The organism is Roseomonas chloroacetimidivorans, from assembly GCF_049629625.1.
Lineage (GTDB): Bacteria > Pseudomonadota > Alphaproteobacteria > Acetobacterales > Acetobacteraceae > Roseomonas > Roseomonas chloroacetimidivorans.
On the sequence record NZ_JBNBZS010000030.1, the window covers coordinates 1 to 55585 of the forward strand.

Below are 55585 nucleotides of genomic sequence, written 5' to 3' on the forward strand. Positions count from 1 at the left end.
CGCCGACGCCGCTCGACCCCGCTGATGATCTCCATCCCACCCACCTGCCCTTACCGACACTCTTACGAACGTCAGTAAGATCAGCGGGCACCCAGGCCAGGGAAGGCGGCCGTCGGCGGATGGGTACGCATCGGCCTCTGCGGCAAGCCGTCAGGTCGTTCTCAGCCTGGGCTACCCGATCGCGCAGAGCCACCAAGCGCTGCTCGGCTTCCCCGAGCGCCTGTTGCCGGCCGGCCAGGGCCGCCTCCGCCTCGCTGACCTGGGTGCAGAGCGAGGTCGCCCTTCCCTCCAGCTCGGCTGCCCGGCGCTGCGCCTCGGTCACACCCTGCTGAGCGGCCTGCAGCCGGGTTTGACCTCGCCCAGGCGCACCTCGGCCGCCGCCGCTGCGCCCTGGTGTTGAGTGGGAAGACAGGAGCCTCGCCCCAAGCGCAGGACGTGCGGCCGGCTCAGGTTACTGTCATCGCGAGGTTTCGCCGCGGCGGAGCTGCTGCAAGTCTCTGCATTTCCTGTATCGAGAAACCGGACCGAGGAGCGAGGCCCGACCGGATTTGAATCGTTCAGCAGGGGGGATCAAACGGAAGCAGGCTGCGACTGCCGACTGCCGACTGCCGACTGCCGACTGCCGACTGCCGACTGCCGACTGCCGACTGCCGAGCGTTCGAGGCCCCTCTTCCCCGAGAGTGCAAGGGGATTCCTTTGACCTTCGGCAGAAGCGCAGCTTGCGCGAGGAGCTGGATACGATCCTCGACGAGGCATGTCCGGATCAGCTCCTGCGGTTCACCTGCGACTGCCGTTCCGGATGGAAGGAAATGAAACGCTGCTGGACGGCTTCTGAGAAGAAGTGACGACGATCCGCAGGTTTAGGCAGTGTCGCAGCTAGCGCATCAGGGGCCAAGGGCGGTGACCTTACCATGGTGCATGGATCAGAGGTTCGGCCGCACCATGCCCTACTGTCATCAGGATCATGCGATGCGGACGTACTCTGCGGGTCCTAGGTCTAGCATCTGGTTCATGGCGTCTGCGGTGATGACTACCTCAGTCACCTGACGTCGTCGCCTTGCGAGCGCAGCTCGTCATCGACGGTGCGCTTTCATCGCACAATGTCGGCCCTGACGAAGGGGGGAGCGGCTGTCTCCGAATGCCCTCTGCCAGCCCACGCGCCCGCGCTAGGCAGCGGTCTGCGGCTTGTGGTTACCCCTCGTCCGGTCGTTCTCGGCGGTGTCGCTCGGCACTGCGCTTGAACGTGACGGCGCAGTGACATCTGCATCGGGATGCCGCGCCGCCACCTCGGAGCAGAGGTCGTCACGGTCGAACCCACCGTCGCGGGCGAATGGGCGACGGGCCCGCCGACCCGCTCAAGCACCGGGCCAGCCCGCGAACCATCGTCGGCATCCCGACTCTTCAGCATCGACGCGACGACCGGGCCGGTGTCGGCGTCCTTTGCGAAGGGTGCTTCCGCGTCGCCGGCGCCTCCCCACTCGCCAGGGCCGAAGAGTTTCAGGCCCGTGCCGTCCACCAGCAGGCAGATGGGCTCTCGCCCACCGCATGCCCGTGGCACGTCCAGCGTCTCGGCCCGCGGTTCAGGGCGGTGTGGTCCCGTCGCGCCGGGCCCAGGCCGAGGAGCCGAAAGAGAGAGCCGGTTGGGTCTTCTGCCTAGCGCAGCGCCATATAGAACACCGCTCGCAGACCCAATGCCGCCTCGGTCGCGAGGGCAGAGTAGCGAGGCTGGCTGCTGCGAGTGGCACGTGGCACCGTCCCCCGGCCCAGCTTACCCGGACCGGCCTCGGACCCGCTCCATGCACTACGGTCGAATGCCGGCCTGATGGCGCTTCCACTTCCAAACGCGAGGTGCGCGCCCGTCCTCTCCTTCTTGAACTCTTGACGCAGTCCAGCGAGAGGACAGACCTACCTTCGACTCTGTTCTCGGCAGTTCTCGAGAGCGAACTTGGCGAGGCAGCGTAGTTTCCATAACCGGCGCCGCTCCACGGCACCGGACAACGCCAGATCCGCCGCGGAACTCGGCCACACCATACCACTGAGCGACCCAAGGCGGCGGTTGCTCGTCCTACGCGGTCAGAGATGGCTGCGCGGAATATTTAGGATTCTGACGCAGTTTGTGGGCCAGATACCACATCGGACATGCGCCGGGTTTTACCGTGTAAAAGTCCACTTGTGAGGCTCGCCTCCCGGATAGATCCTACCCGGATAGGGGAGCATCATGCCAAAGCAAACAGTGATCATGCTGTCCTCGCCCAAGGGCGGGGTGGGCAAATCGAGCCTTGCGCGTAACATCCTTGTGCTGGCTGCTCGTTCCGGGCGAACCGTCGCCGGCATTGACTTCGACCAGCAGGGCACGCTTGCGACATGGACCCAGCGGCGGGAGCGGGTCAGGGTCACGATCCCCGAGCTGACACAGATCCCGGTAACTTCGTCTCCACTTGAGGAATGGAGAAGCGCGCTCAAAGCCGTCCGGCAAAGCGCCGCCGACATCGTCGTAATCGACACGCCGCCCTCCATTGAATTGAATCTGTCCGCGGTCATCAGCCTCTCGAACGAAGCCGATTTGATCCTCGTGCCGTGCCAACAAACACAAGATGACGTCGACAGTGCCGGACCGTGGATGAGGCGGCTGGTCGACAGCAAAGCAAACGCGGCCTTCGTACTTAACCGCTCAAACCGGCGCGCCAAGAGCTTCGGTACGATCCGGGCAAAGCTACTGTCGATCGGGCCCATCTGCCCGGTGGAGGTGCCCCAACTTGAGGAAATTCCTCTAGCGGCTGGGAAGGGGCTGGGCGTGATGGATCTTACTCGCCCGAGCAGTGGTGAGACTTTCGAAGCTCTTTGGAGCTACGTGGCACGGGAGATTGGCCTTTGAGTAAGCCTCTGCGCGGCGTCTCCCGCAAGGCGCTGGACAAAATAGACCTTGACCTCAGTGACGACGTTGTCGCCGACGCGCGCCCGGCGCAGATCGATCAGATGGTGGTCGTCCCCGGCGAAGTGCTGGACACCATCAAAGACGTATTCGCCGGAACCCGTGTGGCAGATGACGATGCACTAGTCGGCGCTGTGCTGGAGGCTCGGCGGGCCGTCGGGCAGGCATGGGGCAAAGCAGGCCAGGCTACGGTTGAGATTGGACGGGCCCTCAACGCCCTCGATCTACGCCTGCATGGGCGGGAGGAGCGGGCACGCCTCAAGGCCGGCTTTGAGCGGCTATTTCCGTTCAGCGATCCGATCGCAAGCCAGTTCCGCAAGGTAGCCGAGGCTGTAGATAGTGGCCGCTTCTCAGTGTCGGACCTGCCAGGCTCCTACAGTGCAGCATACCAGTTGGCCCTGCTGGCAAACGACGAGCTTGAGGAAGCTCGTAAGCGTGGGCTCGTAGCACCTCACACAACACGCGCTGCTGTACTTGCCTTCCGACGCGAACGGGCCCGTGGAGGCCCGGCACAGATCGACTTGCCGGGACTTATGGCCGAACTACGGCGGCTCCGCGAACAACGCCGCGAATTCCTCAACAGGTTGGTCCAGATTCGCCGGCGCCAGCAAGAGATCTCTCGCCTGCTAGAAGACTAGAGATCGCTCAACGAGGTTAGCCAGACGACAGGCTTGTAGGGGCAGACCTGCAAACAGAGTGGCTTCTGCAGGGCTGTCCCTACTCCGCAGGCGTTTGACACGGCACGATGGTGCCGAAATCGGACACGGCACCCTATCTCAGGACGGCTTCCATCCTGAAGCCCGTAAAGAGAACGGATGACCTCGCGTGATGAGAGAATCGACTCCGAGTCGCAGCGCAAACTAGGTGCGGAAAAGGGCAGGGGAGCGGGCTAGCCCCTGAAATCCTCCGTCACGACGCCCGGGATCTCCCCAACCTTAGTGCGGACTTCACCGACCAGCGCGCGGACTCTAGCGACCACCTGGAACACCAAATCAACAAGTTACAAGCGTTATCCTGAGGACTCTGCCGACCAAACTAATAGTTAGATTCACAAATAGCTTTCCTAGTAGCTCGGTCGGTAGAGTCCACAGAGACTCTTACTCGCAATCCATGCTTGAAGCATTCGACATGGAGGGCCGGCTGATGGGCACCGTGCACGATCTGCTGCAAGAGCGCGGGAAGCGCGCGGTGCTCGACCTGGACATGGACCGACGCGTGGTCGAAGCAGCCGCCGAATACCTGGCGGATGAGGAAAACGGGCTCGGGTTTGCGTATAGCGGCTGGGCGCAAGCTGCCCTTCCGCACAAGCGCCTGGCGGATGATGCTACTTGGCAGCTCCAGACGGATCGCATGATCTTAATGGTAGAGCCCGGCCGGCGGCCAGTGCGCGATGCGGCCCCGCAATGGGTAGGTGTGCCTTATGGCTCGAGAGCGCGCCTGATCATGCTCTATCTCCAGACGGAGGCGCTCCGGACAGGCTCGCGCGAGGTGGAACTGGGCGGCTCCCTGCGCGCCTGGCTCACGCGCATGGGCATCTCGCCCGGGGGCAAGTCGATGAAGGACGTAAAGGATCAAGCAGAGCGCCTCTCCCGCTGCCGGCTCACCTTCAACATGAGCGGCCGCGGCCGGGCCGGCCTAGTAAACCAGAACATCGTGGATTCCGCTCTCTTTTTGGACATGGAGGAGGAGGGCCAGGGTAGCCTCTTCCTTGATCGAGCCCGGCTGTCGGAGAGCTTCTTCGCAGAGTTGCAGAAGCATCCGGTGCCGCTCGAGGAGGCGGCCATTCGGGCCATCAACGCCCACTCCATGGCCTTGGACGTATATCTCTGGCTCGCGTACCGGCTCCACGTCCTGGACAAGCCGCGGGCCGTCACGTGGGCGGCGCTCAAGGCACAGTTCGGGACTGGGTTCCGCCAGCTCAAGCACTTCAAAGGGCCCTTCCAAGATAATCTAGCGTTGGCGCTCGCGGTCTATCCAGCGGCGAAGGTGGAAGTCCTTGAGGAGGGAGTGGTGCTCCACCCCTCCCGCCCGCCAGTGGCCGTTCGCCAAGTTTCGGTCGGTAGAGTCCTCACCGGCACGGGTGCTAGTGGCCGGTAGAGTCCGCAGTGTCGATAAGGATCTTTTCAGCGCCCCCATACTTGAAGAAGGCACGCGAACGTCTCCCTCACGTGCGGCCGGCGCTGCTGTTGGTCGGTAGAGTCCGCGCTTCCCAGCGGTGTGGGGTCTGGGGAAGCCGGCTTGAATCCCCATTTGGTGTTCAAATATCACGAAACGGTGACGCTATCGTCTCGTGGAGGAGGTAGGGCGCTTCTCCGCCCGCGCCATTCCGTAGTTTAAGTGCCCTCCGAGGCTGCCACTACAACGGCTGGTCGGTAGAGTCCGCACCCTGCTTTTCGATGATCCGGCGCAAGCGCGGCCTGCCTCGGGCTCGACGCGCCCCGCCTGCCGATTGACGAGGCGGGTGACCTCCTGGGCCTGCTCGAGGGTCATCTGGAGCCACTCGTACCAAGCGCTCTCAGGTGCCCTATCGGAAGATGGAGAGCTTTCGGTCGGTAGAGTCCGCACCACCAGGGGAGGGCTCCCAACCCTGCCGGTCGATAGAGTCCTCACGCACCAAAGGGCACTCCAGTCATTCTCACGCGATTGCGGCGGATGGGCGGGTGCTGCCCAACAGCACAGCCCGGGGTTGGATCTGCGCCTTTTCGTCCGCACACAACACCAGAGCACGCACGGCCCGGCGGGCTGAGGTAGAAGCTGGGCACAGCAGGAACCTTGTACACAAGGGCCGCGTTGCGAGCTCCGGGCTGCACGTTAGTGGAGGAGAGGCGCGGCTGCTGACGCCCGATCTTATTGGGCCAGAGCCCGGGGACATGGGGCGGTGGCCGATCCGAAATGTTTTCGGGTCGGGTGGTCGGTAGCCTTAGAGCCGAGTGAGGCCGTCCCAGATTGTAGTGCTGGCGCCACGCTTCGGTCAGCACCGCGACCTCCTGAACGGTAGAGCCAAGTGGTATGGTGGATGACCTCAACCGGAAAGCGGTAGCCAGGATAGGTGGTGGGCTCGGATGGCATCCCGCCAGCGTGGCCAGGCCGCTTCATTCCGGTCAGGGCCAAACTACGTGACAATGCCCTCTGACGTGATCGCGTTGGTGGTGCTCTGGCGCACGTGCGACCTCCTGACCTGCGCATACAGGAACAACGGACTGGAGCAAGACCACCTCGGCGTCAAAGCCCGCATCCGGTATATGCGGGCTTCAAGAGCGTTGGGGCTACGACGAGCTCCGCAATTTCGTCCGTCCTCGCCAGCGTCACAGCCAAGTCGTCTCCGCCTGCCGTCGTCGCCAGCGATGCCTCCGCCGTGCCACAGCCGCGCTCGCACTTCTCGGCGCGGCGCAGGCGGAAACCGCCTTCCACCTCAAGCCATCATGCTTGGCGTAAGTGCTGACGAATCTGGTTATCCGCCGATCAGTTGCGAGCCGTTCGACGCCCTAAAAGACGTCATGCTGATCTCGTCCTGGTCTCGGAGCGGCTATCCGGTCTGCCCACGGGCGGCCTCCACTCCTGCCGCTTGCGGGCAGACCAAGCATAGCGCGGATCGCCCTCAAGCAGGTGCAGGTGCTCGGAGAGGCGGTTGCGTTCGAGCCAGCCGATCGCGGCCTGCAACTCGGATAGTGTCATCTGGGCCCGGCTCTTGTCACCCATGATGCGCTTCAGGCAGGCGTTGTAGCGGTGGTAGAGCCCTGGTCCCGCGACACCGGCGCGGGGCCCCGCGCGGCCTGCCTCCTCCTCGACGGCCTGGATCGCAACCATCTCGCCGAGGCGGGCCCGAAGGCGCCGTTCGGCGGCTGACGGCGTCTCGAGCATCTCTCCTTGCGCCTCCTCCTGCTCGGGGCGGCGCATGGCGAACTCCGGTCCGGGCCGGAGCGTGTCGAAGCGCAGGGCGAGCGCGTTGGAGACCAGGGGCGTGATGCCCTCCTTGGCTGGCGGCAACTGGTCCAGAAGCCAGAGGGCGAGGGAGGACTGCCGACGGAGCTCCTTCGGCCGCCTAGCGAGCGTGCCCTGCTCGGTCTCCATCCTCCGTCGGAAGGCGGCAAACAGCGGATCGTCCGGGTGGAACACCAACGCGCGCTGCTCCTCGTAGGGTCCGGCATGCGGATCCACGCGGGTGGCGCGCGCGACCATCTGCTCGAGCCAGGGGCGTGAGCGGATGTGAGTCAGGGCCGCCACAACCGCCACTTCGGGCACGTCCAGCCCTTCATATGCCATGGCAACGGTGACCAGGATCGATGGCTCAGGTCGCAGCCGGAAGGCGGCGAGCACCCCGTGCGCCCTGGGCGCGTCAGAGGTGGCGAGCTGGGCCACCTCCTCGGCTCTGCAGGCCGGGATCCAGCGACGGACGACCTCGAGGTAGTGCCTCGCGGCAGTCTGATCAGGCGCAACCACCAGCAGCTTGCCCAGGCCCCGCGCCGGGGCGCCAGCGGGTATCCCGCGCGCCTCGCGGCGTCTGGCGCGCAGGTCACGGATGGCGAGGAAAGCCTCACGCAGCAGGGACTCGGCAAAGCCGGTGCGCAGCGCGGTGAACAGGGCAGGGCGGGTGGTTTCGGAAGGGTAGGGGGCGGAAAGGCGGTGCGGGCCAACCTCGACCTCCTCCTCGCGCCAGCTGGCCTCGCCATCAAGGGCGCCGAAGGTCACGGGGAGCACGGCACGCTCGGCGAGTGCTTGGGCGCGGGAGTAGCCGATCACGGCCCAGCCCTCCGTGTCGAGTTCCACCTCGCGCGTGCGGGCCCTCGGGCCGCGACGGTAGGGCAGCCAGAGGATGCCCCGGCCATCAGCCCGCTCCAGCGTACCGGAGAGGAGCAGGCGCACAGCGGAGGTCTCGAGCAGCGGAAGGATGGCGCGCGACCAGGCACTCGCCTGATCCTCGCCCGCGGCGTCGGCCTGGGCGGCGGCGACCGGATCGGTCTCGGCGAGCGCGGGCAGGTGGTGTATCTCGTCGATGACGAGCAGCGTGCGGTGGTGGCGGAACTCGGCGAGGTGCAGGTCCGGGGCGGCGGCTACCGCTTGGTAGGTTGTCACGTAACCCGCGCAACCCCGGCACGGATCAGGCGCGTTGTCGGCGGCCCGGACCGAGAGCGAGTGGGGAAGGGCTGCGCGTCAGGCCGGGTCGGCGAAGGCCTCCTCGGCCTGCAGGCGCAGGCTGTCACGGGGCACGATCCAGCAGATGCGCTCGACATGGCGCGAGGCGATCAGGGTGGCAGCGGCCAGCACGGGAAGGAGGGACTTGCCTCCACCCGGGGTCACAGCGGCGAGAAGGTCGCGCGTCTCCGTCTCGCCCGCGGCGATCGCCTGGACAACGGCTGCAAGCTGACGCTGGTGAGTACGGAGGGGTCGTCGCAGAGCAGCACCTACCGGCCGTGAGTGGGCCTACTACCCTGATTCCTCTCGATTCCCGTGTCTAGACCTGAACGATAGGCCCGCATCAGGGGCCACGGAAGGTGGCGGAATTGCGCACTGGCGCTGGATCGGCAGCTGCGGGTGGTCGGGCTCGATTTCCTGCCGTCGTCGCTCCAGGCTCATCGTCCGGACGCCTTGGCCAGAAATTCCGCTCCACCGCGAGCAGCCTGATCTCGGCGTGCAGCTTCTCGACCTGCGCCTCGGGGTCTTCACGCTCTCCTGGGCCGCCGACTTACCCGATGACATCCCAGCCATGCCCTCCACGGCTTGGCGCTTTCAGGCGCCCACCTCGTCTGGTAGTGCCGTGCTTGGCGGCCAGCTCTGCCGTTGTCAGTTCACCCCCAGCGCGTTCAGCGCCACCTCCGCCTTGAACTCGGCCGAATACCGCGTTCGCCCACCCGTCATCGGGCCCGTCCCTCTCGGGGCGAACCAAGCTTATCCGCCTGTCCGAATTCCGGGGACTACTTCAGTGCTTCTCAGCCATCTGGGATGGTGGATAGGGCACCCTCAGGAGGTTGCAGCTCTTGGCCAGGCCGTTGCCGGAGATGCCGTACTCTCGGGATTGGTGGCTCATCGGCGTGGCCCAGACCTGACGGAACAGTTCCTCCCGGGAGACAGTCGTGCTCTGCCGTTCGGCGCTCCTGTCATCTTGCTGTTCACCTCGCCCGGGAAGCGGCCGTTCGCGCCCGCCGGCATCCCTTGAATAACCCAACGCGATGGGTTGTCTGGGATCTTGGTTGCCGTGCTGCGCGCCGAGGGCTTGCGCGTCGTCATCTACACCAACGACCACATGCCGGCTCACGTACACGTCCTCGGTGACGGCGAGGTGAAGATCGACTTGGCCGGGCCGCAGGGCGCGCCGGTCCTGGTCTGGGCCGACGGCATGACGCACGGCGAGGTCCGCCGCGCCATGCGGCTCGTCACCGAGCAGCAGGCGTTCCTGCGGCAACGATGGGAGGACATCCATGGATGACCTGACCGACACCCAGATCGACGCGGCCATGACGCGTGGCCGGGAGGCCCGGCAGCGCGAGCCGCGTGCTGCGGCGGCCCGCTACGACCGGCAGGCCGGGCGGGTGATCGTCGAGTTGACCAACGGCTGCACCTTCGCCTTCCCGCCTGGGCTAGCGCAGGGGCTGGAGGCTGCGAGCGACGATCAGCTCTCCCAGGTGGAGGTGCTGGGATCGGGCTCCGCGCTGCACTGGGAGGCGCTGGATGCCGACCTCTCCATCCCGGGCCTACTGGCCGGCCTGTTCGGGACCCGGTCCCACATGGCCCGGCAGGCGGGCCGTGCCACCTCACCGGCCAATTCGGGCACCTCTGGCGCGAGACCTGACAGAACCGGTTGCGGAAACCACGGTAGGGACTGGGCGGGGTCGTTATACAAGGCAGGCTGCCACCGCCCGACAAGACCGCCAACCTGACAACGCCAGCGTCGCGCATCTCGCGCTGGTGGCTGGCCTGAAGCAGATCTCGGGCGCCCGATCGAGGTCGTCACCGGCATGAGCAAGAGCAGGAAGCTCGGCTTTCTGGACTACCAGGCGACCGACGCCTCCTTCGACCTGTTCAACACGCTGCAACAGGCCCGGATCATTCCCTGATCCGCGTTGGAGGCCGGACCACCGCGAGACCCGCCTAGTGCCGGACCCCACCACTGGGCGCTAGGATTTCGAGGCGGGTCGGACCCCGCCTTACCGCTCCGCCATCTTATTCTTGGCACCGCGCCGACAGCGACGGCGCGGTGCGCTCGCGCACCGACGAGCGCCGTGCGGCCGACGTGGCCGTCGCTGTCAGTGTGCTGAACCGCATGCTTGAGCTGGAACGCCCGAAGTATGTCCGCATCGCGTGATCGCGGAGGCTCTCGCGGCTCACTGCGCTTGCAAGTTGATCCGTGCACCACAGTGGTGGCGAGAGGCAGAAATGGTTGTGGGCTCCAGAGTTCATGGGACAGGCGGGGTAATGTCAGGAGGAAGGGGGGAGCGGTTGTGGCCGGTGAAGGCTCTCGGGCCGAGGTAATGCCGTGGGCCGATGGTACTCGAGCTACACTGAGCGGTTCAGCGACGATCGGCGCTACTAGCGGCGGGTCGGTTCCGCGCTTGCACGGCGTCGCTCCTGCCTACCGAGTGTCCGGTCATGACCGTCGATGCTGCGGGCTGCTTAGGTTTCATCTCCCTTGTGGCGGCTTACGGCCGGGCGGAAACCGATCGTCGAGCAACTGCCATGAAGGCCGATGCTGCCGGTGAGAGGCTGCGTCCCGCGCGCAACACCAGCACTACGTCCCGCTGAACCTTAGGCTCCTCAAGCGGCAGGGCCAGCAACCCCATGGCTGGCGATTGCCCAACCAAGTAGCCCGGCAACAGGGCAATACCGAAGCCGCCCGCCGTGAGGGAAAGTGCGGTGGCAAAGAAGGATACCTCCCAGGCCGGCTCCAGCGAGCGGCCCTGAGCGGCCAGCGTCTCGTCGATGAGGGTGCGTATCGGGTTGCCGGGGACGACGGAGATGCACGGCTCGCGCAGTGCCTCGGCCCATGAGAGCCGCTGCCGCGAAGCGAGAGGGGCGTCTCGGCGACAGATGGCGCTGAGCTGGTCGCTCAGGAGCGTCTCGGTGCGGATCCCGGTGGGTACCTCGCCCACCGTGCCCAGCCCGATCTCAGCGGCGCCCTCCTCCACCATCGGGGCGACCCTGTCCGGAGATACGTCACGAAGGACGAGGCGGATGCCTGGATGGCGCTCGGTGAAGTCGCGCAACATGCCGGGGATCATGACGGCGGCGATGGCGGCCGACGCCGCGATGACGAGCTGTCCGCCCTGCCGCGCAGCCAGCCCCTGCACGCCCGCTAGAAGGCGGCTTCTCTCCTGCAGCACACGCTCTGCGCCCTCCAAGGCGTCTCTTCCTGCCTCGGTCAGCTGAAGACGGCGTGTCGTTCGATCAAGCAGCCGCAATCCCAGCTCCGTCTCAAGCTGCCGGAGCAGAAGGCTTATGGCCGACGGGGTCAGGCCCATGCGCTCCGCTGCGGCCGTCAGGCTTCCCTGACGGGCACACAGCGCGAAGGCCTCAAGCTGGCGCAAGGTAGGATTCACGAACATTTCTCACGAATACTCAAATATTATTCGATAATCCTTAAAGGCACCATCGCCTAGAACCGCATCCGCGCCCTATGCCGGGGCGAGGGATCAGGAGGTCGGCGATGGCGGGACAGATCCGGACGGGCGTGCTGGTGATCGGCGCGGGGCCAGTCGGCCTCGTCCTGGCCATGGATCTCGCGTGGCGCGGCATCGACGTCACGGTGGTGGAGATGCGGGCCGAGGGCGAGCCGCCGAGCGTGAAGTGCAACCACGTCTCTGCGCGCTCCATGGAGATCTTTCGCCGCCTCGGCGTCGCCCCAGCATTGCGCGACGCGGGTCTCCCGGCGGACTTCCCGAACGATGTCGCCTACCGCATCACCGCAACGGGCGAGGAGCTGTCTCGCATCCCCATCCCGTGCCGGCGCGACCGGTACACGGCGAAGGTCGGGCCTGACATCCACTGGCCCACGCCGGAGCCGCCGCACCGGATCAACCAGATCTACCTGGAGCCAATCCTCTTCCGCCACGCCCAAGCCATGCCAACGCTGCGGATCATCAACCACGCGCGCGTGACCGGGTTCGAGCAGTCCGACACCGGGGTGGTCGCGCGAGCCGAGCGCCTGGATGGCGGCTCGCCGCTGGAGATCGCCTGCGCCTACCTTATTGGCTGCGACGGCGGAACCTCGTCCACGCGCAAGGCGATCGGGGCGACCTATCACGGCGACCCGGTGGTGCAGCGCGTGCAGTCTACCTTCATCCGCGCCCCGGATCTCCTCGCGCGCATGCCGGCGGGCCCTGCCTGGGCGACCTTCTCCCTCAATCCCCGCCGCAGCGGCAACATGTACGCGATCGACGGGCGCGAGACCTGGCTGATTCACAACTACTTGCGGCCCGAGGAGACCGACTTTGAGACGGTGGACCGCGACCGCTGCATCCGCCTCATTCTCGGCGTGGGCGAGGACTTCCGCTACGAGGTGATCAGCAAGGAGGACTGGATCGGCCGCCGCCTGGTTACGGACCGCTTCCGTGACCGCCGCGTCTTCATCTGCGGCGACGCCGCGCACATCTGGGTGCCCATGGCGGGCTACGGCATGAACGCCGGCATCGCGGACGCGACCAACCTGTCCTGGATGCTGGCCGGCGTGCTCTCGGGCTGGGCGGACCCCGCCATCCTCAACGCCTACGAGGCCGAGCGGCTGCCAATCACCGACCAGGTCTCCCGCTTCGCCATGGAGCATGCTATCGCCCTGATGAGGCAGCGAGGCAGCGTGCCGAGCGACATCGAGGAACCGGGGCCGGAGGGCGAGGCAGCGCGGCGTCGCCTCGGCCAGGAGGCCTACGAGCTCAACGTCAACCAGTACTGCTGCGGCGGGCTGAATTTCGGCACCTTCTACGACCGGTCGCCGATCATTGCCTACGACGGCGAGACGCCGCCCGCCTACAGCATGGCGGGTTTCACCCCGTCCACGGTGCCAGGCTGCCGCACGCCCCATCTGTGGGACAGCCAGGGGCGATCACTCTATGATCGCCTCGCGCCGGGCTTCACCCTGATCCGGACGGACCCGACGCTGGATGTGACGCCGCTGCTCCTGGCCGCGGACCGGCGCGGTCTTCCTCTTGCTGTGCTCGACCTGGACCAGGGGGAGGGCGGGGCTGTCTACGAGCAGCGCCTCGTGCTCTCCCGTCCGGACCAGCACGTTGCTTGGCGCGGCGATACGCTGCCGGCAGACGGGGAGGGGTTGATCGACCTGATCCGCGGCGCCCGGACGCTTCACGTGGCGCCTCGGGACGAATGATTGACATCATCCACGATTAAGCTTTCTCTTCTGAGTAAGATGTCCGCACAACGGACAACCCGGCACGGCTGGGCAGCCCGCCGGAACAGATCAGGAGGGAAGTGCTCGATGAGAATGTCTCGACGCCAGGCGCTCGCCGTCGGCCTCGCCACAGCGACTGCCGCGGCCCCGCAGCTCAGCCGAGCCCAGCCCGCCCGCAGCATCAAGGTGGGGTTCCTGACGGACATGTCCGGTCCGTACAAGGACATCACGGGCCCGACCGGCGCCGTGTGTGCGCAGCAGGCGGTCGCGGACTTCGGCGCGGCGGAGAAGGGCATCCAGGTCGAGTTCCTGATCGCAGATCACCAGCACAAGCCCGACGTCGGCGTCGGCATCGTGCGGGAGTGGCTGGACCGTCAAGACGTCGACGTAATCATGGACGTCGGCAACTCGTCTATTGCCTTCGCGGTGAACGACATCGTCGTGCAGCGGAACAAGGTGCACCTGAACACCGGCGGCGCCTCGTCGGAGCTGACTGGGCGCAACTGCAATGCTAACACGATTCACTGGCCCTACGACACTTGGATGCTCGCCAACTCCACCGGCAAGGCGGTGGTCCACGCGGGCGGTGACAAGTGGTTCGTTCTGGCAGCCAACTATACGTTCGGTGTCACGCTGAAGGACGAGATCACCGCCGTGGTCGAGGGGGCGGGAGGCCGGATCACCGGCAGTGCCGCGCACCCCTTCCCAGGGACCATGGACTTCTCGTCCTTCCTGCTGCGTGCGCAGTCTAGCGGCTGCAACGTGATCGGCCTGGCGAACGCCGGAGTGGATCTGTTGAACTGCGTCAAGCAGGGCGCGGAGTTTGGGTTGGCGCGCCGTGGGATTCGCATGGCGGCGCTCGTCGCCTTCATCCAGGACGTGCACGCGCTCGGCCTGGAGGTCGCGCAGGGCCTGAACCTGACGGAGTCCTTCTACTGGGACATGAACGACCAGACGCGTGCCTTCACCAGCCGCGTGAGGCCGCGCCTGCCAGGCGGCAACTATCCCAACATGGACCACGCCTCCGCCTACTCGGCAATGCTACACTACCTGAAGGTCGTCCAGGCCATGGGTGTGGACGCCGCGAAGGCCGACGGGCGCGCCGCCGTGGAGGCCATGAAGCGGCTGCCGACGGAGGATGACTGCTTCGGCCGGGGCGAGATCCGCGCCGATGGCCGCAAGATCCACCCGGCCTACCTCTTCGAGGTGAAGAAGCCGCAGGAGAGCCGGGGGCCCTGGGACTACTACAAGCTCGCCGCGACGACTCCGGCGGAGAATGCCTTCCGGCCGTTGTCGCAGGGTCATTGCCGCCTCGTGCAGGGATAAACATTCGATGGAGTTGGACGGGACAACGGCCTCGCGCTTACGCGCGGACGCGATGCGGGAGATCCGCGCGGCGGTGGTACGCGAGAAGGACGGCCCCTTCATCATCGAGCCTGCCTTCGTGGCGCCACCCGGCCCACAGGAGGTGCTGGTCCGGGTAATGGCCGCAGGCCTGTGCCACACCGACGTGAAGGTGCGCGGCGCCGGGCACCCCGCCCCCGTGCCGATCGTGCTCGGGCACGAGGGAGCGGGCATCGTAGAGGAGGTAGGGTCCGCAGTACGGGACCTCGCGCCCGGCGACCGCGTCGTGATGAGCTTCCTCTCCTGCGGAGACTGCTCCCCGTGCGGGAAGGGAGCAGTAGCCTACTGCGCCCACTTCTTCCCCCTGAACTTCGGCGGCGCGCGCCTGGACGGGAGCCATGCCCTACGGGACGCGGCCGGCGAGCCGCTTCATGACCGCTTCTTCGGCCAGTCCTCATTCGCCTCCCACGCCATCGCCCACGCCCGCAACGTCGTGCGGGTTCCCGATGACCTGCCCTTCGAAGTGCTCGCCCCGCTGGGCTGCGGCATCCAGACCGGTGCGGGCGCGGTGCTGAACGTCTTCCGGCCGGGACCCGGCGCCAGCATCGCCTGCTTCGGCGCGGGAGCCGTCGGACTGAGCGCCGTCATGGCCGCCCGGGCTGCCGGCGCCGCGACGATCGTCGCGGTCGACGTCGTGCCGTCTCGCCTCGCGCTGGCGCGCGAGCTGGGCGCGACGCACGGGATCAACGCTACAGAGACCAATGCGGTCGACGCGGTGCGCGAGATCACGGGTGGCGGCGCGGACTTCGCGCTGGAGAGCAGCGGCCGGCCCGCCGTGCTGGCCCAGGCGGTAGACTGCCTCGGCCCGCTCGGTACCTGCGGCATCATCGGCGGGGCCCCGCGCGGGTCCCAGCTGGCGCTCGACATCATGGCGACCATGGGCGAAGGGCGGACGATCCGCGGCATCATCGAGGGAGACTCGCGGCCCCACGAGTTCATCCCGCAGCTCATCGAACTCTACCGGGCGGGCCGGTTCCCGTTTGACCGGCTCATCACCCGCTATTCCTTTGGTCGCATCAATGACGCCATGCACGACAGCGAGACAGGTGAGGCGATCAAGCCCGTGCTGGTCATGGAGGGTCCCTGAGGCTTCCGCTGGCCCGCCGCTCGGTAGGAGGATGCTGCTCTTACTACGCGGGCTGGCGTCCGTGGCTGCCCGCGACGCTGCGGCGATCTAGGTCCCGCTCGGCAGCGTGGACGCCTAGGGGGCGTGGCGGACGCGAGTGCCTCGGCATGCTACGCCATCCTAGTCCAGGGGACGGCAGGTTTCACTCGACCTCTGGCGCGACCTTAGCGGCACGGGTCGGGGCCCGCCGAGGCTTGTCCTGTCCCGTGTCCCAGGCTTCAGGCTGCGCCTGCTGGCGCGCCACCCGCATGAGCTTCTCGAGCAGCGAGTCCAGCGTGGCCAGCTCCGCCGGGCTGAGCGCCGCGTTAAAGGCCGCGTCGCGGGCCCGAGCTGACCGCATCAGGCCCTCATAGACGCGCCGGCCACTTTCCGAGAGGCGAAGGCTAACCTCCCGCGCGTCGTCGGTGCCTGGGGTTCTCAGGACCAGACGGCGCTTGACCAGCTCGCTGATCGCCCGACTTGCCAGGCTCTTGTCCAGGCCGCTCTCGAGCGCCAGCTGCTTCAAGGTCATCGGGGCGAAGTCGCCGAGGAGGGCGAGCATGCGCCACTCCATAAGACTCACTTCGAACTCGGCCTTGTAGCGGCGCGCCGCACCTTGGCTGAGAGTATTCGCCAGCCGGTGGATACGGTAAGACAACAGATCCTTGATGGTCTTGTCCTGGGGCTTCCCGAGGGGTCTGGCGGATCTGCCCGGCAACACGGTGTCTCCGAATGTCGGAATGATCAATCTATCAGGATAGCCGATGCTGGATAAGGGGTTAGCCCGGCCAGGTCGAGATTGACTTCGCGGCCTGATAGTTTACTAAGTCAACGAATTGCAGGGCAGGACTTTGGATTGCCGCGCATGCGGAGGCGACGCGAGCGATGAGGCTGATCGAGGCCGAGGGCAAGGCGCTGCTCGCGCGGCACGGCATCGCGGTTCCCCGCGGCGTCATGCTGCCCGACGGCGACTTCCCCGCAGACGCCGTGGCTTGGGACGGGATGGTAATCAAGGCCCAGGTCCTGGAGGGCGGGCGCGGGCGCCGCGGCTTGGTCCGCCGCGTCAGCCTGGCCGATGCAGCCGAGGCGCGGGCCGCCATGCGGTCGATCCTCGGGCCGGCCCATGAGGGGGTGGGCTTCCTGCTGGAAGAAGCCCTCGCGCCCGTCCGAGAGGTGTTCCTGGCGCTCCGGGTGGACGGCACCCGGCAGGGTATCGAACTCCTCTTCTCGGCGAGCGGCGGAGTGGCCGTGGAGGAGGGCGATGCGCCGGTCCGCCTGGTGCTGGATCCGGTCGATTCCGGGCTGGCCGAGCGGGTCCACGCGGCCCTGCGTCTCGTGCTGCCGCCCGCGCTCTCGGCGCGCGTGGCGCGGGAGGCGGTGCGCCTCCTGCGCGTGATGGAGTCCGAGGACCTGACGCTGCTGGAGATCAACCCGCTAGCCGAGCTGGAAGGAGGGCGGCTGATGGCGTTGGACGCGAAGATGGTCCGAGACGATGCCGCCGCCAGCCGGCACGAGGCCGCGGCGACCCGGGCCAGCGCTGCGTTGGAGTTTGCCTCGCTGAGCCTGCTGGAACGCCGCGCGCAATCTGCGGGCTTCACCCTGGTGGAGATGCCCGGCGACGTGGCGCTCGTCAGCGCCGGCGCCGGGCTCGGCATGTTCCTGACGGACCTGCTGGCGGACCATGGCCTCTCTGCCGCCTCCTTCATGGACAATGCCCAGGGTGGCCCGGTGGAGACGACCGAGGTCCGGCTGGAGGCTGCCTTCGACCTCGCGGAACGTCCGGGCGTCAAGGCGATCCTCTTCTACGCCACCCTTGCTTCCCGGCCGGTGGGGGAGCGGATCGAGACCCTGCTCTCCTTCCTGGCACGCCGCCCGGCGCCCAGGCCCCTCTACGTCGGCTTTGCCGCTGCCCCCTCTGCGAGCCGCGGCTTCGACGCGGCGGCGGGCGAGCGGCTGCGCGCGGCGGGTGTCGCGATGCTCCATGACGACCCGCTCACGCTCGTGAAGGCGATCGCCGCGGACCTTCAGCCGGGTGGAACCTGAGCTGTGCTGCCGTTCCTTCTTTCCTTCCCCCGACGCGTGGCAGTGTTCAACCCGACCGGTCGCTATGCCGCCCGGCAGGTGGCCGAGATGCGCGCGGCGGGCACTCCGGTCGTCGTCGGGATCGCGCTCGGCCGCGGTGGCGAGACGGTCGACGGGTTGCCACTCCTCGACTCCCTGGCGGATCTGGACGCGCCGGCGGACGCCGCGGTGCTCTACACGCCGCCTGAGGGCACGCTGAACGCGGTGCGGCAATGTGCCGCGGCCCGCATCGCCACTATTGTGGCGGCTGCGGAGTACGTCCCCGTGCATGACGCCCTGCGGGCTGCCCGGGCAACGCGGGAAGTCGGCAGCTGGCTCCTGGGACCGAACACGCTGGGTCTGTGCGTGCCGGCCGCGGGGCAGGGCGGGTTGCTGCTCGGATCCGTCTCTCCGGCCTTCTGCGCACCGGGGCGGGTGGCCCTGCTGGGGCGCAGCGGGACGCTGACGCTGGCAACGGCTCGCCTGATGACCCGTGCCGGGATCGGGCAGCGGGTCGTCATCCACATGGGCGGCGACGCGGTCATCGGCCGCAATCCACACGAGTGGCTGGCGGCGCTCGCCGGCGACCCCGGGACAGCGGCGGTGCTCTACTGCGGCGAGATCGGCGGCGACAAGGAGTATGCCCTGGCCGAGGCGGTCGCCACTTTCCCGAAGCCTGTGGTGGCCACGCTCGTCGGGCGCCACGCTCCCGCGGACCGTCAGATGGGCCATGCCGGCGCGCTTATCGGCGCCGAGCGCGAGACCGCCGCCAGTAAGCTCGCTGCCTTGCGCGAGGGTGGCGCGCTGGTCGCGCCCACTCCCTATGCCGCGATCGAGATGCTAAAGGAGATTTTGGTGCCGTGACAGACGTGCCCGACGTAATCTTCTCCGAGTGCTTCTGCCGCGACGGGCTGCAGCACGAGTCCGCCGTGGTGCCGGTGGAGGCGAAGGTGGCGATGCTGAACCGGATCGCCGACTGCGGCTTCCGGCGCATCGAGATCACCTCCTTCGCGCACCCGAAGTACATTCCCCAGTTCGCTGATGCCGAGGCCGTGCTGGCTGGCGTGCGCCCGCGCCCCGGTGTGCTGTTCAAGGCCACCTGCCCCAACCCGGCGGCAGTGCGCCGCGCGCAGGCGGCGCGCGCGGCTGGGCGTGGCCCGGAAGAGATCAGCTTCCTGGTGTCCGCCTCCGAGGGCCATACCCAGAAGAACCTCCGACGCTCGCGCGAGGAGCAGTGGACGAACATCGCGGAGATGGCGACCCTCGCCGGGCGCGACTTCACGCTCGTCGGCTCGATCTCCGTGGCCTTTGACTGTCCCTTCGACGGCCCCATTGCCCCGGAGCGGGTGCTGGAGGATGCCCGGCGCTTCATCTCGCTCGGGGTCACGCGGGTCTCGATCGGGGACACGATCGGGAGCGCAACGCCGCCCCGCGTGCGCGCCCTGGTCGCGTTGCTGCGGGACGCGCTGCCGGAGGCGACCTTCATCGCTCATTTTCACGACAGCCGCGGCACTGGCGTGGCCAACTGCGTCGCGGCGCTGGAGGCCGGGCTGCGCCACTTCGACACGGCGCTCGGCGGCACGGGCGGGCACCCGTCCGGCATCGCCTATGGCGAGGGCTTCACGGGGAACGTCTGCACGGAGGACCTCGCGACGCTCTTCGCGGCGATGGGCGTGAACACCGGGCTGGACCTGGACCGGCTCCGCGCCGCGGGACACGAGGCGGAGCGGCTTCTCGGCCGTCCCCTCTATTCACGTTCTATCCGCGTCGGGGAAACCGCCCATGCCTGACACCGTCACCGAGGCGCCGCTCCTCGTCACGCGCGAGGGTGGTGTCGTGCGCGCGACCCTGAACCGCCCCGCGCGCCGTAACGCCATGAGTCGTGAGCTGGTGGAGCGCTTCGACGCGCTGCTGGCGGAGTTGAAGGACGACTACACTGCGCGGGTGCTGGTGATCACCGGGGCGGGTGGGCACTTCTGCGCGGGGCTGGACCTGGACGAGGCGGGCGGTGCCGGTGCGACGCCCGAGGAGCGTCTGGCGGCCGCGCTGGAGCGCAACCGCCGCACCGGCGAGCGCTTCGCAGCCATCGCCGCCCTGCCGCAGGTGGTGGTAGCCCGGATCGAGGGCTCCGCCTTCGCGGGCGGGCTCGGCCTGGTCTGCGCCGCCGACATCGCCGTCGCGGCGGAGGGGGCGCGCTTCGCGGCACCAGAGGCGCGGCGCGGGCTGGTCGCAGCCCAGATCCTGCCCTGGCTGGTGCGCCGGATGGGGCGTAGCGCCGCCACACGCCTCGTCCTGCAGGGCGCCCCGATCGATGCCGCTGCTGCTGTGCGGGCTGGGCTGGTGCACGAGGTGGCGCCGGATGCCGCCGCGCTGGACGCCCTGCTGGCGACGATCCTGGCCGACATCCGCGCCGGCGCCCCAGGCGCGCTCGCCGAGACGAAGGCGCTGCTGGCCGCGATTGGGGAGGTGGCGTCGCCAAGCTACGCCGAGGCCGGCGCCCGCGCCTTCAGCCGCTGCTCGACGGGGGCGGAAGCCGCCGAGGGCATCGCAGCCTTCAAGGCGAAGCGTCCCGCCGCCTGGGCGGCCGAGTAGGCCTATTTCGGCTCGATGCCGGCAGCCGGGAGGACTTCCTTCCACAGGGCGACCTCCCGCTCCAGCCGCCGGGCCAGCGGCGAGGGCCCATCGAGGAGGAGGGTGGCGCCGGACGCCCCGATGCGCGCGGCGAGCGGCGTCCTGGCGCGCAGGGGTGCCATCTCCCCGGTCAGGAGATTCACCACGTCCGGGGGCGTGCCGCGAGGTGCGAGTACGGCATACCAGATCGGAAGATCGTAGCCCGGCACCGCCTTGGCAACAGCCGGTGTGCCGGGGAGGGCAGGGCTGCGCCCGCCGGGGGTGACGGCGATGGCCCGCATCCGTCCCTCCTTCACGTGCGGCAGGGCCTCGATAAGGCCGGTGATCAGCAGGTCGGTATCGCCGGCCAGCAGGGCGCCCGCCGCCTGTCCAGCGCCGCGATAGGGAACGTGTAGGAGTTCGATTCCCGCGCGTGCCTTCAACAGCTCCCCAGCGAGGTGCGTGGTGGACCCGACACCGGAGGAGGCGAAGGAGACGGTCGGCGCCCCGCTCGGGCGCGCTTAAGGAGGGCGTCAAAGTCCCGCACCGGCCAGTCCGGGCGGGAAACCAGCGCGAGCGGGACTTCCAAGACGAGGGTCACGGGCAGCAGGTCGCGCAGCGGGTCGAAGCCTGGGTTGCGCTGGAGCGCCGGCAGGGTAGCCACCGAGGAGGTGGTGAAGACGAAGCTGTGTCCGTCCCCCGCCTGAAGCACCGCCTGGACGCCCAGAGCGCCGCCGGCACCCGGACGCGGTTCCACGATGAAGGGCTGTCCGAGGCGCCGCGTCAGGTGCTCCGCGATGAAGCGGGCCGGCACCTCCACCGGGCCGCCCGGCGCGAAGGGCACGATGAAGCGGGGGATGCGGGTCGGCCACGGAGGGCCGGCGGCCCCGGGCTGCGCCGTGGTCCGCCCCGCGGCGCCCAGCGCGGCGCCTCCTGCTCCGAGAAGGTGCCGTCGATCCGGCCTGAAAGGGGACATGGGGTTCACCTCGCGCGCGCCCTGCCCGGGGTGCGGAGGGCTGTCCTCGGCGTTTTCCGGCGGCGGGCGTCGCGCGGCAAAGGCTGAAGGGGCAGGCGGGCCGCGGCTAGGGTTCCGGTCCGGCCGGCATCATTGATACGGCGGCATCCCGCCCGCTGAAGGTTCGCGCTGTCAGACGTGCAACGCCCCCTCGGCGACGAGGTGGGCGATCTCGGCCTCGTCCAGCCCGACCGAGCGGGCGATCTCGGCACCATGCTCCCCGGGAGCGGGCGGCTGCCGACGAAGCGAAGGGCGGGTGCCGTCGATCAGCACGGGAAGGCCGGGTATGCCCGCCACCGGCATGGCCGGGGCGCCGCCGGGGGCGCCTGCGGCGCTTCCCATCTCCAGCGAGATCAGCCCGCCGGAGGCGAGGAGGTGCTCGTCGTCGAACAGGTCGGCCGGCTTGGCGATGGGCGCGTAGGGTAGGCCGAGCGCCTCCAGCCGGCGCATAAGCACCACCTTCGGCAGGGTCCGGAAGACAGCCGTCACCCGCTCGGCGATGCGCGGTCGGGCGGCGGCGAGCTGCTGCATGGTGGACAAGGAGGGATCGGCCAGCATGTCGTCCAGGCCGAACTCCCGGCAGAAGCCCTGCCACTGAGTGGCCGTGACGACTCCGACGAACACTTGGCCGCCGGGGTCCGCGCTGTCGAACACGTCGTAAAGTGGCCAGGGCTTGGGCATGGACGGGTCGCCCGAAGACGGCGGATTGCGCCCCGTGATCGCGGCGTTCGCCATGTGCTGGGCCACCAGTAGCATGTTCGTCTCGAACAGGCCCGACTGCACGAGGGCTCCGCGCCCGGTGGCCTGCCGCTCCCGAAGGGCGGCCATCACGGCGACGGCGCCGAAGACGCCGCCTGTGATGTCGTTGACTGAGGTGCCGGCGCGCATGGGCCGGCCGGGCGGACCGGTCATGTAGGCCAGGCCGCCCATCATCTGCACCACCTCGTCCAGCGCGGCGCGGTTCTCGTAGGGACCGGGCAGGAAGCCCTTGCAGGAGAGGTAGATCAGGCGCGGATTTATGGCCGAAAGCGCCTCGTAGCCGAGGCCGAGCTTCTCCATGGCGCCGGGCCGGAAATTCTCCAGCACCACGTCGGCGCCGGCCGCCAGGCGCCTCGCCAGATCCAGGCCGGCCGGCGTCTTCAGGTCCACGCAGAGGCTGCGCTTGTTGCGGTTGAAGGTCGGGAAGAAACCGATGGCTGGCCCCGTCAGGCGGCGGGTGTTGTCGCCGCCCGGCGCCGGCTCGACCTTGATCACGTCGGCCCCGAGGTCGGCGAGGACCATGCCGGAGCTCGGGCCCATGACCATGTGGCTGAACTCGACCACGCGGATGCCCTCGAGCGGAAGGGTGCGGCGGGCGGCCGTCCGGGCCGCCGTGGCGGCCGGGACGAAGCCGCGAGGCAGGCCCGCGGCCGCCACGCGCCCGTGCAGTGGCTCGTCCGGCAGGCCGTCCCGCAGCGCCTGCCGCGCCGCGATCAGCACGGGCAGGTCGATGCCCGTGTCGAAGCCCTCGGCCTCGAGCAAGTGGACCAGGTCCTCGGTGCAGAGGTTGCCCACCGAGCCGGGAGCGTAGGGGCAGCCGCCGAGGCCCCCGAGCGCGCCGTCAAATTCGCGCAGTCCTTCCTCCAGCGCGGCGAGCACGTTCGCCAGCGCCGTGCCCATCGTGTCGTGCAGATGGAGGCCGCCGAGGCGCTCCGCCCCGATTGCCGAGCGGACGGCCCGCACGATCCGTCGGACCTGGGTGGGTGTCGCGTAGCCGACCGTGTCGCCCAGCGAGACCGTTTGGGCCCCGGCCCGGACGAGGTCCGTGGCGAGGGCGACCACCTCCCCCTCCGGCACGCGGCCCTGCAGCGAGCAGCCGAAGGCAGTGGAGATCCCCGCCCTGATCCGGGGCGCGCCGGGTCCGAGGCCGCGCGCCCATTCCGCTACGCGCGCGACCTCCGCCACCTGCTCTGTGCGGGAGCGGCGGACGTTCGCGCGGCTGTGCGCCTCCGAGGCGGAGACGGGGAGGACGATCGCGTGCGCTCCGGCTGCCGCGGCGTCCCGCGCCCCGCGCAGGTTCGGCGCCAGGGCGCTGATCCGGAGCGACGGATGCGCGGCGCGCACGGCCTGCAGCAGCTCGGCCGCATCGGCCATCTGCGGCATGGCGGCGGGCGGGACGAAGCTCGCCACGTCCATCCGCCGCACGCCGGCGGCCACCATGGCGGCGATCCAGCGCAGCTTGGCCGCCGTCGGCATCACAGCCTTCGCCATCTGCAGGCCGTCGCGCGGGCCGACCTCCCGGACGCTAGCCGCGCCGGCTCCCACTGCTTCTTCCAAGAACGTCACTCCAGATCTGCTGCCGCAGGGTGGGCCGGCCTATTCGGGCTTCAGGCCGAGGTTCGCGATGATGCCGGCCATCGTTCGCTTCTGCCGCTCGATGGATGTGGCGAAGCGATCGGGCGGGCCTCCCATCGTTAGCGCTCCGGCGGTGGCGATCTTTTCGCGGACGGGCACCTCGGCGAGGGCAGCGTCGAAGGCGCGGTTGAGCGCCGCGACCGCCTCAGGCGGGGTGCCGGCCTGGACCATGATCCCGAACGCGAAGGCGTGGTTGAAGCCGGGCAGCGTTTCTGCGACGGCGGGGATATCGGGATGGTCCGGCAGGCGGGCGGCCGAGGTCACGGCGATGCGCCGGAGGCGGGACGAGGGCCGGAGATCGGTGCCGGCCGGCCCGCTGATCAGCAGGTCCAGCCGTCCGCCCAGCAGGTCGGGCATCGCGGCGGTGGGACCGGCATAGGCCACGTGGCTCATCTCGATCCCGGCCGCCTGCATGAGGAGGCGTGAGATGAGGTAGTGGGAGCTAGTGACGTTGTTGGCGCCGTAGGTTAGCTCCCCCGGGCGGCTCTTTGCGAGGGCGATCAGCTCCGGCAGGTTGGTGGCGGGCAGGTCGGGCCGGCCGACGATCACCAGCGGCCCGGTGACGAGCTGGATCACGGGGACCAGCCTCTCCACCGGGTCTGGGGATCCCGGGCGCAGCAGGTGCGGGTTGATCGCGTACATGCCGTCAGTGACGAGGACGAGCGTATAGCCGTCCGCGGGCGCCTGAAGCGCCGCGTTGGCGCCGATCATGCCGTTAGCCCCGGGCCGGTTCTCTACCACGATAGGCTGCCCCAGGGTCGCCGAGGCGTGCTGCGCGACGACGCGCCCGATGGTGTCGGCAGCGCCACCGGGCGGATAGGGGATAACGAAGCGAAGGGGGCGGCTCGGGAAGGGCTCCGCGGCGAGGGCGCGGCGGGCGAGCAGGCTTCCTGCGGCGATCCACATCGCCGAACGGCGGTTACAGCGCATGGCGCATCCTCCTCCCACTCCTGTCGTGCCGCTTCTGTCGAGCGGATGCGGCGGACCCTGGCGCAACGGACGGGCGCGGGGCAATCTTTCATGCGCGGAGGCGGCCTTCGTCCCCGACGAAGGCCGCCTCAGCCGGCCGGGTAGCTCGCCGCCTCGAGGATGCAGGCCCGAAGGGCGCGCGCAGGGGCCGGTAGCCGGTCGGGCGGCAGCCCCACAAGACGGAGCCGGCGCTGCGCCCACGCCTCCTTCAGGGGGATACAGCGGAGGCCGAGGAGCGGCTCGTAGGGAACGCAGACGCCTTCGGGCATGACGGAAATCCCGTGCCCCGCGGCGACCAGTCCGCGGCTGGCATCGGTGGTCGCGACGTGGAAGCGGCCGTTCAGCCGCCGGCCCATACGGCCCGCCTGCTCCTCTAGGAGGAGGGCCAGGGCGCCATTGTCCGTCGCGTGGATCAGCGGCTCTTCCAAGATGGCCACGAACGGCACGCCATCCAGGGCGGCGAAGCGGTGATCTGCCGGCACGACCACGAGGAGCCGGTCCAGGCGCCAGGGCCAGGCCTCCAGGCCGAGATGGGCTGGGACGCTGCCCGATACAATGCCGAGATCCGCCCGTCCCTCGGACAGGTCGCGCAGGATGCTGACGCTTCCGCCCTCCCGCAGATCCAGGCGAAGACCGGGATGGCGGAAGCCGAAGCCGGCGAGGATCTGGGGCAGGGGATGCCCGGCGAGGGCGGAGAGCGTGGCCTGCAGCCGGACGCTGCCGCGACCGCCGGCCGCGAAGCCGCGCATGTCGTCCATCAGCCGCCCGGAAAGGTCGAGCAGAGTCGCGGCATGGCTGGCCATGGACTCGCCGGCGACGGTCGGGCGCACGCCCTGCGGCGTCCGGTCCAGCAGCCGCACGCCGCAGGCCTGCTCCAGCAGCGCGATGCGCTTGGCCGCGGCCGAGAGGGCGATGCTGCAGTGCTGCGCCGCGCGCGTGACGCTTCCAAGCCGGACGGCCGCGAGGAAAATTCGCAGCGTGACCGGGTCCGGCATCGCCATGACTCCTGTCCTGTCGCCGAATTGCCGCGCGCGAGGCCGGGCCGGTACAGAAAGCGCGCGCCCGGCCGGACGAGGAAACAGAAACCATGACCAAACGTCCTCCCATCGCCCCCGCGCGTCCGGACCTTCCCGGGAAGGACGGGCTTCGGGCGGCCAGGCTCTTCCTCGCCGGGCTGGGCTGGGCGGGGATAGGCGGGGCGATGATGGGTGGGGTGGCGGCCCAGCCGGCCCGGGGCCCGGAAGCGGCCTGCGCGGGGCTCGCCGCCCGCGTCTCGCTGCCCGGCGTCGAGATCGAGGCCGCGAAGGTGAACGAGCCCGTCGCGGGCGCGCCGCGCCACTGCGAGATCACCGGCGCGATCGACCGCCGCACGGGCAAAGACGGGCAACGCTACGCCATCCGCTTTCGCCTGCGCGCCGCTGGAGGCGGCCTGGAACGGGCGCTTCCTGTTCAGCGGCGGCGGCGGATCGAACGGCGTGGTGGGCGACGGTCTTCGTGTGAACGGTACCTCGCGCATTCCACTGGCCGATGGCTTCGCAGTACTGACGCAGGATTCCGGGCACGACAACGCCACCAATAGCGACCCGGCGCGCAGCGGCGACCGGGCTTTCCACTTCGACGCCCGCGCGCGGGAGGACAACAGCTATCGCTCCTACGGGCGCGCGACAGTGGTCGCGAAGGAGATCCTCAACGCCTTCTACGGCCGCTACCCCGCACGTTCCTACTTCGCGGGCTGTTCCGAGGGCGGGCGCGAGGCGGTGATGATGACGCAACGCTACCCGACCTATTTCGACGGAATCCTCGCCGGTGCGCCGCTGCTGGAGGCTCCGCAGGCCGCGCTCGTGCGGCCTGCACATATCCTGCAGACTTACGCGGTGCTGGCGCGGGAGCAGGGGCGGATGGACCGCAACGGGCTGCCCTTCCTCAACCAGGCATTCAGCGATGCGGACCTCGCCGTGCTGTCGGGCGGCATCGCCAGGGCCTGCGACGGGCTGGATGGGGTGGTGGACGGCATCTCCCAGGATTTCCGCGCCTGCACGGCGGCCTTTGACCCCGCCAGCCTCGTCTGCCCGGCCGGGCGGACGGAGGGCTGCCTGAGCGCCGCGCAGGCGGAGGCGGTGCGGACGCAGATGGCGGGCATCCCCGGCGACCACCGTTGGCACTACGACCTCGGCGCTGTGGCCGGGCAGTTCCGGAGCTGGTGGCTGGGTCCGGCGACCGCGCCACAGACTAGCAGCCTGTGGGTCAACCGGCCGGGGACCACCTCCTACATCACGCCGGTGCCGGCCGTGGACATGCGGGCGGAGGGTGGGTCGGGCCCTTACCGGAGCTGGCTGGGCTTCGACGCCGCGCGCGACCGGCCGGCGATCTTCGCCACGACGCCGGAGCAGCCGCAGTCCACCTGGGACATGATGCACGCCACGCACCCGGACTTGACGCCCTTCGTCGCGCGGGGCGGGCGGATGGTGCTGTTCCACGGCGTGTCGGACGGCGCCTTCCCGATCGCGCGAACCATCGCTTGGCTAGAGGGGGTGGACGCCGTGGGACCGGGGCGGCTCGCCGACTTTGGTCGCTTCTACCCCGTGCCGGGCATGGGCCATTGCCGCGGCGGGCCAGCGACGAGCGAGTTCGACCTGCTGACGCCCCTCGTCCGCTGGACGGAGGAGGGCGTGGCGCCGGCGGCGGCCGAGGCGAGGGCGTCGGCGGGAACGCCCTGGCCCGGGCGGACGCGTCCGTTCTGCGCCTATCCGTCGGTCGCGACCTATGACGGCAGCGGCGACGTCGAGCGAGCGGAGAGCTTCCGCTGCGCGACGCCGTGACTGGACGGAATAATGGTTGACAGAGTCAACAGAAATGAATAGCCGTTCCCTCTCGGAAAAGCCTCGTCCAGAACGGGGGCGGAGTGGGGAGGCGGTTCCTTGACCAGACGCGGGTTACCCAGTCTGGCGGCGACGGGCGCTCTCGCGGCGCCTCGCCGCGCGGCCACGCAGGACGCGGCCTGGGCGCCTGGGCGGCCCGTCCGGCTGATCGTGCCCTTCGCCGCGGGCGGCCCGGCGGACATCTTCGGCCGTCTCTTCGCCGAGGCCCTGGCGCGCGACCTCGGCCAGCCCCTGGTGGTGGAGAACCGCCCGGGCGCGGGCGGCGTGGTCGGGCATGACGTAGTGGCGAAGGCGGCACCGGATGGCGCCACCCTCGGCATCACCGGGCCCGGCGCCCTCTCCCTCGCGACCGCCCTGCCACGCCAGCGCATGCTATTCGATGTCGATACGGACCTGACTCATCTCTCCCTTGTCGTGCGCGTGCCGGAGGTGGTCGTGGTCAACGCCCGAAGTGGGCCACGAGATCTGGCCGCGCTCATCGCCCTGGCAAAGAGGAGCCCGGTCACCTACGGCTCGGCCGGGGTCGGCTCAATTGCGCACCTCGCCAGCGCGCTGCTGGCCTCCGAGATTGGGATTGAGGCGACCCATATTCCCTATCGCGGCGCCGCACCAGCAGCGACGGACCTCCTCGCTAACCGCTTCACCTTCATGACCGCTGACGTGCCGGTGCTGAAGCCGCAGATCGACAGCGGCAATCTCCGTCCCCTGGCGGTGACCACCGACGAGCGCGTACCCACGATGGCGGCGGTGCCTACCACGGCCGAACTCGGCTTCCCGCGCGTCAACTCCGACAGCTGGTACGGCTTCGCGGCCCCGCCTCGCCTGCCCGCACTAGTCCGCACGCGACTGGAGGAGGCGACTAGGGCCGCGCAGCGCGATCAGGCCGCAGTCCAGGGCTTAGCGGCCCAGGGCGGCGTCGCGTCGCCGGTTACTGGCGAGGACTACCTCAAGTGCCTGCGGTCCGAGGCGACGAAGTGGGGACCGCTCGTGAAGCAATCCGGAGCCAAATCGCTTTGACCGCCACCATGAACTTCCCCTCGCGTCTGCCCGGCATGCTCGGCATTCGCCACCCCATCGTGCAGGGCGGGATGAGCTGGGCGTCCTCCTCGGCGCCCCTCGCACTGGCGGTGTCGCGTGCCGGCGCACTCGGGGTGATCGCCGCCGGGCCGATGCGGCCCGACGACTTGCTGAACGCGATCCGCGCGGTGAAGGCGGGCACAGACGCGCCCTTCGCGCTGAACGTTCCACTCTACAACAAGCGCTCCGCGGAGTTCCTGGACATCGCGGAGGCAGAGCGCGTGCCGGTCATCATCGCCTCTCAGGGCGGGCCGAAGGCGCTGCCGCGCTTCCGGGCCTACGGCGCGAAGTGGCTGCACGTCGTCGCCTCGCCGCAGCACGCCCAGAAGGCGGACGCGGCGGGGGTGGACGGGCTGATTGTGGTGGGCGGCGACGCGGGCGGCCACCCGGCGCCGGACGAGGTGTCCGCCATGGTGCTCGTGCGGGCGGTCGTGAAGGCCGGCATGAAGGCGCCCGTGATCGGCGCGGGCGGCGTGGCTGACGGCGCCGGGATCGCGGCAATGTTCGCTCTGGGTGCCGAGGGCGCGCAGCTCGGCACGCGCTTCCTGATGACGGAGGAGGCGAGCGTGCACCCCGCCTACAAGGAGGCGGTGCGGCGCGCGGGCTTGTCCGACACCACCCTCGTCGGCCGGGGCGGGCTGCCGGTGCGCCAGCTCCGCAACCTCTTCACCGCCGAGGTGGACGCGGCCGAGCGGGCGGGGCACGCGAAGGAGGCTCTGGCCGAGCTCTACATGAGCCGCACGCTAAAGCACGCGGCGCTGGAGGGCGACGTGGAGCGCGGCAAGGTGGAGGCGGGGCAGACCGCCGGGCTCATCGACGACATCCCGCCGGCCGCCGAGGTGGTGGCGAAGCTGGTGGCCGAGGCCGAGGCCGTCCGCCTGCGCCTGGCGGGTGGCGCGGCATGAGCGGGGCGGACACCCTGCTAATGGAGGAGGATCGCGGTCGCGTCCGCATCCTCCGCCTGAACCGGCCGGAGAAGCGCAACGCGCTGAACCGCCCGTTGATCGAGGCGCTCATGGCCGCACTGGAGCGCGCGGGCGCCGACGAGGGCGTCGCCGCCATGGTGCTGGCCGCGAACGGCCCGGGCTTCTGCGCCGGCGCCGACCTGGGCGAGATGAAGGCGCTGCGGGACGACCCGGAGGCGCAGGCCGCGCGGCGTGCCCTGACGCCGGCGCTGCTTGCGGCGCCGTCCCGTATCGGCAAGCCGCTCGTGGCCGCCGTTCACGGCGCGGCCCTCGCGCTGGCCTGCGACATGGCCGTGCTGGCGGAGACGGCCGGCTTCGGCTTCCCCGAGGCGCGGCACGGCATGCTGCCGGCGCTGATGGCCCCGGTGCTGCTGCGCCACCTGCCGCCGCGGCGCGTCTTCGACCTTCTGGCGACCGGCCGCGACATCCCGCCCGGCGAGGCGCTCTCGCTCGGGCTGGTGGACCGGGTGGTGCCGGCGGAGATGGTGCTGGACGAAGCGTCGGCGCTTGCCAAGGCTGCGTCGCTGCTGCCGCCGCCCGCGCTCCTGAGCCTCAAGGAACTTCTCTCGGACGGAAAGGCCGCCACCGCATGAGGCCCCTCGAAGGAATCACCATTCTCGACCTGTCGCGGGTGCTCGCCTGCCCCTTTGCCACGATGATCCTGGCCGAGATGGGCGCTGAGGTCATCAAAGTGGAGCAGCCTGGAAGCGGGGATGAAACCCGGAGCTTCGAGCCCTTCGCGCAGGCGAAGGACGGGGGCGAGGAGGTCAGCGGCTACTACATGGCCTTCAACCGCTCCAAGCGCTCCATCACTGTGAACCTCCGCAGCGAGGAGGGTCGGGCGGTCATCCGCGACCTCGCGGCGAAGGCCGACGTGCTGGTGGAGAACTTCCCGGCTGGCACGCTGAAGCGCCGGGGACTGGCCCATGCCGATCTCGCGCCCCTCAACCCCGGGCTGATCTACGTCTCATGCACCGGCTTCGGCCAGTCCGGCCCCTATGCCCGCCGGAAGGGCTACGACACCGTCTTCCAAGCCATGAGCGGCCTGATGAGCCTGACGGGCGAGCGCGGCGGCGGGCCGGTCAAGCCCGGCCTTCCCGTGGCCGACCTGACCTCCGGCCTCTGGGTCGCTATCGCCATCCTCTCGGCGCTCCAGGGACGCACGAGGACGGGGAAGGGTGGGCACATCGACGTGTCGATGTTCGACGCGCAGGTGTCCCAGCTCACCATCGCCGCCGCCCGCTTCTTCGCTCTCGGCGAGGTTCCGCCGCGCCTGGGCACCGAGCATCCGGGCCGCGTGCCATCCGCCAGCTTCCGCTGCAGCGACGACAAGTGGCTGCATATCACCGTCTCTGACCAGCACTGGGAGCCGCTCTGCCGCTCGCTCGGGCTGGACGGCCTGCTGGCGGACCCGGAGCTGGGCACCAACTCCGGCCGCGTGGCGCGGCGGAAGGAGGTGATGCAGGGCATCACTGCCGCCATGGAGAAGCTGACGCGCGCACAGGCCTTCGCCGTGCTGGACGGGGCGGGCGTTCCCGCGGGACCGCTCCTCTCGCTCGACGAGGTGATGGCGGACGAGCACGTCCAGGCGCGCGGCCTGGTGCAGCGCTTCGAGCACCCGACGCTGGGCGAGTTCCCGGGGCTGCGCTCGCCGCTGCGCTTCGACGGGTGGGAGGACCCGCGCTTCGGTCGCCCGCCCCTCCTGGGCGAACATACGGAGGAGGTGCTGCGCGAGCACCTCGGGATGGACGCGGCGCGGGTCGCCGCCTTGCGGGAGAATGGCGCGCTGTGAGCGAGATCGCTGTGCGTGACGAGGTGCTGTGGAGCCTCTCGGAGAACGGGGTCGCCACCCTCACCCTGAACCGGCCGGAGGCGCGCAACGCGCTGAACACCGGACTTGCTGAGGCCCTGCTTGCCGCAACCCGCCGCGCGGTGGCCGAGGAAGCGCGGCTGGTCGTGATCCGCGCCGAGGGCCCGGTCTTCTGCGCTGGGGCCGACCTCAAGGAGCGCAAGGGCATGACCGAGGACCAGGTTCGCGCCCGCCGCCTGAAGGGCTTCGCCGCCTACGACGCGATCGAGCGGCTGCCGATGCCGAGCATCGCCGTCGTGGAGGGGCAGGCGGTCGGCTCGGGCGTCGAGATCGCGGCGGCCTGCGACTTCGTCGTCGCCACGCCGAAGGCGGGCTTCCGCACGCCGGAGGCGCTGTGGGGCACGGTGGGCGCGACGCAACGCCTCTCGCGCGTGCTCGGCAAGCGGCTCGCGAAGGACATGATGTTCACCGGCCGCACGCTGTCCGCGGAGGAGGCGCGCGAGGGCGGGCTGGTGGCGCGCGTGGTGGAGCCGGAGGCGCTGGAGGGGGCCCTGGCCGAGATCGCGACGACGATCACCGGCGCCCCGCCCGCCGCCATGCGCCTGGCCAAGCGCTGCGTGGACGAGGGATTGGAGCGCGATCCGCGCGGTGCCCTGGCCACCGAGCTGATGGCGATCGAGGAAAGCCTGGCCGGCGGCGAGTGGCGCAAGACGATGGGCACCTTCGGGAAGGCCTCGTCTTGAGCGGGCTGGTGCTGGAGGGTCTATGCCCCCTCACCGTGGCCGAGGCGCTGCGCCGGGCTGTGACGATCGCGCCGGAGGTGGAGGCGGTGGTCGCTCCATCCGGTCGGATCACCTTCGCGACCCTTGAGGAGGAGGTGGCGGCGATCCGCGCCGCCCTCCTCGCCGCGGGCGTCGCGCGCGGCGAGCATGTCGGGCTGCTGATGGGCAACGGGCCGCGCTGGGTCTCGATCTTCCTTGCTCTCGGCTCGGTCGGCGCCGTCACGGTGCCGGTGAACACGCGCTTCCAGGCGGAGGAGATGGCCTACGCGCTGCGCCAGTCCCGGGTGCAGCGGCTCTTCGCGGCGGACCGCTTCCTGAAGATCGACTTCGTGGCGATGCTGCGCGGCATTATCCCCGCGCTGGACGGCGCGCTGCCGGACTCGGCGCTGCCGGACCTGCGCGAGGTGATCGTGGTGGGGGCGGACGTGCCGGGCGGCGCGCGGTCCTGGGACGATTTCCTCGCGGCCGGGGCGGGGCGGGAGGCGCCGCCGCGCTGCGCGCCAGGGGATGCGCTGCTGATGCAGTACACCTCTGGCACCACATCCTTTCCCAAGGGGGTAGTGCTGACGCATCGCTCCATGTGCGCCAATGCTTTCTTCTCCGGCGGGCGTATGGGGCTGCGCGTCGCGGACCGCTTCCACAGCGCGCGGCCCTTCTTCCACGTCGCGGGATCGACGCTCTCGGTGCTGTCCTGCATCCAGCACGTCGCGACGCTGGTGACGATGGACCGCTTCGAGCCGGGCGAGGCGCTGCGGCTGATGGAGGAGGAGCGCTGCACGCATTTCTCCGGCAATGACACCATGGCGCTGATGCTGCTGAACCACCCGGACCGCGCGCACCGGAAGCTGGCGCTGCGCGGCGCCTGGGCCGCAGCCTCCCCCAGCATCGTACGGCGCATCATCGAGGAGATGGGCGCGCGTGACTGCGTGGTGGGCTACGGCATGTCCGAGGCCTCACCGAACATCTCCCAGTCCTGCTGGTGGGAACCGGAGGAGGTGCGGATCAGTGGCCGGATGCGCCCGCAGCCCGGCGTGGAGCTGCGCATCCGCGACCTGGAGACGGGCGCGGACCTGCCGCCCGGCGGCACGGGCGAGATCCTCGTGCGCGGCTGGAACGTGATGCAGGGCTACTACGACAAGCCGAAGGAGACGGCGGAGGCGCTGAGTGCCAATGGCTGGCTCTCGACCGGCGATCTCGGCCGGCTGGACGAGGCCGGGCGGCTGGAATTCGCCGGCCGCGCGAAGGACCTAGTGCGCGTGGGCGGGGAGAACGTCTCACCGGCCGAGGTGGAGGACATCCTGCACCGCCACCCCGCCATTCGCCAGGCCGTGGTGGTGGGCGTGCCCGACCCGCGGCTCATGGAAGTACCCTGCGCCTTCGTCATCCTCAACGAGGGCCAGGCCTGCGAGCCCGAGGCGATCATTGCCTGGAGCAAGGGGCAGATGGCCGGCTTCAAGGTGCCGCGTTACGTCCGGGTGGTGAAGGATTTCGAGAGTATCGGCATGACCGCCAGTTCCAAGATTCAGAAGAAGCAGTTGGCCAGGCACGCAGTCGAGGTGCTGGGGCTCGGGGGGGGCGGCTGATCCCACCGGGCCTTCTGGCCCGGCGGGGAGAGTGGTGTGCCGAAGCCGAAGGAATCCTTCGCCTTCAGTTCTGGCTGCTCCAGGGCGTGCGCTCGTAGATCTGCCGGGTCGAGGCTGCCTCGGTCATCACCGAGGCTCTGAAGTCGTCGCCGAGCATGGGGCGGAGCGGCAGGCCGAGACGCTCCGCCTCGGCCACGAAGGCGGCATCGGACAGGACGGCGCCGAAGGCGGCGACCAGGCGCGCAGTGATCGCGGCCGGCAAGCCGGGCGGGCCTACAAAGCCACGCGCGGCGCCGAACAGGATGTCCATGCCCTGCTCGCGGAAGGTCGGGACCTCGGGCGCGCTGGCCCAGCGGTCGACCGAGGCCTGACCGAGGCAGCGCGTGCGGCCCTCCCGCAACAGGGCCAGCCCTTCGCTGAGGTTGTAGGAGGCGACGTCGAGCTGCCCGCCCAGGAGGTCGCGGGTCGTCTGCGCCGTGCCGTTATAAGGAACGTGCAGACACTTGACCCCGGTCGCCGCCTCGAAGGTGAGAAGAATGATATGGTCGTCCGACCCCGCGCCGGTAGAGTTGCCGACCGAGAGCCTTTCCGCGCCCCGAGCGGCCGCGGCGCGCGTGTCCACCATGCTCTTCAGCGGTGAATCGGCGCGGACCCAGAACGCGCAGGGGTCCTCCACCACCTTGGCGAGATAGGTGAAGTCCTCCACGCGCCAGCGCACCGAACGTTCCAGCGGCTTGGTGATGAAGGAGAGCGGCGCGACTGCGCCGATTGTGTGGCCGTCCGGGCGCGCGGCGAAGATCGCCTCATTACCGATCTGTCCCCCTGCCCCAACACGGTTGTTGACAATGATGGTCGCGCCGCCGAGCCGATCCGGCAGGTACTTCGCCACCATTCGCGCCATGATGTCGATCCCGCCGCCGGCGGGGTAGGGAACGACCATCTCGATAGGCCGGGTGCCGGGCCAGGCGGGTTGGGCCAGGGCGGGCCGCGCGAGCGTCAGGCCGGGAAGCAAGGAGCCTGCGAGCGCTCTTCGTGTGATCATGCGGAACTCCTGATGTCGGGAACGCTTTCGCGGGGTCGGCCTTAAAGGGCGATCCGGGCATGCCGACACGCATCGAATGCAATATGTTGAACTTATCAACTATATCGGTGCATGTTGCACGCGGACTGGGGGGAGCAAGGATTATTCCGACCCGCGGTGGATCGCCGCCCATTCGGAGGCAGCGCTTCGGTCGCGCACTCTTTGGTCCAGAATGAACGGCTGGCAAAGCCTGTCGCCCTGGTTTCTAGAGGTCAGCCTCCGGGCCGGGACCAGGTGCCGGACAAGCCGGCGCGAAAGGGAGGAAGAAGAATGAAGGCGTCCATGATCGCACTGGCTGGAATCGGCCTCGCCCTGGCCGGCGGAGCCGCAGCGCAGGGTGATCCCTGCGCCTTCCTCGCATCGCCCGGCTCCTTCTCTGCTGCCGAGGTCACCGCCGCCCGGACTGTCCCCGCCGAACCGGCCACCGGCACGCCCGCGCATTGCGAGGTGACCGCCGTAGCGCGCCCGGTGGAGGGCTCGCGCATCGGAGTCGTGCTGCGGCTGCCCGAGGCGTGGAACGGACGCCTTCTCGGCGTGGGCGGCGGCGGCTTCGCGGGCGATGTCAGCCTCGAGAGCGCGCGACCCGCCCTGTCTCGCGGCTATGCGGTCGCGGGCACCGATACCGGCCATGCAAGCCCCGATACGCTCGACCCCTCCTGGGCGCTCAGGCCGGACGGCACGCTGGACGAGGTGGCCGTCACCGATTTCGGCCATCGCTCGATCCACGCGATGACGGTGCTGGCGCGGGAAGCGGTGCGGCGGCGCTACGGCCGCGTGCCGGATCGGGCCTACTTCCAGGGTTGTTCCACCGGCGGGCGGCAGGGCCTAGCCGCGGTACAGCGCTACCCGGAGGATTATGACGGCGTGATTGCCGGTGCGCCTGTTTACAACACGGTCGTCTATACCGGTGCCGTGCTGCGGACGCAGATGTTCCACCGCGACCCCGGCGCCAACCTGATGGCCGCCCAAGTGCCCGTCATCGCGGAAGCGGTCCAGCGGGCCTGCGACGGCTTGGACGGCGTGCGCGACGGCGTGCTGACCGATCCGCGCCGCTGCAGCTGGGATCCGGCCGAACTCCAGTGCGGCCGAACGAGTGAGGCGAACTGCCTCAGCGAGCGTCAGGTGGAGACGGTGCGGCAGATCTACCGCGGCGTCACAACAGCGGACGGGCGCGTCGTCGCTGCGCCGATGATGCGTGGCGCCGAGACGGATTGGGTAGATCGCTCCGTCGGCACGCCGCGACTGCCGCTGGGCCGCAACGCCATGCTCGGCGCGCCCTTCGTCTCGGTGCTGGTGATGCAGGACCGGAACTACGACCTGATGCGCTTTGATCCGGCGCTGGACCTGCCGCGTGTGGATAGAAGCATCGTGGCGCGCGAGGTCGCGATGACCGAAGCCGACATCCGCCGCTTCACGGACCGTGGCGGGAAGCTGCTGCTCTGGCATGGCTACAACGACCCCGGCCCGAGCCCGACCCAGACGATCGCCTATTTCGACCGGGTGCGGTCCGCGCTCGGCGCTGACGCGGCGGAGAAGGTCCGGCTGTTCCTCGCGCCCGGCGTGTTCCACTGCCGCGGCGGCCCGGGCTGGGACCGCTTCGATGCGCTCTCGGCGATGGAGGAATGGGTGGAGCGCGGCGTTCTGCCAGAGCGGATCATCGCGACGCGGGCACGCGACCGTTCCTCCCGCCCGATCTGCCCTTATCCGCAGGTGGCCCGCTACGACGGGAGCGGTGATCCGGACGACGCCGCGAGCTTCGCCTGCGCCGACCCGCAGGACAGGTGAGAAAGGCCGTGCCGCACTATGACTACATCGTGGCCGGCGCTGGCTCGGCGGGCTGCGTGGTCACGCAGCGCCTCGTCGCCGCAGGGAAGAGCGTGTTGCTGGTCGAGGCCGGGCCGGCCGACAACACGCCCTTCATTCACATCCCGGCCACCTTCTTCCGCGTCTTCGGCACGGCGCGCACCTGGCTCTACCAGAGCGAGCCGGAGCCGGGCGCGAAGGGGCGGCGGATGGTGGTGCCACAGGGGCGCACCCTCGGCGGCGGCTCCTCCGTCAACGGCATGATCTACATCCGGGGCCAGCCGCAGGATTACGACGGCTGGCGCGACCTGGGATGCGAGGGATGGGGATGGGAGGACGTGCTGCCGGTGTTCCGGCGCTCCGAGGCGAACCAGCGCCTCGCCGGCCCGCTGCACGGGACGGAGGGACGGCTGCACGTCTCCGACACGCCCTTCCGTCACCCGCTGAGCTACGCCTTCGTGCGCGCGGCACAGGAGGTGGGGCTTCCCTTCAACCACGACTTCAACGGCCCGGCTCAGGAGGGGGTGGGCTTCTATCAGACGACGACCCACCAGGCCCGCCGCGGTTCCACCGCTGCCACCTACCTCGCGGCCGTGCGCAGCAGCCCACTGCTCACGCTGCGGACGGAGGCGGCGATCGAGGCTGTGCTGCTGGAGAATGGCGCGGCCGCCGGCCTGCGCTACCGGACGAAGGATGGTGCGGCGCACGAGGCGCGGATGCGCGAGGAACTCGTCCTCTGCGCCGGCGCGATTGCCACGCCGAAGCTGCTCCAGCTCTCGGGCATCGGACCGGGGGAACACCTGGCCGCGCTCGGTATACCGGTGACCCGCGACCTGCCAGGCGTGGGCGCGAACTACCAGGACCACATAGCCGCTCCCGTCTACGGCCAGGCGCGAGCGGGCGGCAGCCTCCTCGGCGAGGACCGAGGGCTGAGGGCGGCGCGACATGGGCTGCAGTATCTGCTCACGCGCACCGGGCTGCTCGCCTCAAACGTCATCGAGAGCGGCGCCTTCGCGGACACGGCCGGCTCCGGGCGGCCGGATGTGCAGATCCACGTCGCGCCCACCCTGACCGGTGACATCGGCCGCGCGCCGCCATCCGGGCACGGCATCACCATCAGCCCCTGCATCCTGCGCCCGGCCTCGCGCGGGACGGTGCGGCTGCGCGGGCGCGACCCGGCGGCGCCGGCGGCGTTGCTGACGAACAGCCTGGCTACGCCGGAGGACATGGCCACGCTCTTGCGCGGCGTGAGACTGGCTCGACGAATCCTGCGCGCGCCCTCCCTCGCCCGGCTGATGGAGCGGGAGATCGCGCCCGCCGAGGCGGAGGAGGTGGACGACGCCGTGCTGGAGGAGCATGTCCGCGGCCTTGCCAAGACCGTGTACCACCCGGCCGGCACTTGCCGCATGGGGGTGGACACCATGGCCGTGACGGACCCGCAGCTGCGCGTGCGCGGCGTGCCGCGGCTGCGGGTGGCTGACGCGTCGGTGATGCCGACCCTGATCAGCGGCAACACCAACGCGCCGGTCGTGATGATCGGCGAGCGCTGCGCGGATTTCCTGCTGCGGGCTGGGTGACGCGCTGTCAGGCGCGGGCCGCCAAGGGGCCTTGCAGGGGGGCGGCGGTGACGCTGTGGAGGTGATCGAGTGTCACGCCAGGGGCGAGGTCGCGCACGGCGAAGCCGTTTTCCGTCACGTCCAGCACGGCGAGGTTGGTGTAGATGCGCGACACGGCCTGCATGGCCGTCAGCGGGTAGGAGCATTTCTCCACCAGCTTCGGGCGGCCGTCCTTGGTCGTGTGCTCCATCATCACCCAGACGCGCTTGGCGCCAGCGGCGAGATCCATGGCGCCGCCCACGGCAGGGGCGGTGTCATTCTCGCTGGTGGCCCAGTTGGCGATGTCGCCGTTGCTGGCCACCTCGAAGGCGCCGAGCACGCAGAGGTCGATATGACCGCCGCGGATCATCGCGAAGCTGTCGGCGTGGTGGAAGTAGCTGCCGCCGGCGCGGAGCGTGACGGGTTGCTTGCCGGCATTGATCAGCCAGGCGTCTTCCTTGCCCTTCTCCGGCGCGGGGCCCATGCCGAGGATGCCGTTTTCCGAATGCAGGACGACTTCGCGCTCGGGCGGAACGTGGTCGGCGACGAGGGTCGGGATGCCGATGCCGAGATTGACGTACCAGCCCTCGGGGATGTCCTGCGCGACGCGGCCGGCCATCTGGATGCGGGACCAGGGTTCCATCGCTGCTCTCCTTCTTCTCGTCAGGCCCAGGGGGCGCCGCGCTTCACGTTGACGATGCGGTCCACGAAGATGCCCGGTGTGACAACGCGCTCGCCCTCGATCTCGCCGATTTCGACGATGTTGTGGGCCTGCACGATGGTGAGCTTGCCCGCCATCGCCATCACCGGGTTGAAGTTGCGGCCGCTGCGCCGGTAGGTAAGGTTGCCCCAGCGGTCGGCCTCCCAGGCCTCCACCAGCGCGACATCGCCGGGCAGGGCGTATTCCATCACATGGAGACGGCCGTTGAACTCGCGTGTCTCTTTGCCCTGGCCGAGCTTCGTGCCGGCGGCGGTGGGGGTGAAGAAGGCGGGGATGCCGGCGCCGGCGGCGCGCATGCGCTCGGCCAGCGTGCCCTGGGGGACGATTTCGAGTTCGAGCTTGCCGGCCTTGTACAGCTCCTCGAACACCACGGAGCCGGCGCTGCGCGGGAAGGAGCAGATGATCTTGCGGACGCGGCCCAGCTCCATCAGGCGGGCGAGGCCGGTGCGGCCGCTGCCGGCATTGTTGGCGACGATGGTGAGGTCCTTCGCGCCCTGCTCGATCAGGCCCTCGATCAGGTCGTCGGGCTGGCCGGCGGCGCCGAAGCCGCCGACGAGAACGGTGCTGCCATCCTTCACGCCCTCCATGGCGGCGGCCATGTCACGGACGATCTTGTTGATCACGTCTGCTTCTCTCCTTTCAAACAGCGTTACCGGGCTGCTGCTTCTGCAGCCCGGCATCTCGGTGCTTCGCCGTGATCCGCGGCCAGACCGGCCGTGGCGCCCGTCAGGCCGGCGCCGCTCGAGCCTTCAGGAAGGAACGCAGATCCACGCTCTCGTCCGCCGCGGCCTCCGGCGTGATACCGGCCGGCGCGGCAATGAGCTTGCGTGCGGTGAGGTGATCGCCTGGCTTGTTTACCGTATCAACGGCGATCAAGTGGTCCTTTTGGAAGTAGTAGATACTGAAGCGGCCTGACTCCATCCTGCCGCGGATCACGTGCTGGTCGTACCCCGCGACGAGGCCAGCCATCTGAAGCTTCAGGTCGTACTGGTCGGACCAGAACCAGGGCACTGCCGGGTGCTCCTCGACCCGTCCAGCCACGATCTTCCCGGCGGCGCGGCCCTGGTCGGTTGCGTTCTGGATGGACTCAAGGCGCAGCACCGCCGCTCCCTGGCGTGTGACCGCACAGTCGCCGGCCGCCAGCACCTCCGGCTCGTTGGTGCGGCCACAGGCGTCGACGATGATGGCTGTCTGATCGCAGGCTAGCCCGATCGCCACGGCTAGCTCCCCATTCGGAACGGCGCCGGCCGCGACGAGGACGAGATCTGCCGGGCGAGAGACGTGATCGGTGCTCTCCACCGCCGTGACCCGGCCCTCCTCGCCGAGGATGCGGGTCGCCTGCACGCCTGTGACGATCTCCACGCCGCGGCTGCGGTGAATGTCCGTCACGAAGGCCGCGAGCGGCGGGGCCGCGGCGCGGGAGAGGAGGCGGTCCGAGGCCTCAAGGATGGTCACCTGACAGCCAGCCGTAACGAGGGTCGAGGCGACCTCCAGCCCGATGTAGCCACCGCCCACCACGACCGCCCGCTCCGCCGTCTTCATCGCGACGAGCAGCCGGCGCGCGTCGACGAGCGAGCGCAGAGTGTACACTCCGTCCAGATCGGCGCCGGGGAGGGGAAGGGTGCGGGCCCGGCTGCCCGTCGCGAAGGCCAGGCGGTCGAAGCGATGCTCGGTCCCGTCCGCCAGCACCACCGCCCGGCCGCGTCGGTCCACTGCGGTAGCGCCGGTGCCGAGGTGCAGCGTGATCCGATGCTCCTCGTAGAAGCCGGCGCTCCGCAGGAGCAGAGCAGCATCGTCTACCTTGCCGGAGAGGTAGCCTTTCGAGAGGGGTGGGCGCTGGTAGGGCAGCTCGGCCTCATCGCCGATGATGGCGATCGGGCCGTCGTAGCCACTCTCCCGCGCGCTCACCGCGATCTGCACCCCGGCGTAGGATGCGCCGAGGACGACGAGGCCGTCGCTCACGACTGCGTCTCGGGGATCTGGACCCGCAGGCCATCCAGGTCGTCGGTCATCTCGATCTGGCAGCTCAGGCGACTACCTGGGCGACGCTCGGCGGCGGTGTTGGAGAGCATGTCCTCCTCGTCCTCGCTTGGCGGTTCCAGCCGGTCCACCCAGTCCGGGTCCACATAAACGTGGCAGGTCGCGCAGGAGAGCACACCGCCACACTCAGCCTCGATCCCCCGAACGCCGTTCTGGATGGCGCCCTGCATGACGGAGCGGCCCTCCGGTACCTCAACCTTGCGCTCGGTTCCATCGACGGTGATGTAAGTGACTTCAGGCATTCCTACTCCCTTTCACGTTCTGGTGCGCCCGAACTGGGCCGATGGACCCGGTGGACGCGGGCTTGGCCCCTTCGGCGCTGAACCGATCGGTGGCATTATCGAGGACCCCGGGCGGGGAGGGTTGATGTCCGAACAGCGGACAGCAATCTCAAGAGCACTATAGGGAACCTCTGGGGGAGCAATCAAGTTGAGTATGTCCACCAACGTCACGGAGGCCGGAGAGGGTGAGAGCGTCCGCGCTGTGCAGCGCGCGGTCGCCATCCTCAAGGCGTTTACGAGCGAGCGCCCGCGCCTAACCGTTGTGGAACTGCAGCGCCTTACCGGGATCAGCCGTCCCACCCTGTACCGGCTCCTCCAGACCCTCACCGCCAGCGGCTTCGTGCAGGCCTCGGGCGAGCCCCAGCGCTTCGGCCTGGGATCGGCCGTGATGTCGCTGGCCCATGTCTGGGCCTCGGAGATCGACGTGGTGGCCATCGCGCGCCCAGTGTTGGAGCGCCTGCGCGACGTGACGGGCGAGACCGCGGCTCTCTTTGTTCTGCAGAACGACAAGCGGCTCTGCGTGCTGGAAATGCCCAGCCGCCACGTCCTCAGCATCATGCGGGGCGTGGGCGAGACGGAGCACATCAGCCGCGGCGCGAGCGGGAAGGCTATCCTGGCGCATGTGATGGAGGACGACGCCCGGGCCCAAGCGGTGTGGCGGTCGCTGCCGGCGGAGGTGGACCGGGCGCGCCTGACGGCCGACCTTCAGCGTTGCCGGGAGGAGGGCATGTCGATCAGCCTCGGCGAGGTGTTCCGCGGCGCCGTGGCCATCGCGGCCCCCTACTTTCGAGCCGGCGGGCAGGTCGCCGGCTCAGTCGGGGTATTCGGTCCCGAGGCCCGGATCGACCCGTCGCAGGCCCGGCACTTCGGAAACCTGGCGATCGAGGCGGCCAACGAGATCACGGTCGCGCTCGGCGGAACCCCACCGAGCCAGCACACTCGGTCCGCTGGCCGCTAGGACCGGCCCATCGAGGATAGCGGCCGGCGGGAGGCAGGCCCGATGATCCGGCCACGCGGTCAGAGACCCTTTGCCTTCACGGCGTCGACGACGGGGCGCCATCGCTCCACCCCGCCGGCGATGGGCTTGGGGAGTGTGGAAGCGTCCGCGACCGCGGGCTCGATGGAGAGGTCGCCAGCTGCATCCAGCGCCGCGGAATACCGTTCACGCTCGTCCTCAACCCCTCCTGCGCCGACGGATCACCGCCGGTCGTGGTCCTATCATTTCTGCAGGCCTCTGGATCGGACCGTGCGGGACATTCGGCGCATGAAGCCCGCAAGGGTGGACAGCACCGATGGTAGACTGCGCCCTTTGTTACCCGTCGCCGGATGCGGCTCGGGACGGTGGCGCCAGGGGCCGAGCCCGCTTCTGCAGAAAGTCGTTCAGCCGTTGCAGGGCCTCCGGGGAGCGTGTCATGGAGGAGTTCAGATACTCCATGAACAGGCCGTCGTGCGAGAGGTCGTTCACGCGCGGCAGGACGTTCGTAATCATCCAGTTGGTCTGCGGCGTGTTGCCGGCGATGGTCGACGCCAGTTCCCTGGCCTTCAAAAGGGTCTGGCCCGGTGGCACCACGTACTGCGCCAGCCGCAGCTCCCCCGCCTCCCCCGCGGAAAGGAGCCGACCCGTGAGCATCATGTCGGCCATGGCCGGGTAGCCTACGATCCGCTGGATGCGGACGGAGCCGCCGCCGCCGACGAAGATACCTCGCTGGCCCTCCGGCAGGCCGAGAAGGACGGTCTCGTCTGCCACGCGGATATGGGCCGCTGCCGCGAGCTCCAGCCCGCCGCCGATCGTCGCGCCGTGGAGGGCCGCGACGAAGGGGACGTTGCCGCGCGCGATTAGGTCGAAGGTGGCGTGCCAGAGATGCCGCGGCGGGCGCTTGCGCGGGCGCGGCGCCGCGGGGTCCAGGCGCGCGGCCAGCTCCGCGAGGTCTAGGCCGGCGGAGAAGTTGCCGCCGTGGCCGAAGAGCACGCCGGCATCCGCCTCTTCCCCGGCGCGGAGAACGGCGTCGCGGAGCGCGTGGAGGACGGCGTCGTTCATCGCGTTGCGTTTGTCCGGCCGGTTCAGACCAATGAGCGCGACCGCGCCGTCCAGCTCGTAGGTGACGAGGGGCTGTTCCATGGGGCTTCCTCGGTCAGGCGGTCACGACGAGTGCGTCGAGCGCGACGGCGCCCTCGCCGCGCGCGTGGACCATCAGGGGGTTGACGTCGATCTCCGTGATCTCCGGGTGCCGCAGCATGAGCTGGCCCACGGCGCGCGCTGCCCTGGCCGCCGCCCCGACATCCACCGGCGGCCCGCCGCGGAAGCCGTGCAGAAGGCGCGCCGCCCGGAGCCGGCCGAGCGCCTCCGTGATCTCCGCCTCGGTTGCGTCGGGCGGGAGCAGGCGCACGTCGCCCAGCGCCTCCACGACGACGCCGCCGAGGCCGACCAGCAGCACCGGCCCCCAGTGCGGGTCGCGCCGCGCGCCCACCACCAGTTCCAGCCCGCGGGGCGACATCGCCTCGACGAGAATGCCGTCCAGACGCAGCCCGGGCTGGGCGGCCGCGACGCTGTCCGTCAGACGGCGCCAGCCCGCCCGCAGGGCCTCCTCGTCGGTCAGGTTCAGGACGACGCCGCCGGCCTCCGTCTTGTGCGCCAGCGCGGCGGCCTGGGCCTTCAGGACGACGGGGTAGCCTATCTCGCGCGCGACGGCGACGGCGTCCTCCACGGTTGCGGCGAGGCGGCCGGCGGGCACGGGGATGCCGGCGGCGGCCAGGATTTGCTTGCCCAGCCATTCGGGCTGCGTGCCGGGGGCGGACAGGGGCGGCAGCGCCGGTGCGACGGGGGGAGGGTGGCCGCGGCGCGTTGGTCCGGGGTGGGCGGGGGCAGGCGGCGCAGCACGTGCCCCAGCGCACGAAGCGAGCGGTCGGCGGAGCGGGAGAGGACGACCCGCTCCGTCCGCGCCGCCTCCACGAGGGCAGGTGGGAGAGGCGAGCCGTCGCCGAGAAGGAAAAGCACGACCGGCTTCCCGACCTCCGTCCGCGCCGCGACAACGCCGCGCAGGAAGGCGAGCACGTGGTCCGGCGAGACGATCGCGATGGAGATGGCGACGGCGCCGATCGCCGGCTCCCGCATCAGGGCGGAGACGCCGCGCTCCACCAGCTCCGGCCGCCACACGGCCTCCGTCCCGAGGTCGAGCGGGTTCCGGGCTGCGATGTAGGCGGGCAGCTGCCCCGCCAGCTCCGCGGCGCCTGCCTCGGAGAGGGGCGGGACGGCGATGCCTGCCTCCTCGCAGAAGTCATGCGCGATGCCGCAGAAGGCGCCGGAGAAGGTGACGACCCCCAGGCCGCCCGGGGAGGGGATGGCGGGAGAGGATCTCGGTGACGTCGAGCAGCTCGTCGAGCGTGTCCACCACCACGACGCCCGCGCGCTCCGCCTTGACGCGCATCACCGCGTGGTCGCCGGCCAGCGCGCCGGTGTGGGACTTCGCCGCCTCCTGCGCGCGCTCGCCGCGCCCGGCATGCATCAGCACCACGGGCTTGCCCACCGCCCGCGCCCGCTCCGCCGCGGCGAAGAAGGACGCGGTGTCCCGGATGTGCTCGGCGTAGATCGCGACGACGCGGGTGGACGAGTCGTCCAGCATGTGCCGGACGAAGTCGCCGAGGCCGAGGTCTATCTCGTTGCCGGTGGATATGTTGTAGGAGACCGGCACGCCGCGGAAATCGAGGCTGAGGCGGAGGTGGTTGGCCAGACCGCCGCTCTGCGCCACGATCGCCACCGCGTCCGTCGCGCCCGCCGGCGTGCGGGGCACCCGGCTGACGCTGACGAAGCCGACGGTGAAACCCGCGACGTAGTTCGTGTAGCCGATGCAGTTGGGCCCGAGCACGAGCATGCCGCTCTCTCGCGCGAGCCGGCCGAGGCGGTCCTGCTCCGCGCGCGCCGCCTCGCCCGTCTCGGCGAAGCCGGAGGCGAAGACGACGGCGGAATTGACGCCGCGCGCCGCGCAGGCGGCCAGCGCCTCCCCCACCGCGGCGGCGGGCAGGGCGAGCACGGCCACGTCCACGCCCTCGGGCAGCGTGGCGATGCTGGTCTCGACGGGGAGGCCGTCCACCTCGCCCGCGCTGCGGCCGACGAGGTGGATCGGTCCGGTGAAGCCGTTCATGCGCAGGTTGCGGAGGACGAGGTGCCCGGCCGTGTCCGGCTTGGTGGACATGCCGAGGATGGCGACCGAGCGCGGGTCGAGGAGGCGGGAGAGGGCCTGCGCGCGACGCTCCGCGCCGGGGTGGGCGGCCAATCCGTCCATGGTGGTTGTTTCCTTGCTGTGGGGCTGGGCTGTGGCAGAGGGTGGTGGACCACCCGAGCATGAGAGCGTGCCCGTCCGAGGCTGGCGCTTCAGGGACTAGGCCGCGAGGGCCGTCTCAGGGCCGGGCTGGTTCTTGACGACCACGGGCTGCTCGAGGCGGCGGCGCAGCGCCTCCGCCAGCACGCGGCTGAGGAGGTCCGGCCTGTCCTCCGGCGGGACCGGCACCACCAGGCGAACAGGCCGTACCGGAAAGGCGGCCGCACCGACCCGCCGGGCGGGAAGACCGAGGAGCCCGAGCCCGGCCAGACCCCGCGGCGCGATGCGCCGGCCCGGGCCGTGTCGTGTTCAGGATGCATGCTCGACCCCTTCCGGCATGGCGACCTGCCGCGCATCCCCGGCGCCGCTCTATTCGAGGCGGGTGCCGGCCAAGCGGATCACGTCCGGGAGGAGAATTACGACGTCGCCCTGCACGTCGGCACCTTGCCAGGCAACGCGGCCGCGCACCGGCACCTCGTCTCGCTGACGCGTGGGCTCTACGCCAGTCCCGACTACCTCCGGAGGGGGCGCCGGCCGGAGGCCTGGCAGTTCATACTGACCGGTCAGCAGGTCGCGGACGGCATCAGCGCCCTCGCCATGGGTCCCGGCGCCCCCGACCGGCGGGCCCGCGTGCTGACCAACAACATCGGCCTCGTCCGCCAGCTTGTTCTCTGCGGCGCGGGCGTCGGCGTGCTGCCGAACGGCATGTGCGGCCAGGATGTCCGCTCCGGCCGCCTCAGGCGCTTGCCCGAGCGCGAGGGCTTCCCGCCACTGGAGGTGTCCGCGACCCCCTTCTCCGGCCGCGCGATGACTCGGAAGGTCGGGGCCTTCCTCGACCACCTCGGCGAATGCCTGGCTGCCGAGGATCCGCCGCTGATCGGCCGGGCACCCCGCTGAAGGGGGTCTTTGCTACTCGATCTGCGCCCCGCTGGCTGCCACGACAGGCGCCCAGCGGTCCAGTTCCTCGCGCATGAAGCGTCCCAGCGCTTCCGGCGTGGAGGCGACCACCTCCGCGCTCAACCCGGCGAGCTGTTCCTGCAGGCCGGGGGCGCGGATCGCGGCGACGGCAGCCTCGTTCAGCGCCCGGATGGCCTCGGACGGGGTTCCCGCGGGGGCAAGCAGCGCGTTCCAGGTCGCCGCGATGAAGTCGGACAGGCCGGCCTCCGGCGCGCTCGGCACGTCCGGCAGGGCCGGCAGGCGGGTGGGGGAGGCGACGAGCAGCGGCCGCACGCTGCCGGCGCGTATCTGCGAGATCACGCCGGGCAGCGTGTCGAACACCGCGTCGATCCGGCCGGCGACGAGGTCCTGCATCGCCGGCGCCGCGCCGCGATAGGGGATGTGGACGGCCTGCCCACCGGATTGCCGCGCGAACATCTCTCCCATCAGGTGGCCGATGCCGCCGACGCCCTGCGATCCGTAGGTGACCGTGCCTGGCCGGGCCTGAAGGGCCGCCGTCAACTCGCCCGCAGTGCGATAGGGCCGGTCCGTGCCTACCACCGCCACGCCTGGCACGGTGACGAGAAGGGAGACGGGCGAGAAGTCGCGGATCGGGTCGAAGGGAAGGTTGCGGTACAGCGCGGGGTTGATGGCGTGGGTCGAGACCGTCGCCATCAGGATCGTGTACCCGTCCGGTCGCGCCTTCGCCACGAGGTCCGAGCCGACGCTGCCGCCCGCCCCGGCGCGGTTGTCCACCACGACCGGCTGGCCGAGCCGCTCGCCCATACGGGCGGCGACGAGCCGCGCAACGATATCCGTGCCGCCACCCGCAGCGAAGGGGACGACGAGCCGCACCGGGCGGTCCGGGAACTCGGCCCGGGCCATGGGCGGGAAGGACAAGCCGAGCGCAGCGACGCAGGCGAGCAGCAGGGAGGCGCGGCGGGAGCGCTTCATGGTCGTGAAATCCTCCGAACACCCTTGACGGGAATCTGGTTGACAATATCAACTTTATGCCTGCCTTGCCAGTGGTCATCCCTGGATAAGGGCCGGCGGTCCGGGACGGCTTAGGGCCCCAACCCCGCCCAGCATCGGAGGTGTGCATGTTCTGGACGATGGAGCGGGGCGAGGTGCCCGGCCGGGGCTGGACGCGCCGTGGCCTAGCGGGGCTCCTCAGTGCCGCGGCCGCCTCCCCGCGCCCCGCATCGGCGCAGTCCGCCGTGCTGCGAATCGGCATGAAGTCGCAGCCGACCTCGCTCGACCCGCAGTTCGACGCCATCACCTCCAACAGCTCGGTCATCTGCCAGATCTGCGAGCCGCTCGTGGATTGGGACAACAGCTACAACCTGCGTCCCCTGCTCGCGACCCGCTGGACGATCCGGGATCCGCTGAACTGGGAGATCGAGCTGCGGCCGGACGTGCTCTTCTCCGACGGCAAGCCCTTCACGGCCGAGGACGTGATCTTCACTCTGGACCGGCTGAAGAAGGTGCGGAACGGGGCCTCGACTTTCCGCATGTACGGCGCGCTGATCGGGAACGCGCGGGCGGACGGCCCGCACAGGCTGCTCGTCACCACGTTGCAGCCCCACCCGCTGCTCATGTCCGACCTGGCGCAGCTTCCGATCCTGTCCAGGGCGGCTGCCTCGGGCGAGGCGCCGGAGGGGCGCACCACGGCGGAGATGAACACGGGCACCGGGCTCATCGGGACGGGACCTTACCGCTTCATCTCTTGGAACCGCGGGGCCGAGATCACGCTCGAGCGGAACGAGCGCTACCGGGGCCCGGCGCCCGCCTTCGGCCGGGCCATCCTGCGGCCGATCACCGACAGCGGCGCCCGCGTAGCGGCGCTGCTCTCGGGCGACGTGGACCTCATCGAGGACCCGCCGACCGACAATGTCGAGGCGATGGGGCGCGACACGCGCCTCACCATGGTCGAGACACTTTCAAACCGCCTCATGTTCCTCAGCCTCGACGTCAGCGGCGAACCATCGCCCGGCATCGGCCGAACGGATGGGCGCAACCCGCTGAAGGACGTGCGCGTCCGCCAGGCCCTGTCCCTGGCGCTCGACCGCGAGGCGCTGGTGGCGCGGGTAATGAGCGGCGTCGCGAAGCCGGCGGGCGACTTCCTGCCCAGGCCCATCGCTGGCACCCTGCCGGACCGGGAGCGCCCGCCGCGGGCGGACCCCGCCCGTGCCCGCGCCCTGCTGGCCGAGGCGGGCTGGGGGGAGGGCTTCGACCTGACCCTGGTAAGCCCGATCGGACGCTACGTGAACGATGTCCGGCTCGCCCAGGCCATCGCCGGCTTCTGGACCCGCATCGGCATCCGGACCGCTGTCGAGAGCGCGCCGCCGGCCACCTTCTTCACCAATGCCCGCAACCGCCGCTACAGCGCCTGGCTCGTCGGCTGGACGAACGGCTCCGGCGAGACCTCGCAGACGCTGCGCCCCATCCTCGGCACGCGCGGCGTGGGGGAGGGATGGGGCGGCGCCAACAACAACGGCTATTCCAGCCCCGAGATGGACCGGGCCCTGCAGCTGGCCATGCTCGCCTTCGGCCCGGCGGAGCGGCGCGCCCTGCTGGAGCGCGCGGGGCGGATCGCGCTGGACGACCACTCCATCCTGCCCGTCCTTTTCGAGGTATCGACCTGGGCCATGCGCCGCGGCCTCGCCTTCGAGGGGCGCGTGGACCAGCGGACCATGGCGTCGCTCTGCCGCCCCGCCACCTGACCCGGAGATCCGCACCATGCCGCAATCCGTGCTCGACACCCTCAAGACCTACGAGCCCGAGCTTATCGCCATCCGCCAGGACATCCACCGGCACCCCGAGACCTGCTACGAGGAGGTCCGGACCGCCGCCCTCGTCGCGGGCAAGCTACGGGAATGGGGCATTGAGGTGCACGAGGGCATCGCGAAGACCGGGGTCGTCGGCGTGCTGAAGGGCCGCCGCCCGGGCCGGCGCGCGATCGGCCTGCGCGCCGACATGGACGCGCTGAACATCCTGGAGGCCACCGGCGCTCCCTGGAGCTCCACCATCCCCGGCAAGATGCACGGTTGCGGCCACGACGGCCACACCGCCATGCTGCTCGGCGCCGCGCGCTATCTGGCGGAGAACCCGGACTTCGCCGGCACGGTGAACTTCATTTTTCAGCCGGCCGAGGAGGGCGGCGGCGGCGGCCGGATGATGGTGGAGGAGGGGCTGTTCGAGCGCTTCCCCTGCGACGCAGTCTACGGGCTGCACAACGATCCCGCCCGGCCGGCGGGCGTCTTCTCCGGCCGGATCGGCACCATGACGGCGGCGGCGGCGCGCTGGCAGGTCACCTTCCGCGGCACGGGCGGGCACGGCGGCGCCGCCCCACACCTGGCGACCGACTGCACGCTGCCGATGGCGGCCTTCATCACCAACATGCAGAGCATCGTCAGCCGCAGCATGCCCCCGTTCGAGACAGTGGTGATCAGCGTCGGCCACGCCAGCACCGGCCAGAAGGATTCGCCGAGCGTCATCCCGGCGGAGGCGGTGATCTACGGCGTCGCGCGCACGCTGAAGGACGCGCTGCACGACGTGATCGAGCGGCGGATGCGGGAGCTGGCCACATCGCTGGCGGCGGCGCACGGGTGCGAAGCCGAGCTGGCCTATCGCCGCACCTATCCGCCGGTGGAGAACGCCGCGGAACCCTTCGCCGTCGGCGTCGCGGCCGCGCGCGCCGTCGCCGGCGCGGACAGCTTCCTGGAGATGGAGCGTGCGACGACGGGGGCGGAGGACTTCAGCTTTCTCGCGCGCGAGCGTCCGGGCGCCTTCCTGCGCATCGGCAACGGGGCTCCGGGCGAGAAGGGCGGGCACCCCGTGCACACGCCGCTTTACGACTTCAATGACAAGATTTTGACGGTCGGCGCCGCCTGGTGGGTCGAGGTTGTCGGCCAGGAGCTGCAGCTCGGGGCATGAGCGCGGCTCTGCGCCGGCCCGGGACCGGGTCCGACGGGGCTGGCGTCCCGTCCTCACGCAGTCAGAACAGGGAAGCGGTTCGTGCTTGAGACATTGAAGGTACAGAAGCAGGAGGGGCTGCTCGGCCTGCTGGAGCTCTACGCGGCGGACACTCGGCCCGGTAAGATCGACCTGGGAATCGGGGTCTACCGCGACGAGACCGGGGCCACGCCCGTGCTCGCCTCCGTGAAGGAGGCGGAGCGGCTGATCTGGGAACGGCAGGGCAGCAAGAGCTACCAGGGGCTGGAGGGGGACCGCGACTTCCTGACGGCCTTCGGGGCCCTGCTGTTCGGCGAGGCTGCGGGCGATATGGCACGGCTGCAGACGATCGGCGGGTCCGGAGCGCTCCGCCTGGCCTGCGACCTGTTGCACGACGCGGGGGCACGGCGGATCTGGGTGGGGCTGCCGACCTGGCCGAACCACCAGGCCATCATCCGCGCAGGCCGGCTGAAGGTGGTGGAGTACCCTTACGTCGACATGGAAACGGGCCGCGTGGATTTTGACCGCGTGCGCGCCACCCTGGGCGGCATGGAGGCGGGTGACGTGGTGCTGCTGCACGGCTGCTGCCATAATCCCACGGGCGCGGGGCTGAGCCGTGCGCAGTGGCGGGAAATCGCAGGCATCCTCGCGGAACGTCGGGCGGTGCCGCTGATCGACCTCGCCTATCTCGGCTTCGGCGAGAGGGTGGAAGGGGACCTGGACGGGGTCCGCGCGGTGCTCGACGTGGTGCCGGAGGCGTTCGTCGCCGCTTCCTGCTCCAAGTGCTTCGCCCTCTATCGCGACCGCATCGGGGCACTCTTCGTGAAGACCGCGCCGGCGCAGAGGGAGATGGTGCAGTCCGGGCTGGAGTCGCTCGCGCGCACCGCCTACTCCATGCCCGCAGCGCACGGCGCGGCGATCGTCGCCACCATCCTTGGCGACGCAGCATTGCGGGAGCGCTGGCTGGGGGAGCTGGACGGCATGCGCCGCCGCATCGCCGGGCTGCGCGCCGCGCTTGCATCCCGGCTGGCGCCGGTGCTGCCCGGCACGGCGGCCGTTGCCGAGCAGGAGGGGATGTTCAGCACCCTGCCCGTGACGAGGGACGAGGTCGCGCGGCTGCGCGAGGCGCACGCCGTCTACATGGCCGACACCGGGCGCATCAACATCGCCGGCCTGCAGCTGGCCGACGTGCCGCGCTTCGCCGATGCTATCGCCGCGGTGCGGCGTGGCTAGCGCCGGCCGCGCGGGTGTGCCCGCCGGCCGGAGCGACCGTGATCCCAGCTACATCCTTCGACGGAGATCCGCCCCATGGCCGCCTACCCGAACGTTCAGCTCCACATCGACGGCGAGTGGCGCGACGCGCGCTCCGGCAAGGTGCTGGAGATCATCAACCCGGCCACCGAGGAGGTGATCGGCACCGTCGCCCATGCCGAGAAACCCGACCTCGACGAGGCACTCGCCGCTGCGGAGCGCGGCTTCGCCGTGTGGCGCAAGACCTCCGTCTTCGAGCGCTACAAGCTGCTCCGCAAGGCCGCCGATATCCTTCGCGGCCGCGCGGATGACATCGCCGCCATCCTGACTGCCGAGCAGGGCAAGCCGCTGCCCGAGGCGAAGATGGAGGTGCTGGCCGCTGGTGACATCATCGACTGGATGGCCGAGGAAGGCCGCCGCGCCTACGGCCGCGTCATCCCCGCCCGCGTCGAGGGCGTGTACCAGCTGGTGATGAAGGAACCGGTTGGGCCCGTGGCCGCCTTCACGCCGTGGAACTTCCCGATCAATCAGGTCGTCCGCAAGCTCTCGGCCGCGCTCGCCACCGGCAACTCGATCATCGTCAAGGCGCCGGAGGAGACGCCGGCCTCACCGGCCGAGCTGATCCGTGCTTTCATCGACGCGGGCATCCCAAAGGGGGTGATCGGGCTGGTGTACGGCGTGCCGGCGGAGATCTCCTCCTACCTCGTCCCGCACCCGGTGATCCGCAAGATCACCTTCACCGGCTCTACCCCGGTTGGCAAGATGCTCGCGGGCCTCGCCGGCCAGCACATGAAGCGGGCGACGATGGAACTCGGCGGCCACGCGCCCGCGATCGTCTTCGACGACACCGACGTGGAGAAGGCGGCGCGCATCTTGGCGGCGACGAAGTTCCGCAACGCAGGCCAGGTCTGCGCGTCCCCGACCCGCTTCCTCATCCAGGAGCGCAGCTTCGACGAGTTCCTGGAAACCTTCACCAGCTACGCGAAGTCCATCAAGGTCGGCAACGGCATGGATGAGGGGACCACCATGGGGCCGCTTGCCAACGATCGGCGCGTGCCGACGATCGAGGCGCTGGTGCAGGACGCCGTGGGCCGCGGCGCGAGGTTGCACACCGGCGGCAACCGCATTGGCAACAAGGGCTACTTCTACGAGCCGACTGTCGTGACGGACGTGCCGCTCGATGCGCGCGCGATGAACGAGGAGCCTTTCGGTCCGCTCGCGCTGATCAATCGCTTCTCAGACTTCGACGAGGTGGTGGAGGAGAGCAACCGGCTTCCCTACGGCCTCGCCGCCTATGCCTTCACCGGCTCGGCCACCACGGCCCAGGCCCTCGGCGCGCGGGTCGAGACGGGGATGATGACGATCAACCACGTCGGCATCGCGCTTCCCGAGGTTCCCTTCGGCGGCGTCAAAGACAGCGGCTATGGCTCTGAGGGCGGCTCCGAGGCCCTGGAAGCCTACCTCGTTACCAAGTTCATCACCCAGGCCCCCTTCTGAACCTACCACCCCCGAGGAGCGGAGGAGACCTCCTCTCATGCGGAAAGCCCCGAGAACCGCCGCGGCGGTGCTGCTCGGCGGCGCCCTGGCCACCGGGGCGGCGCTCGCCCAGCCCGCGGCGGACACGGTGACCGCCATCCGGGCGCGCGGCGCGGTCGCCTGCGCTGTGGCGCCGGCCACCGCCGGCTTTGCCCTGCCGGACGCCCGCGGCGTCGATGCCGGGCTGGACGTGCACAAGTGCCGCGCCGTCGCCGCCGCGATCCTCGGCGACGCCCGCGAGGTCCGCTATGTGCCCGCCACGCCGCGGCAGCGCGTCAGCCTGCTCCAGTCCGGGAAGGTGGACCTGCTGGCGCGCAACACCACCTGAATGCTGGGACGGAAGGTGACGCTCGGCCTCGTCCTCACCGGCGTGAACTTCTACGATGGCCAAGACTTCATGGTGCGGACCGACTCCGGCGTGAAGTCTGTGCCCGAGCTGAACGGCGCGACCATCTGCATGCCCCCGGGCACGACGACCGAGTTGAACGCGGCGGAGTACTTCCGCACCCGCAACCCGTGCTTCACGCTGCTGCGACGCCTACTCCACGGACACCTCCTTCCGCTCTAGCCAGGGACCAAACGCGGCAGGCTACATGCTGCAGCCAGAGATCATCTTAAAGGAACCGCTCGGGCCGATGTTCCGCAAGGGCGACTGGCGCTTCTTTGACATCATTCGCTGGTCGCTCTTCGCCATGATCTCGGCGGAAGAACTCGGCATCGCTAGCGCCAACCTGGCCCAGATAGAATCGAGCCAGAACCCGGAGGTGCAGAGTTTCCTGGGCCGCACCGGCGATCTCGGACGTCAGATGGGCGTCAACAACGACTGGACCGCGCAGATCGTGCGGCAGGTGAGCAATCTCGGCGAGAGATGAAACCGCAATATCGCCCCGCTCGGTGTGCCCGGCGGCATCAACGACCTTGGGCCCGCGGCGGGCTGCAATACGCGCCGCCGATGCGCTAGCGGGGTTCCGGTTGGGAAGGGCCGGGCGGGATCGCCGTGCGGCCCTTTCTCTGTCTCCTACTCCGGCTGGTAACGCGCCCGCTGGAGGATTTCGGTGTTGCGGCGGACATCTGCCTCGATGAAGGCAGCAAATTCCGCCGGGGTCTCGGTTACTGGCTCGTTGCCAAGCGCTGTCAGCCGCTCCACCACGCTCGGATCCCGCATGCCGGCGTTCAGCGCCTCGTTTACACGCTGGACGATCTCCGCCGGTAGACCCCGCGGCCCCCACACCCCGTACCAGGAGGCGAATTCAAGCCCCGGCATGCCGCTTTCCGCGGCGGTCGGGATCTCGGGCGCAATCGGGCTGCGCTGGGCGCTCGTCACGGCCAGGGCCTTGAGGCGGCCGTCGCGCACATGCGGCAGGGCGGCGCTCATGGGGTCGATCATGAGCTGGATCTGGCCGGCGATGAGGTCGGTCAGAGCCGGGCCGGAGCCGCGATAGGGCACGATCAGAAGCTCCTGGCCGACCTGCCGGTTGAAGTCGAGCACGGCCAGGTGGTTGGCAGCCCCGAAGGCCGAGAGGCCGAAGGAGAAGCTCGAGGGCCGTGCCCGGATGGCCGGCAGCAGCTCCGCGATGGTCGTTCCGGGAACCGAGGGATGGGCCAGGACGAGCAGCGGGCCCTGGCCTAGCCGGGCGATCGGCGTAAAGTCGCCCAGAGGGTCGTATGGCACGTTCCGGAGCACCTGACGTCCCATGACGTGCACGCTCGGCGCGGCCAACAAGGTGTAGCCGTCGGGCGTAGCCGCTCGGACAGCCTCCGCTCCGACGGTCCCGCTCGCGCCCGAGCGGTTCTCTACAACCGCGTTCACACCCAGCCGCTCACTGAGTTTCTGGGCTGCAAGGCGCCCCATGATGTCGGCCGGTCCCCCGGGGGGGTAGGGAACGACGACCCGGATCGTGCGCTGCGGCCAGGGAGTCGTCGCCTGGGCTGAAAGCGGCATGATTATTCCAAGGGTCAGCGCTAGGCGGCGCATCATTGTCCGTCTGGACGTTACCATTGCTTCCTCGCTTCTCTCACCTGCCGGACTGCGAAGCAGGTTTTGCTGGCCCACCCTTGCGGGCGTCTCGGAAAAGCACAGCTACGCGGCCAATTCGCTTGTTCGCAGGGTGCGGTCTGTCCGTTACACGGACAGCGTTCCGAAGCACACAAG

At 69.8% G+C, this 55585-nt stretch carries 53 protein-coding genes; 31 read left to right on the forward strand and 22 right to left on the reverse strand.

Translation table 11 applies throughout. The features are described 5' to 3' along the window. Nucleotides 1–2218 precede the first annotated feature (2218 nt). From ACO1BU_RS20485 to ACO1BU_RS20495, 3 genes are all read left to right on the forward strand, one after another. Nucleotides 2219–2875, forward strand: coding sequence for a nucleotide-binding protein (locus tag ACO1BU_RS20485; RefSeq protein ID WP_424137825.1), 657 nt, complete (start codon nucleotides 2219–2221; stop codon nucleotides 2873–2875). Next, nucleotides 2872–3570 carry a hypothetical protein gene (locus tag ACO1BU_RS20490; RefSeq protein ID WP_424137826.1) on the forward strand — a complete coding sequence of 233 codons (699 nt, stop codon included), beginning with the start codon at nucleotides 2872–2874 and terminating at the stop codon, nucleotides 3568–3570. The genes ACO1BU_RS20485 and ACO1BU_RS20490 overlap by 4 nt, the downstream gene beginning before the upstream one ends. Before the next feature lie 472 nt (nucleotides 3571–4042). Further along, nucleotides 4043–5029 (forward strand): replication protein RepA, encoded by a 987-nt coding sequence (locus ACO1BU_RS20495; protein WP_424137827.1) that lies wholly within the window; start codon nucleotides 4043–4045, stop codon nucleotides 5027–5029. A 509-nt stretch (nucleotides 5030–5538) separates the two neighbouring features. Here ACO1BU_RS20495 and ACO1BU_RS20500 read toward each other — a convergent pair. The 3 genes from ACO1BU_RS20500 to ACO1BU_RS20510 form a co-directional block, all read right to left on the reverse strand. Next, nucleotides 5539–5958: an integrase core domain-containing protein gene (locus ACO1BU_RS20500; protein ID WP_424137828.1), complete on the reverse strand. Its 420-nt coding sequence runs from the start codon at nucleotides 5956–5958 to the stop codon at nucleotides 5539–5541. A gap of 469 nt (nucleotides 5959–6427) precedes the next feature. Then, entirely contained in the window at nucleotides 6428–8005 is a 1578-nt protein-coding gene (locus ACO1BU_RS20505) for a DEAD/DEAH box helicase (protein WP_424137829.1), read from the reverse strand. A 78-nt stretch (nucleotides 8006–8083) separates the two neighbouring features. Further along, nucleotides 8084–8326 carry a DEAD/DEAH box helicase family protein gene (locus ACO1BU_RS20510; RefSeq protein ID WP_424137894.1) on the reverse strand — a complete coding sequence of 81 codons (243 nt, stop codon included), beginning with the start codon at nucleotides 8324–8326 and terminating at the stop codon, nucleotides 8084–8086. Between the two features lie 799 nt (nucleotides 8327–9125). Here ACO1BU_RS20510 and ACO1BU_RS20515 point away from each other — a divergent pair. After that, entirely contained in the window at nucleotides 9126–9356 is a 231-nt protein-coding gene (locus ACO1BU_RS20515; RefSeq protein WP_424137830.1) for a DUF4160 domain-containing protein, read from the forward strand. Continuing rightward, nucleotides 9349–9807: a DUF2442 domain-containing protein gene (locus tag ACO1BU_RS20520; protein WP_424137831.1), complete on the forward strand. Its 459-nt coding sequence runs from the start codon at nucleotides 9349–9351 to the stop codon at nucleotides 9805–9807. The genes ACO1BU_RS20515 and ACO1BU_RS20520 overlap by 8 nt, the downstream gene beginning before the upstream one ends. A gap of 759 nt (nucleotides 9808–10566) precedes the next feature. Here ACO1BU_RS20520 and ACO1BU_RS20525 read toward each other — a convergent pair. Further along, nucleotides 10567–11463, reverse strand: coding sequence for a LysR family transcriptional regulator (locus tag ACO1BU_RS20525; RefSeq protein ID WP_424137832.1), 897 nt, complete (start codon nucleotides 11461–11463; stop codon nucleotides 10567–10569). A gap of 107 nt (nucleotides 11464–11570) precedes the next feature. Between ACO1BU_RS20525 and ACO1BU_RS20530 the strand changes: the two genes are divergently transcribed. The 3 genes from ACO1BU_RS20530 (at nucleotide 11571) to ACO1BU_RS20540 (ending at nucleotide 15756) form a co-directional block, all read left to right on the forward strand. Then, nucleotides 11571–13244, forward strand: a complete 1674-nt coding sequence (locus tag ACO1BU_RS20530; protein WP_424137833.1) for an FAD-dependent oxidoreductase — start codon at nucleotides 11571–11573, stop codon at nucleotides 13242–13244. 108 nt (nucleotides 13245–13352) lie between these two features. Then, nucleotides 13353–14591: an ABC transporter substrate-binding protein gene (locus tag ACO1BU_RS20535; protein WP_424137834.1), complete on the forward strand. Its 1239-nt coding sequence runs from the start codon at nucleotides 13353–13355 to the stop codon at nucleotides 14589–14591. A 52-nt stretch (nucleotides 14592–14643) separates the two neighbouring features. Next, on the forward strand, nucleotides 14644–15756 hold the full coding sequence (locus ACO1BU_RS20540) for an NAD(P)-dependent alcohol dehydrogenase (RefSeq protein WP_424137835.1): 1113 nt from the start codon (nucleotides 14644–14646) through the stop codon (nucleotides 15754–15756). 181 nt (nucleotides 15757–15937) lie between these two features. On the opposite strand, the gene ACO1BU_RS20545 is transcribed toward ACO1BU_RS20540, so the two are convergent. Continuing rightward, nucleotides 15938–16492 (reverse strand): MarR family winged helix-turn-helix transcriptional regulator, encoded by a 555-nt coding sequence (locus tag ACO1BU_RS20545; protein ID WP_424137836.1) that lies wholly within the window; start codon nucleotides 16490–16492, stop codon nucleotides 15938–15940. 167 nt (nucleotides 16493–16659) lie between these two features. On the opposite strand from ACO1BU_RS20545, the gene ACO1BU_RS20550 reads away from it, so the two are divergent. Genes ACO1BU_RS20550 through ACO1BU_RS20565 form a run of 4 tightly spaced genes read left to right on the forward strand, consistent with a single transcriptional unit; the run spans nucleotide 16660 to nucleotide 20427 of the window. Continuing rightward, nucleotides 16660–17817 (forward strand): ATP-grasp domain-containing protein, encoded by a 1158-nt coding sequence (locus ACO1BU_RS20550; protein WP_424137837.1) that lies wholly within the window; start codon nucleotides 16660–16662, stop codon nucleotides 17815–17817. A gap of 3 nt (nucleotides 17818–17820) precedes the next feature. Beyond that, nucleotides 17821–18699, forward strand: a complete 879-nt coding sequence (locus ACO1BU_RS20555) for a CoA-binding protein (protein ID WP_424137838.1) — start codon at nucleotides 17821–17823, stop codon at nucleotides 18697–18699. Continuing rightward, nucleotides 18696–19625 carry a hydroxymethylglutaryl-CoA lyase gene (locus ACO1BU_RS20560; RefSeq protein WP_424137839.1) on the forward strand — a complete coding sequence of 310 codons (930 nt, stop codon included), beginning with the start codon at nucleotides 18696–18698 and terminating at the stop codon, nucleotides 19623–19625. Before ACO1BU_RS20555 ends, ACO1BU_RS20560 begins: the two co-directional genes overlap by 4 nt. Continuing rightward, complete coding sequence (locus tag ACO1BU_RS20565; RefSeq protein WP_424137840.1) at nucleotides 19618–20427, forward strand: enoyl-CoA hydratase/isomerase family protein; 810 nt, start codon at nucleotides 19618–19620, stop codon at nucleotides 20425–20427. Before ACO1BU_RS20560 ends, ACO1BU_RS20565 begins: the two co-directional genes overlap by 8 nt. A gap of 2 nt (nucleotides 20428–20429) precedes the next feature. Here ACO1BU_RS20565 and ACO1BU_RS20570 read toward each other — a convergent pair whose 3' ends face one another. From ACO1BU_RS20570 to ACO1BU_RS20590, 5 genes are all read right to left on the reverse strand, one after another. Then, the gene (locus tag ACO1BU_RS20570; RefSeq protein ID WP_424137841.1) at nucleotides 20430–20888 is read right to left on the reverse strand and encodes a tripartite tricarboxylate transporter substrate-binding protein; all 459 of its coding nucleotides are present in this window, start codon (nucleotides 20886–20888) and stop codon (nucleotides 20430–20432) included. Continuing rightward, nucleotides 20885–21421, reverse strand: a complete 537-nt coding sequence (locus ACO1BU_RS20575; RefSeq protein WP_424137842.1) for a Bug family tripartite tricarboxylate transporter substrate binding protein — start codon at nucleotides 21419–21421, stop codon at nucleotides 20885–20887. The genes ACO1BU_RS20570 and ACO1BU_RS20575 overlap by 4 nt, the downstream gene beginning before the upstream one ends. A gap of 171 nt (nucleotides 21422–21592) precedes the next feature. Further along, nucleotides 21593–23776, reverse strand: a complete 2184-nt coding sequence (locus ACO1BU_RS20580; RefSeq protein WP_424137843.1) for a hydroxymethylglutaryl-CoA lyase — start codon at nucleotides 23774–23776, stop codon at nucleotides 21593–21595. Nucleotides 23777–23815: 39 nt separating this feature from the next. After that, the gene (locus tag ACO1BU_RS20585) at nucleotides 23816–24784 is read right to left on the reverse strand and encodes a Bug family tripartite tricarboxylate transporter substrate binding protein (RefSeq protein ID WP_424137844.1); all 969 of its coding nucleotides are present in this window, start codon (nucleotides 24782–24784) and stop codon (nucleotides 23816–23818) included. Between the two features lie 128 nt (nucleotides 24785–24912). Further along, complete coding sequence (locus ACO1BU_RS20590) at nucleotides 24913–25824, reverse strand: LysR family transcriptional regulator (protein ID WP_424137845.1); 912 nt, start codon at nucleotides 25822–25824, stop codon at nucleotides 24913–24915. 86 nt (nucleotides 25825–25910) lie between these two features. On the opposite strand from ACO1BU_RS20590, the gene ACO1BU_RS20595 reads away from it, so the two are divergent. The 8 genes from ACO1BU_RS20595 (at nucleotide 25911) to ACO1BU_RS20630 (ending at nucleotide 33919) form a co-directional block, all read left to right on the forward strand. Continuing rightward, a complete protein-coding gene (locus tag ACO1BU_RS20595) occupies nucleotides 25911–26402 on the forward strand; it encodes a hypothetical protein (protein ID WP_424137846.1) in 492 nt (163 codons plus the stop codon). Continuing rightward, nucleotides 26302–27642: a tannase/feruloyl esterase family alpha/beta hydrolase gene (locus ACO1BU_RS20600; protein ID WP_424137847.1), complete on the forward strand. Its 1341-nt coding sequence runs from the start codon at nucleotides 26302–26304 to the stop codon at nucleotides 27640–27642. Before ACO1BU_RS20595 ends, ACO1BU_RS20600 begins: the two co-directional genes overlap by 101 nt. A gap of 99 nt (nucleotides 27643–27741) precedes the next feature. Next, nucleotides 27742–28719: a Bug family tripartite tricarboxylate transporter substrate binding protein gene (locus tag ACO1BU_RS20605; protein WP_424137848.1), complete on the forward strand. Its 978-nt coding sequence runs from the start codon at nucleotides 27742–27744 to the stop codon at nucleotides 28717–28719. After that, complete coding sequence (locus ACO1BU_RS20610; RefSeq protein ID WP_424137849.1) at nucleotides 28716–29684, forward strand: NAD(P)H-dependent flavin oxidoreductase; 969 nt, start codon at nucleotides 28716–28718, stop codon at nucleotides 29682–29684. The genes ACO1BU_RS20605 and ACO1BU_RS20610 overlap by 4 nt, the downstream gene beginning before the upstream one ends. Further along, on the forward strand, nucleotides 29681–30337 hold the full coding sequence (locus ACO1BU_RS20615; protein WP_424137850.1) for an enoyl-CoA hydratase/isomerase family protein: 657 nt from the start codon (nucleotides 29681–29683) through the stop codon (nucleotides 30335–30337). The genes ACO1BU_RS20610 and ACO1BU_RS20615 overlap by 4 nt, the downstream gene beginning before the upstream one ends. Then, nucleotides 30334–31536 carry a CaiB/BaiF CoA transferase family protein gene (locus ACO1BU_RS20620; RefSeq protein ID WP_424137851.1) on the forward strand — a complete coding sequence of 401 codons (1203 nt, stop codon included), beginning with the start codon at nucleotides 30334–30336 and terminating at the stop codon, nucleotides 31534–31536. The genes ACO1BU_RS20615 and ACO1BU_RS20620 overlap by 4 nt, the downstream gene beginning before the upstream one ends. Beyond that, nucleotides 31533–32297 carry an enoyl-CoA hydratase/isomerase family protein gene (locus tag ACO1BU_RS20625; protein WP_424137852.1) on the forward strand — a complete coding sequence of 255 codons (765 nt, stop codon included), beginning with the start codon at nucleotides 31533–31535 and terminating at the stop codon, nucleotides 32295–32297. The genes ACO1BU_RS20620 and ACO1BU_RS20625 overlap by 4 nt, the downstream gene beginning before the upstream one ends. After that, nucleotides 32294–33919 carry an AMP-binding protein gene (locus ACO1BU_RS20630; protein WP_424137853.1) on the forward strand — a complete coding sequence of 542 codons (1626 nt, stop codon included), beginning with the start codon at nucleotides 32294–32296 and terminating at the stop codon, nucleotides 33917–33919. The genes ACO1BU_RS20625 and ACO1BU_RS20630 overlap by 4 nt, the downstream gene beginning before the upstream one ends. A gap of 64 nt (nucleotides 33920–33983) precedes the next feature. Here ACO1BU_RS20630 and ACO1BU_RS20635 read toward each other — a convergent pair whose 3' ends face one another. After that, nucleotides 33984–34961, reverse strand: coding sequence for a Bug family tripartite tricarboxylate transporter substrate binding protein (locus tag ACO1BU_RS20635; RefSeq protein WP_424137854.1), 978 nt, complete (start codon nucleotides 34959–34961; stop codon nucleotides 33984–33986). A 309-nt stretch (nucleotides 34962–35270) separates the two neighbouring features. On the opposite strand from ACO1BU_RS20635, the gene ACO1BU_RS20640 reads away from it, so the two are divergent. Both ACO1BU_RS20640 and ACO1BU_RS20645 read left to right on the forward strand, forming a co-directional pair. Next, nucleotides 35271–36785, forward strand: a complete 1515-nt coding sequence (locus tag ACO1BU_RS20640) for a tannase/feruloyl esterase family alpha/beta hydrolase (RefSeq protein ID WP_424137855.1) — start codon at nucleotides 35271–35273, stop codon at nucleotides 36783–36785. A gap of 8 nt (nucleotides 36786–36793) precedes the next feature. Beyond that, a complete protein-coding gene (locus tag ACO1BU_RS20645; protein WP_424137856.1) occupies nucleotides 36794–38380 on the forward strand; it encodes a GMC family oxidoreductase in 1587 nt (528 codons plus the stop codon). Between the two features lie 7 nt (nucleotides 38381–38387). On the opposite strand, the gene ACO1BU_RS20650 is transcribed toward ACO1BU_RS20645, so the two are convergent. The 4 genes from ACO1BU_RS20650 to ACO1BU_RS20665 all read right to left on the reverse strand — a co-directional run bounded on the left by ACO1BU_RS20650 (nucleotide 38388) and on the right by ACO1BU_RS20665 (nucleotide 41401). After that, the gene (locus tag ACO1BU_RS20650) at nucleotides 38388–39041 is read right to left on the reverse strand and encodes a 3-oxoacid CoA-transferase subunit B (protein ID WP_424137857.1); all 654 of its coding nucleotides are present in this window, start codon (nucleotides 39039–39041) and stop codon (nucleotides 38388–38390) included. Nucleotides 39042–39061: 20 nt separating this feature from the next. Then, entirely contained in the window at nucleotides 39062–39742 is a 681-nt protein-coding gene (locus tag ACO1BU_RS20655; RefSeq protein WP_424137858.1) for a 3-oxoacid CoA-transferase subunit A, read from the reverse strand. Between the two features lie 103 nt (nucleotides 39743–39845). After that, nucleotides 39846–41081 (reverse strand): NAD(P)/FAD-dependent oxidoreductase, encoded by a 1236-nt coding sequence (locus ACO1BU_RS20660; RefSeq protein WP_424137859.1) that lies wholly within the window; start codon nucleotides 41079–41081, stop codon nucleotides 39846–39848. After that, nucleotides 41078–41401: a 2Fe-2S iron-sulfur cluster-binding protein gene (locus tag ACO1BU_RS20665; RefSeq protein WP_424137860.1), complete on the reverse strand. Its 324-nt coding sequence runs from the start codon at nucleotides 41399–41401 to the stop codon at nucleotides 41078–41080. The genes ACO1BU_RS20660 and ACO1BU_RS20665 overlap by 4 nt, the downstream gene beginning before the upstream one ends. Nucleotides 41402–41594: 193 nt before the next feature. On the opposite strand from ACO1BU_RS20665, the gene ACO1BU_RS20670 reads away from it, so the two are divergent. Further along, entirely contained in the window at nucleotides 41595–42398 is an 804-nt protein-coding gene (locus tag ACO1BU_RS20670) for an IclR family transcriptional regulator (RefSeq protein WP_424137895.1), read from the forward strand. Nucleotides 42399–42752: 354 nt separating this feature from the next. On the opposite strand, the gene ACO1BU_RS20675 is transcribed toward ACO1BU_RS20670, so the two are convergent. From ACO1BU_RS20675 to ACO1BU_RS20695, 5 genes are all read right to left on the reverse strand, one after another. Next, nucleotides 42753–43559 carry a crotonase/enoyl-CoA hydratase family protein gene (locus ACO1BU_RS20675; RefSeq protein ID WP_424137861.1) on the reverse strand — a complete coding sequence of 269 codons (807 nt, stop codon included), beginning with the start codon at nucleotides 43557–43559 and terminating at the stop codon, nucleotides 42753–42755. Between the two features lie 13 nt (nucleotides 43560–43572). Then, on the reverse strand, nucleotides 43573–44172 hold the full coding sequence (locus ACO1BU_RS20680) for an acetate--CoA ligase family protein (RefSeq protein ID WP_424137862.1): 600 nt from the start codon (nucleotides 44170–44172) through the stop codon (nucleotides 43573–43575). Next, complete coding sequence (locus ACO1BU_RS20685; protein WP_424137863.1) at nucleotides 44112–44594, reverse strand: hypothetical protein; 483 nt, start codon at nucleotides 44592–44594, stop codon at nucleotides 44112–44114. The genes ACO1BU_RS20680 and ACO1BU_RS20685 overlap by 61 nt, the downstream gene beginning before the upstream one ends. Nucleotides 44595–44715: 121 nt before the next feature. Further along, nucleotides 44716–45720 (reverse strand): CoA-binding protein, encoded by a 1005-nt coding sequence (locus ACO1BU_RS20690; RefSeq protein ID WP_424137864.1) that lies wholly within the window; start codon nucleotides 45718–45720, stop codon nucleotides 44716–44718. Nucleotides 45721–45816: 96 nt separating this feature from the next. Next, nucleotides 45817–45945: a hypothetical protein gene (locus ACO1BU_RS20695; protein ID WP_424137865.1), complete on the reverse strand. Its 129-nt coding sequence runs from the start codon at nucleotides 45943–45945 to the stop codon at nucleotides 45817–45819. A 129-nt stretch (nucleotides 45946–46074) separates the two neighbouring features. Between ACO1BU_RS20695 and ACO1BU_RS20700 the strand changes: the two genes are divergently transcribed. Continuing rightward, nucleotides 46075–46653 carry a LysR substrate-binding domain-containing protein gene (locus ACO1BU_RS20700; protein ID WP_424137866.1) on the forward strand — a complete coding sequence of 193 codons (579 nt, stop codon included), beginning with the start codon at nucleotides 46075–46077 and terminating at the stop codon, nucleotides 46651–46653. A 12-nt stretch (nucleotides 46654–46665) separates the two neighbouring features. Here ACO1BU_RS20700 and ACO1BU_RS20705 read toward each other — a convergent pair whose 3' ends face one another. Then, the gene (locus ACO1BU_RS20705) at nucleotides 46666–47646 is read right to left on the reverse strand and encodes a Bug family tripartite tricarboxylate transporter substrate binding protein (protein ID WP_424137867.1); all 981 of its coding nucleotides are present in this window, start codon (nucleotides 47644–47646) and stop codon (nucleotides 46666–46668) included. A 146-nt stretch (nucleotides 47647–47792) separates the two neighbouring features. Between ACO1BU_RS20705 and ACO1BU_RS20710 the strand changes: the two genes are divergently transcribed. The 7 genes from ACO1BU_RS20710 (at nucleotide 47793) to ACO1BU_RS20740 (ending at nucleotide 54305) form a co-directional block, all read left to right on the forward strand. Further along, entirely contained in the window at nucleotides 47793–49415 is a 1623-nt protein-coding gene (locus ACO1BU_RS20710; protein ID WP_424137868.1) for an ABC transporter substrate-binding protein, read from the forward strand. 16 nt (nucleotides 49416–49431) lie between these two features. Further along, nucleotides 49432–50628: an amidohydrolase gene (locus tag ACO1BU_RS20715; protein ID WP_424137869.1), complete on the forward strand. Its 1197-nt coding sequence runs from the start codon at nucleotides 49432–49434 to the stop codon at nucleotides 50626–50628. An 81-nt stretch (nucleotides 50629–50709) separates the two neighbouring features. Continuing rightward, nucleotides 50710–51879, forward strand: coding sequence for an aromatic amino acid transaminase (locus ACO1BU_RS20720; RefSeq protein WP_424137870.1), 1170 nt, complete (start codon nucleotides 50710–50712; stop codon nucleotides 51877–51879). 75 nt (nucleotides 51880–51954) lie between these two features. Then, entirely contained in the window at nucleotides 51955–53394 is a 1440-nt protein-coding gene (locus tag ACO1BU_RS20725) for an NAD-dependent succinate-semialdehyde dehydrogenase (RefSeq protein ID WP_424137871.1), read from the forward strand. Nucleotides 53395–53431: 37 nt separating this feature from the next. Further along, a complete protein-coding gene (locus tag ACO1BU_RS20730; protein WP_424137872.1) occupies nucleotides 53432–53761 on the forward strand; it encodes a type 2 periplasmic-binding domain-containing protein in 330 nt (109 codons plus the stop codon). After that, nucleotides 53762–54001, forward strand: a complete 240-nt coding sequence (locus tag ACO1BU_RS20735) for a type 2 periplasmic-binding domain-containing protein (RefSeq protein ID WP_424137873.1) — start codon at nucleotides 53762–53764, stop codon at nucleotides 53999–54001. 25 nt (nucleotides 54002–54026) lie between these two features. Further along, nucleotides 54027–54305: a hypothetical protein gene (locus tag ACO1BU_RS20740; RefSeq protein ID WP_424137874.1), complete on the forward strand. Its 279-nt coding sequence runs from the start codon at nucleotides 54027–54029 to the stop codon at nucleotides 54303–54305. A 146-nt stretch (nucleotides 54306–54451) separates the two neighbouring features. Here ACO1BU_RS20740 and ACO1BU_RS20745 read toward each other — a convergent pair whose 3' ends face one another. Then, nucleotides 54452–55375 carry a Bug family tripartite tricarboxylate transporter substrate binding protein gene (locus ACO1BU_RS20745; RefSeq protein ID WP_424137875.1) on the reverse strand — a complete coding sequence of 308 codons (924 nt, stop codon included), beginning with the start codon at nucleotides 55373–55375 and terminating at the stop codon, nucleotides 54452–54454. Between the last annotated feature and the right edge of the window lie 210 nt (nucleotides 55376–55585).

Excerpts from the sequence above, each read along its gene's own strand:
- ACO1BU_RS20485 (WP_424137825.1), top strand. The coding sequence starts at position 2,219 with ATGCCAAAGCAAACAGTGATCATGCTGTCCTCGCCCAAGGGCGGGGTG.
- ACO1BU_RS20495 (WP_424137827.1), top strand. The coding sequence starts at position 4,043 with ATGCTTGAAGCATTCGACATGGAGGGCCGGCTGATGGGCACCGTGCAC.
- ACO1BU_RS20520 (WP_424137831.1), top strand. The coding sequence starts at position 9,349 with ATGGATGACCTGACCGACACCCAGATCGACGCGGCCATGACGCGTGGC.
- ACO1BU_RS20530 (WP_424137833.1), top strand. The coding sequence starts at position 11,571 with ATGGCGGGACAGATCCGGACGGGCGTGCTGGTGATCGGCGCGGGGCCA.
- ACO1BU_RS20535 (WP_424137834.1), top strand. The coding sequence starts at position 13,353 with ATGAGAATGTCTCGACGCCAGGCGCTCGCCGTCGGCCTCGCCACAGCG.
- ACO1BU_RS20540 (WP_424137835.1), top strand. The coding sequence starts at position 14,644 with ATGCGGGAGATCCGCGCGGCGGTGGTACGCGAGAAGGACGGCCCCTTC.
- ACO1BU_RS20550 (WP_424137837.1), top strand. The coding sequence starts at position 16,660 with ATGAGGCTGATCGAGGCCGAGGGCAAGGCGCTGCTCGCGCGGCACGGC.
- ACO1BU_RS20565 (WP_424137840.1), top strand. The coding sequence starts at position 19,618 with ATGCCTGACACCGTCACCGAGGCGCCGCTCCTCGTCACGCGCGAGGGT.
- ACO1BU_RS20575 (WP_424137842.1), bottom strand. The coding sequence starts at position 21,421 with ATGTCCCCTTTCAGGCCGGATCGACGGCACCTTCTCGGAGCAGGAGGC.
- ACO1BU_RS20585 (WP_424137844.1), bottom strand. The coding sequence starts at position 24,784 with ATGCGCTGTAACCGCCGTTCGGCGATGTGGATCGCCGCAGGAAGCCTG.
- ACO1BU_RS20590 (WP_424137845.1), bottom strand. The coding sequence starts at position 25,824 with ATGGCGATGCCGGACCCGGTCACGCTGCGAATTTTCCTCGCGGCCGTC.
- ACO1BU_RS20595 (WP_424137846.1), top strand. The coding sequence starts at position 25,911 with ATGACCAAACGTCCTCCCATCGCCCCCGCGCGTCCGGACCTTCCCGGG.
- ACO1BU_RS20615 (WP_424137850.1), top strand. The coding sequence starts at position 29,681 with ATGAGCGGGGCGGACACCCTGCTAATGGAGGAGGATCGCGGTCGCGTC.
- ACO1BU_RS20620 (WP_424137851.1), top strand. The coding sequence starts at position 30,334 with ATGAGGCCCCTCGAAGGAATCACCATTCTCGACCTGTCGCGGGTGCTC.
- ACO1BU_RS20635 (WP_424137854.1), bottom strand. The coding sequence starts at position 34,961 with ATGATCACACGAAGAGCGCTCGCAGGCTCCTTGCTTCCCGGCCTGACG.
- ACO1BU_RS20640 (WP_424137855.1), top strand. The coding sequence starts at position 35,271 with ATGAAGGCGTCCATGATCGCACTGGCTGGAATCGGCCTCGCCCTGGCC.
- ACO1BU_RS20650 (WP_424137857.1), bottom strand. The coding sequence starts at position 39,041 with ATGGAACCCTGGTCCCGCATCCAGATGGCCGGCCGCGTCGCGCAGGAC.
- ACO1BU_RS20665 (WP_424137860.1), bottom strand. The coding sequence starts at position 41,401 with ATGCCTGAAGTCACTTACATCACCGTCGATGGAACCGAGCGCAAGGTT.
- ACO1BU_RS20670 (WP_424137895.1), top strand. The coding sequence starts at position 41,595 with ATGTCCACCAACGTCACGGAGGCCGGAGAGGGTGAGAGCGTCCGCGCT.
- ACO1BU_RS20675 (WP_424137861.1), bottom strand. The coding sequence starts at position 43,559 with ATGGAACAGCCCCTCGTCACCTACGAGCTGGACGGCGCGGTCGCGCTC.
- ACO1BU_RS20690 (WP_424137864.1), bottom strand. The coding sequence starts at position 45,720 with ATGGACGGATTGGCCGCCCACCCCGGCGCGGAGCGTCGCGCGCAGGCC.
- ACO1BU_RS20700 (WP_424137866.1), top strand. The coding sequence starts at position 46,075 with ATGCTCGACCCCTTCCGGCATGGCGACCTGCCGCGCATCCCCGGCGCC.
- ACO1BU_RS20705 (WP_424137867.1), bottom strand. The coding sequence starts at position 47,646 with ATGAAGCGCTCCCGCCGCGCCTCCCTGCTGCTCGCCTGCGTCGCTGCG.
- ACO1BU_RS20710 (WP_424137868.1), top strand. The coding sequence starts at position 47,793 with ATGTTCTGGACGATGGAGCGGGGCGAGGTGCCCGGCCGGGGCTGGACG.
- ACO1BU_RS20715 (WP_424137869.1), top strand. The coding sequence starts at position 49,432 with ATGCCGCAATCCGTGCTCGACACCCTCAAGACCTACGAGCCCGAGCTT.
- ACO1BU_RS20725 (WP_424137871.1), top strand. The coding sequence starts at position 51,955 with ATGGCCGCCTACCCGAACGTTCAGCTCCACATCGACGGCGAGTGGCGC.
- ACO1BU_RS20730 (WP_424137872.1), top strand. The coding sequence starts at position 53,432 with ATGCGGAAAGCCCCGAGAACCGCCGCGGCGGTGCTGCTCGGCGGCGCC.
- ACO1BU_RS20735 (WP_424137873.1), top strand. The coding sequence starts at position 53,762 with ATGCTGGGACGGAAGGTGACGCTCGGCCTCGTCCTCACCGGCGTGAAC.
- ACO1BU_RS20740 (WP_424137874.1), top strand. The coding sequence starts at position 54,027 with ATGCTGCAGCCAGAGATCATCTTAAAGGAACCGCTCGGGCCGATGTTC.
- ACO1BU_RS20745 (WP_424137875.1), bottom strand. The coding sequence starts at position 55,375 with ATGCCGCTTTCAGCCCAGGCGACGACTCCCTGGCCGCAGCGCACGATC.